Origin of the sequence: Bradyrhizobium sp. IC3195, assembly GCF_020193585.1 — a bacterium.
GTDB classification, from domain to species: Bacteria; Pseudomonadota; Alphaproteobacteria; order Rhizobiales; family Xanthobacteraceae; genus Bradyrhizobium; species Bradyrhizobium yuanmingense.
This window is the reverse complement of record NZ_JADYVG010000004.1, coordinates 1-53,687: the sequence shown is the minus strand read 5'-3', so window position 1 is coordinate 53,687 and position 53,687 is coordinate 1. Positions and strand designations below refer to the sequence as shown.

The window sequence follows — 53,687 nt, the reverse complement described above, 5'->3', positions numbered from 1 at the left end:
GTAAGGCGGCCGGTGCAAAGCCGAGCTCAACAAGAACAAAACGAGGAACGCTCCCATGACGTCCAGCTTCGATTTCGCGCCCCTGTTTCCAGCAGGGCTGCCGGCCCCGTCTGCGCGCTGGACGGGCCTTGCCAAATACAGCTTCGTCGGCGGCAACAACGATTCCGAACAGGTGCCGCTCGACGAGCTGATCGAAGCGGCCGACACGGTGCTGCGGCGCGAGGGCCGCTCGCTCGCCACCTACGGTCTGGCGCATGGTCCGCAGGGCTACCTGCCGTTGCGCGAATTCCTGGTGACGAAACTCAAGCGCGACGCCGGCATCAGCTGCACGGTCGACGACCTCCTGATCGTCTCCGGCTCGCTGCAGGCGCTCGACCTCGTCAACGCCACCCTACTGACGCGCGGCGACACCGTGATTTTCGAGCAGGAGAGCTATCAGGGCTCCCTGACACGGCTGGCGCGGCTCGGCGTCAACGTCGTCGGCATTCCCCTCGACCAGGACGGCATGCGCATGGATCTGCTGGCCTCCGCGCTGGCCGACCTGAAGCGCCGCGGCATCCGGCCGAAATACATCTACACGATCCCGACGGTGCAGAATCCGACCGGCAGTATCATGCCCGAGAGCCGCCGCACCGAGCTGGTGCGGCTCGCGACCGAATATGGCGTGCCGATCTTCGAGGACGATTGCTATGCCGACCTCATCTGGTCGGGGCAGCGGCCGCCCGCGATCTACGCGATGAGCGAGAGCGGCGGCGTGATCCATATCGGCTCGTTCTCCAAGTCGATCGCGCCGGCGCTGCGCGTCGGCTTCGTCGTGGCGCCCTGGGAGGTGATGTCGCGGATGCTGTCGCTGAAGACGGATGCTGGCTCCGGTGCGCTGGAGCAGATGGTGCTCGCCACCTATTGCAAGCCGCATTTTTCAACTCACGTGCCGGCCCTGACCAAGGCGCTGCGCACCAAGCTCGACACGCTCATGGAAGCGCTCAACGAGCAGTTCGGGACCGCCGCTGAGTTCGAGGAGCCCAAGGGCGGTATCTTCCTTTGGGTGAAGCTGCCCGACCAGGTCGATACGCTGAAGCTGTATCAGGCCGCGCTCGCCGCCGGCGTCTCGATCAATCCGGGGCCGGAATGGTCGACCAGCAAGGGCCATTCCGCCTCGCGGCTGCGGCTGTGCTTTGCCAGCCCCACGCACCAGCAGATCCGCGATGGCGTCGCCGTGCTAGCCGAAGTCTGCCGCAAGGAGTTTGGCGTGCCCGCCCGCAGCGCCAATGTGGAGAAGCGAGCCTGAGGCCCAGTCCGGACGTCTCCTCACGCCGCCTGTGGCTGACTGCCGTGAATCGCGGAAGCCAGCCGCAGCAACAGGACGATGGAGACGTTGCCTTTGCCGGCCTCGATCTGGGCGATGTAGCGCTCGGAAATCCCCGAGCGCCGGGCGAGCTCCCGGCGCGACAGATCGCAGCGCATGCGTGAGGACCGCAACCGATCGCCCAGCTCGCTCAGAAACGCGGCCTCGGAATAAGGCGGTACGGCACAGCTCCCCGGCAGTACTTCGCCCGCAAAATCCATGACTTGATTCAGCATTGCTCTATCCACGTTCGCCTTCGGGAAACGCCATCTTATCTTCGAACCGCCCCGCCTCATTGACGCGGATCAAATTCGCGGGCGATCGGCAGCCGCCGTGGCAGGGCCGCGCGCGGGATGCTAAACTTTGGAATTGTTCGAGGCGGGGTTTTTCAGGACATGATGCGTTGTTCGGGCCGCTGGATCGCGGCTGCGGTGCTGTGGGTCGCGTTCACCCCCACGGCTGGTGCCGAGACGCTGGCCGTGACCGTGGAGCAATGGGGCCTGCTCGGCTCCTGGGCGGTCGATTGCTCGGGTAGGCCCGACCGCGAGCAGGGCGCGCGCTTGACTTACGAAATCCGGAAAGACGGCCGGGTGATGTACCGGCGCGATTTCGGCGAGGCCAGGGACGAGAACGAGGTGGTGTCCGCCACGGTCAATGCCGAGGGCCTGCTCAATGTCATGGTGTACTTCCCCTCGCTGCATCAGGCCCGCGAGTTCGGGTTGCTGTTGCAGAAGGACGGCAGCCTGCGCGCGATCTACAATCGCAGCGAGCGCGGCGAGTACACGATCAGGAACGGCAAATACGTCGCCAGCGGTGCGCCGACGCCCGCGCAGCAGCGCTGCGACTAGCACGCCTTCGTCTGAACATCCGTTCAGAATTCTCTTCCCGCTCCTCCGGAACGTTCGCGCAAATCTGCGGTTTAGATGTGCATTCGTTTGGAGGAGGACATCATGAAGAAGCTTGGTTATGTGGTTGCGGCTCTCGGTGCGCTCGTGATCGCGGCGCCAACGCTCGCAAGTGCGGAGACGGTGGTGATCAAGCGCAGCGGCGGCTATCATCATCATCACCACGGTCCGTACGGCGCCCGCGCCGAATTCCGCGGACATCGTCATCATGGCTGGCATCGCCACCATCGCGGCGACAAGGTCGTGGTGATCAAGCGCAGCCATCGCCATCACCACTGGGACTAATGCGCAACGCGACAAGGAAATGGCCCCTCACGGGGCCATTTCTATTGCCCGATCACTGCAGCTAATCCCAAGCCGGCGCGAAGCCTGGATTGACGCAGCGTCTGTCCTTCGCCAGCGCGGCGATCTTCTCGCGGTCGGCATCGTCGAGCGTGATCTTCAGCGCGTCGAGATTGGCCTGCTGGCTCTCGCGCCGCGAGGCCTTGGGGATCGCGGCGACGCCGTCCTGGTCGAGCAGCCATTTCAACGCGACCTGCGCGGCGGTGGCATCGTGCCGGGCGCCGATGTCGGCCAGCACCGGATCGGCCACGAAACGCCCTTGCGCCAGCGGACAATAGGCAACCAGCGGGATCGACCTCGGCTGGAGATAGGCAAGCACCTTCGATTGATCGAGCATGGCGTGATATTCGACCTGGTTGCAGGCGATTGGCGCCTTGATCTCCTCGACCGCGACCTCGAGCAGCGCGGTGGTGAAATTGGCAACGCCGATGGCGCGCGTGCGCCCCTCCTCCTTCAGCGTCATCAGCGTTTCGAACACCGCCCCCCAGTTCGCGGCCTTCGACGGCCAATGCACGAGATAGAGGTCGACATGGTCGAGCCGGAGCTTCCTAAGGCTGGCGTCGAAAGCGCGGCGGATCGCATCGGAGCTGAGGTTCTCGTGCCAGACTTTCGTGGTGACGTGCAACTCGCCACGCGACACGCCGGACGCGGCGATGGCCGCGCCGATCGCCTCCTCGTTGGCGTACATCTCGGCGGTATCGATGTGGCGATAGCCGATCGAAAGCGCGCTCTCGACCGCGGCACGGCAGGCATCGCCCTGCATGCGGAAGGTGCCGAGGCCGAGCTTGGGCATGCTGATGCCCTGGGTTTTCAGATGATCCATGCAACAGGCTCCTGAGCAATTCAGCCCACCGGATCGCGCGGCGATGCCGCGTGAGCAGACTTTTCGGTGATGGAAAAGAAGTGGCGGGACCCCTCACCCTAGCGCGGGAGGAGCAAAGCGGCCAATCAAGATCGGGTTAGCAACCTCACCAATGCTGCGCCACCAGCGACGGATGCACCTGCGGCTGCGGCACGATGTCGACCGACCAGAGGTCGCGATTGTCGACGTCCTTCAGGGTCACCGTCATCACGCCGCTGTGGCCATCGATGTCGACCCGCCCGAAGAACTGCAAGCCGAAGCAGGGCGCGAGATTCTCGCCTTGCGCAGCGCTGCAGCCATGCTGGTACATCGCGACCGGGCCGAAGGTGTCGTCGAGCTCGCCCGGTCCCCAGCTGCCGGCATGCAGCGGGCCGGAGACGAACTCCCAGAACGGCTCGAAATCCTTAAATTGCGCCTTGTTCGGATCGTAGTAGTGCGCGGCGGTGTAATGCATGTCGGCGGTGAGCCAGACGATGTTGCGGATACCGGCGCGCGTGATGAATGCGAGCAGATCGGCGATCTCGTGCTCACGCCGGTCGGGCGGCCCATCGCCGAGCGCAACGGCATCCAGGCTGATCAGGCCGATCGGCAAGTCGGCCGCGATCACCTTCCAGGTCGCGCGCGAAGCGGCGAGCTCGCGCTTGAGCCAGGCGAGCTGCTCGGCGCCCAGGATCCAGCCGCGGTGATCATCGCCCTTGTTCCAGCTCTCGTCGCGGTAGCTGCGCATGTCGATCATGAAGACGTCGAGCAGCGGGCCGTAGGCGATCTTGCGATAGACGCGGCCGTGCCGCGCGCCGATGTCGCGGATCGGCACGAAATCGAAGAAGGCCCGGCGGGCGCGCGCGACCAGGCGTGGGGTGCCGTCGTCCTCGTGTCCGGTCTCGTCATAGGTCCCGATCGGCGACCAGTCGTTGGTCACCTCGTGATCGTCCCACTGCGCGAACATCGGCACCTGCGCATGGAAGGCGCGGAAGTGCTCGTCGAGATGGTTGTATTTGTAGTTGCCGCGGAACTGCGCCAGGGTGTGCGCCACCTCCGATTTCTCTTCGGTGACGATGTTGCGCCAGGTCTCGCCGTTCGGCAGCTTCTGCTCGGAAGGGATCGTGCAGTCCGCGTAGATGTGATCGCCACAGTGGATGAAGAAATCCGGATTGTTGTCGAGCATGGTGCGATAGCTGCGATAGCCGCCGCGGGAGACGTCGATGCCCCAGCCCTGCCCCGCAGTATCCCCGGACCACAGGAACGAGATCGACTGGCGCGCTGCCGGCGCGGTGCGGAAATGGCCGACGCGGCTTTCGCCGACGAGTCCGGTGGCGATGTCGTCGAAGCGGACGCGGTAGAAGATGTCTTGCCCAGGCGGCAGATCCGCCAGCAGGAGTTTTGCAGTGAGATCGGTGTCGGGCAACGCATCGCCGGAAGCCGAGGCGATGATGGTCTTGAAGCTCTCGACCGTCGAGCATTCCACCTGCATCCGCGCCGGCCGGTCCGCACGCGCCCAGATCACCGCGGAGCCGCCGGAGACGTCGCCGGACTGGATGCCGCCTGTGATCTGCGGTCGATCGGCGGCGCGGCTCACATGAGGCTTCGCGAGCGAGGCGATGGCGAGACCGGAGGCGGAGCGGACCAGGAACTGCCGCCGGGTCCAGGCGCGCGAGGCGCGGAGCGTTGCCATTCAGGAGACCTTCGTCGAATCGCGACGGAAGGTGCCTGCGCTCCTTGACTGCCAGCTTACGGTTTCTTGACTCCGCGCCTACGGTTTTGCGACGCGGGGATGACGGCTGTGATCACCGCTTCCAGTTGCAGATGCCGCCAGAGCGGCATGGCCAGGTCTGGATGCGGGTGTCCATCGCCTGCGCATCGAGCGGGTTGCCGCGGCGTGCTAGCTTGGCGCGGGCCGCCCCGCGCGACGGTGCGCTTCTGGCATGCGCGCTCTTCGGCTCGGCCACACGAACACGTTCGGCGGCAACCTTCTTCGGCACATCGACCGGCTCAGCACGCGCCTGCGCTTCGTTCGCGCCACGCGCTTCGAGCGCGACCGGCGCGAAGTGCGTCTCCGGCCCGAGACGTTTCGGCGACAGCACCGCCTTGGAGAGATCGAGACCAAGATATTCGCCGGGCTTGTAGTCGTCGGCGCGCGCAACACCGGCCCCTGCGACCACGAGGGCGAAGGCAATTGCGAAGGGAACGCTTTTCAGGACCACGGACGCCTCCTGAAATCGATTTATGAAAGGGGCAATTTACCCCTATCTAGGAGGCGCCGCGCGTAATTCCAGCGGTCAGATGCCGCCGTGGTTAAGAAGTTTGACGGTGTCAGGCGACCTTTCGCGCAGCGTCCGTCCCGTCCAGGAACCCCAGCAGGCGGCTGCGGATGATGGTTTCAGCCTCGCCCATGATGCGATCGATCAGCTCCTTGCAGGACGGGATGTCGTGGATCAGGCCCGCGACCATGCCGCAGCTCCAGGCGCCGGCATCCATCTGGCCGTCCAGCATGATCTTGGGATAGACGCCCGCGACCTGGTCGTGGATGTCGTCGATCGTGAGCTTGGCGCCCTTCTCGCGCTCGATCTCGAGCAGGCGGTCGACATTGGCGTTCTTCAGGACGCGCTCGGTATTGCGCAACGCCCGCATGATCAGGCGGGTGTCGAGCTCGGTGGCCGCGACCAGCGCGTTCTTGACGTTCTGGTGCACCGGCGCTTCCTTGGTGGCGATGAAGCGCGTGCCCATGTTCATGCCCGCCGCGCCCAGCGAGAGCGCCGCGACCAGGCTGCGACCATCGGCCATGCCGCCGGAGGCGACGAACGGGATCTTCAGCTCTTCCGCCGCCCGCGGCAGCAGGATCATGTTGGGAATGTCGTCCTCGCCGGGATGGCCGCCGCACTCAAAGCCGTCGACGCTGACGGCGTCGCAGCCGATGCGCTCGGCCTTCAGCGAGTGACGCACCGATGTGCATTTGTGGATGACCTTGATGCCGGCGGCCTTCAGCGCCGGCATGTAGGCTTCCGGGCTGCGGCCCGCGGTCTCCACCGCCTTGATGCCGCCCTCGACGATGGCCGCGATATATTCCGGATAAGGCGGCGCCGAGAAGGCCGGCAGGAAGGTGAGGTTGACGCCGAACGGCTTGTCCGTCATGTCGCGGCAGCGCGCGATCTCCTTGGCGAGCAGCTCGGGTGTCTTCTGCGTGAGACCGGTGATGATGCCGAGCCCGCCGGCATTGGAGACGGCAGCGGCCAGCTCGGCGAAGCCGACGAAATGCATGCCGCCCTGGATGATCGGGTGCTCGATGCCGAACAGTTCGGTGATCGCGGTCTTCACTGAAAATCCTCCCGGAATTTGCTTGATGTTGAGCTCAGTCTAGCCGGACTTTCTCGCCGCGGTCACCATTTCTCTCCGAAGGGGCGGATCTCCATCTCGAAGGTCCAGGCGCTCTTCGGCTGCTGGTAGAGCTGCCAATAGGCGCTCGCGACCGATGACGGCGGCATCAGGAGATCGGGATTATCGAGCGCATTCGGCCCGAGCGCCTCGAGCCGGCGCTGGCGCACCCATTCGGTGTCGACGCCGGAATCGATGATGAGATGGGCGACGTGGATGTTCTTCGGCCCGAGCTCGCGCGCCATCGCCTGCGCGACCGCGCGCAGGCCGAACTTGGCGCTGGCGAAGGCGGCATACCCGCTGCCGCCGCGCAGGCTTGCAGTCGCACCCGTGAAAAAGATGTTGCCGCCGCCGCGCGGCAGCATCAGCCGCGCCGCCTCACGGCCCGCGAGGAAGCCGGAATAGCAGGCCATCTCCCACACTTTCCGAAACACGCGCTCGGTGGTGTCGAGGATCGGGAAATTGACGTTGGCGCCGACGTTGAAGATGCAGACTTCGAGCGGTGCATGCTTGTCGGCGTCGTTCAGGAAGGCGATGACCTCATCTTCCTTCCGCGCGTCGAGCGAGCGCGCGTGGATGTCACCACCGGCAGCTTCGATCTCTTGCACCAGCGGCGCCAGCTTATCGCCATTGCGGCGGCCGGCGAAAATCGAGAACCCTTCGGCGGCAAACTTCTTGGCGATCTCGGCGCCGATGAAATCGCCGGCTCCGATGACGGCCGCAGTGGCGTTTCGCTTGGACAAGACCGCCTCCTCCCATGGGCCGCGCTGCGAGCGCGCGGCATTTATGTGCCGGAGGCTATAGTTCAAAAATAGAACTGTCAAACTGAGCGGCTGAATGTTAGCTTCTAGTGAAAATCTCTCTGATCGATCAACTTAGTTCCTTTTTCAGACTGACGACTTGCAGGAACCGCATCATGAAATGGGACACGCTGGAGGAAGAGCCCTGCTCGCTCGCGCGCACCGTCGCCGCGATTGGCGACCGCTGGACGCTGCTGATCCTGCGCGAGTGCTTCCTGCGGGTACGGCGGTTCGAGGCGTTTCAGTCCTCGCTGCAGATCACACGCCATCTGCTCTCGGAGCGGCTGAAGAAGCTGGTCCGCTTCGGCATCCTGCGCCGCGTCCCCTATTCCGAAGCACCGAAGCGTTACGAATACATCCTGACCCAGAAGGGGCTCGACCTCTACCCGATCATCATGGCGATGGTGCATTGGGGCGACGCCCATATGGGCGACGAGCGCGGCCGCCCGCTGCTGCACGAGCACAAGAGCTGCGGCAAGCTGTTCGATCCCGTAATGGTGTGCTCGGAATGCGGCGAGGTGCTGCATGCCAAGCAGGTGCATGTGCATGCGGGCCCGGGGCGGAGAGAAGCGGCGGAGTGAGTGAGGCGCCGCGCCTCTCAAAGCTCAAGCGAAGGGAACACCGTAATAGGAGTTGATGCCGCGCACGGCGGCGTCGTCGCTCCAGTTCCAGTCGGTCTTCTCACCGTATTTCGGCGCGCCTTCCAGATCCTTGGCGGTGATCGCAGTCACGTAACCGCCGAGCTCGGTGTCGTACTTCAGCGACTGCCAGGGCAACGGATAGTGATCATTGCCGAGGCCGAGAAAGCCGCCGAAACCAAGCACCGCATATGAGACCTTGCCGCTGATCTTGTCGATCATGACCCGTTCGATTGAACCGATCTTGTTGCGATCGGCACCGTAGACCGCGGTTCCCTCGACCTTGTCGCTTCCGATCAGCCGGCCCATCTCGTTACGGTCCAGTTCGCTCTGATTGAGCATCGTTATTCTCCACTCGGCCATTTGTGAATCAAGCGAAAGGGGTGCGCGATCGTTCCGGCGCGTGTTCCGGAAATGCTTGGGAACATCGCCACAAAGAACCGGTTCTCTGAGGCTATCGAGGCCGCAACAGAGAAAGCCGCCCGCAATGTCCCAGACCGTCTCCGACTTCATCATTCAGCGCCTGCACCAATGGGGCGTGCGCCACATCTTTGGCTATCCCGGCGACGGCATCAACGGCGTGTTCGGTGCGATGAACCGGGCGGGCGGCAAGATCGGCTTCGTGCAGGCGCGGCACGAGGAAATGGCGGCATTCATGGCCACCGCTTACGCAAAATTCTCAGGTCAGCTCGGCGTCTGCATTGCGACCTCCGGTCCCGGCGCCTCGCATCTCGTCACCGGGCTGTACGATGCGCTGCTCGATCACCAGCCGGTGCTGGCGATCGTCGGCCAGCAGTCGCGCAACGCCCTCGGCGGTCATTATCAGCAGGAACTCGACCTCCTCTCGATGTTCAAGGACGTCGCCGGCGCCTATGTCATGCAGGCCTCCTCGCCTGCGCAGGTGCGGCACCTGATTGATCGGTCGGTGCGGATCGCACTGGCGCGGCGGACTCCCACCGTCATCATCTTGCCCAACGACTTGCAGGAGGAGAATTACGAGGACCCGCCCCGTGCGCACGGCACGCTGCATTCCGGCGTCGGGTACAGCCCACCTAAAGTCGTCCCTCGTGATGCCGATCTCGACCGCGCCGCGGAGATCCTCAATGCCGGCAAGAAGGTCGCGATGCTCGTCGGCGCCGGAGCGCTCGGTGCAACCGACGAAGTCATCGCGGTCGCCGACCGGCTGTCGGCCGGCTGCGCCAAGGCGCTGCTGGGCAAGGCGGCGCTACCCGACGACCTGCCATGGGTCACCGGCTCGATCGGCCTGCTCGGCACCGAGCCCAGCTACAACATGATGATGGAATGCGACACGCTGCTGATGGTGGGCTCGGCCTTTCCTTACGCCGAATTCCTGCCGAAGGAAGGCAGCGCGCGCGGCGTCCAGATCGACATCGACGCCGGCATGATGTCGATCCGCTTTCCCATGGAGGTCGGCCTCATCGGAGATGCCGCCGAGACGCTGCGCGCATTGCTGCCGCGGCTGAAGCCCAAGAGCGACGGCGCCTGGCGCCAGGGCATTCAGGACGACGTTGCGACCTGGTGGAAGACTTTGGATGGCCGCGCGCATCAGCCCGCCGCGCCAGTCAATCCGCAGCTCGTCGCCTGGGAATTGTCGCCGCGCCTGCCCGACCGCGCCATCATCACCAGCGATTCCGGCTCATGCGCCAACTGGTTCGCCCGCGACCTGAAGATGCGGCGCGGCATGACAGCCTCGCTCTCCGGCGGGCTCGCCTCGATGGGCGCTGCGGTGCCTTACGCGCTCGCGGCCAAATACGCCCAGCCCGACCGCCCCGTGATTGCACTCGTCGGCGATGGCGCCATGCAGATGAACAACATGGCCGAGCTGATCACCGCGGCGAAGTATTGGCGCGACTGGAAGGACCCGCGTTTCATCGTCTGCGTCTTCAACAACGAGGACCTCAACCAGGTCACCTGGGAGCAACGCATCATCAACGGTGATCCCAAGTTCGAGGCGTCACAGCGCATTCCCGACGTCTCCTATTCGCGCTTCGCCGAGCTCGTCGGCCTGCGCGGCATCTTCGTCGACAGCCCACAGCTGCTCGGCTCGGCCTGGGAACAGGCGCTAACAAGCGAGATGCCCGTCGTGCTGGAAGTGAAAACCGATCCCGAGGTGCCGCCGCTGCCGCCGCACATCACCTTGCAGCAGGCGAAGAACTTCTCGCTCGCCCTGATGAAGGGCGACCCGAACGAGAGCGGGATGATCAAGGGAGCAGCGCGGCAGGTGCTGGAATCGATCCTGCCAGGAAAGCAATGAGGCGAGCCATGAGTGATTTCCGCGACATCCGGCACGGCGTCAACGATCCGGTCGACGGTCTCGACGTCAAGCGCCGGATCAGTGACAACCCCACCTCCCACGAGCAGGCGCAGCACCACGCGGACGTACGGGCCGACGCGACCGCCACGGCGGCCGAACCGTTCCTGCCCGAACGGCTTCGACGCAAGCCGACAGATCCCATCAATCCGCGCACCGGACGGAATCGCGCGGATTAGCCGTTAGGAACCTCGGCCCCGGCGGCGTGTTGGTCGCCGCACGTCGCCGGCAAGCGGCCACGCGACCTTTTCGGAAGGATTTGACCATGAAACGCACAATCATCGCTCTTGCCTGCATGATTCTCGCAGGCCCTGCCCTCGCCCAGTCGCTGGGCGAAAAGACCGGCGTGAATTCGGCGCTCGGCGTTGCGCCTGCGACCGCGGACTTCGTGACGCAGGTCGCGATCAGCGATATGTTTGAGATCGAATCGAGCAAGCTCGCCCAGCAGAGGGGCAACGCGGAAGAGAAAGCCTTCGCGCAGCAGATGATCACCGATCACACCAAGACGAGCAACGAGCTCAAGGGACTGGTCGGCAATGGCAAGGTGCAGGCCAAGCTGCCGACGGCGCTCGACAGCTCGCATCAGAGCAAGATCGACAAGCTCAAGAATGCGAGCGGCAAGGATTTCAGCTCGGACTACAATTCCTATCAGGTCAGCGCGCATGAAGATGCCGTGTCGCTGTTCGAGCGCTACGCCAAGGGCGGCGACAATGCCGAGCTCAAGGATTGGGCCGGCAAGACGCTCCCGGCGTTGAAGCACCACCTCGAGATGGCCAAGAACCTCGGCAGGGCGCCGAGCGTCGGCCAATCCAGCAAGTAACGCATTGCTGAAAGGACGCCGGCCCTCCGGCGTCCTTCCTGACGCGCGATGAGAACGTCATCGCGCTGCCGCTGGGCGGTGCCTGCCGGTTGAGCCAGGAACCTTCTTTGTTTCCAGGCTTTACAAAACTGTCATGGAGGAACAGTCGCCGACGGACCGATGGCCCTTGTAACAGTCAAACCCACCCGGATCGATACGGCGATCGCCAACGAGATCGCGCACAATACCAAATCGGGGCTCGAGCATGCCGCCCAGGCCATGACGTGGGCCGCCGACGAGCATGTCCTGGTTGCGCTCGCGGCAGCAGGATGGCTCTACACCCGCCTCCGGCACCCGCAGCAGCGCCCCGTTGCCGATCACGTCCTGATCGTGTCGCTGGCGACGGCCGTGTTACCGCATGTCTTGAAATCCGTGTTCGATCAGACGAGGCCCGACCGGCTGACGGTGAGCGGCCATGGGCGCGGTGTTCCCTTTTCGGGGCGCGCGCATGATGCATTTCCCTCAGGTCACGCCGTGCATATGGGCGCCCTTGCCTCGGCCGCGGGCCTGTTGCCGCCGGCCCCGCGCAACCTGGCGCGCTCCTCTGCGGTGGCGCTGTCCCTGACGCGTGTCGCGCTGCTCGCGCACTGGGTCAGCGATGTCGTGGCAGGTTTCATGCTGGGCATCGTTGTCGAGCGCCTGTTCCGGCCGTTCACGATGGCGAAGTCACGGCAGCGGCAGCGCAAGGGCTCGGGGGGACAGCCATGACTGAATATCTCGTGCGCTTCGTCGCCGGCGGCCTGATCGTATCCGTCTTCGCGATCCTCGGTGACATGCTGCGGCCGAAGAGCTTTGCCGGGCTGCTCGGCGCCGCACCGTCGGTGGCGCTTGCCACCCTCGCCATCGCAGTGGTCCAGCACGGCCCGCAATATGCTGCGGCCCAGAGCTGGACGATGATCTATGGCGCCGTCGCGCTCGCCTGCTACAGCGTCGTCGTCTGCCACCTCCTGATGAGGTTCCGTTTCGGCGCGCTTCCAGCCACGATCCTCGCCTTTGCCGCATGGCTCGTTGTCGCCTTCGGCCTGCTCGCCGGCCTGGGAGGTGCCGCCTGATGCTGGTGAAGCTATCGACATCGGCGCTGAAACAGACGCGGTGGTACGAGTACGCCATTCGCTTCGTGCTCGGCGGCGGTGCGACGGTGCTCGCGGGCGTTATCGGCTCGAAGTTCGGCCCGTCCGTCGGCGGGCTCTTTCTTGCTCTTCCGGCCATCTTCTGCGCCAGCGCGACGCTGATCGAAAGCCACGAGCGTCACGCCAAGGAGAAGGCCGGCCTGAGCGGGCGGCGTCGCGGACAGAAGGCCGCGGCGCTCGATGCTGCCGGCGCCGCGCTCGGCAGCATCGGCCTCGCCGCGTTCGCCGCTATCTTCCATTTAATCGTCGGGGCAAGCGTCGCGCTCGCTTTTTTCGCCGCGCTGACGGTCTGGGCCATCGTGTCCGTGTCGGCCTGGTGGCTCAGACGCAAGCTTCGCAGTGTCTCCCACAAATCGCGCCGATCAGGCCATTCGCCGTCGGCAACGGGCTCTCGCTTCGCAAAGCCTTAAAGCGCGATGAGATTTGGATGAATCGTCATCGCGCTTTAGATTGTTGTTTACGCATGATCTTTGCGGAAAACCGCTTCGCACTTTTCCGGATCATGCCCTAGCTCGCTTTCGCTCCCGTCGAAGGCTGCGATTGCGGCGGCTGGAGGCCCGGGCTGTTGGCCCAGCGCTCGACCTCGTCGATGATCTTCTGCTGGCTTGGCCGCACCGGCTCGGGCGCTGCGGGTTCTTCGGAAAGCTTGCGAGGTAACCTGACTTCGTCGGTCATGGTCTCTCTCCCTTACGGGAACAATGCCTTACGGCGGCATGCGTTTCAATAAATTATTGATTTTATTGGATTTCCTATTCACTTGCAGACTTCGTCGGCTTTCGCGGAACTCTCATCAAGTTGGTTCGTTGAGTAAGCTACTCAACCTACTCAATTTGCGTGATCGCCATGAACGACCTTCGCGCCGAGCGCCTTCAGGTCATGCTCTCGCCGGAAGAGTTGGCCGCCATTGACGATTTCCGGTTCAAGCACCGCATGCCGACGCGGGCGGCAGCAGTCCGCGAACTCCTGAAGTTCGGACTGGCCGCTGTGGGCGTCGATGCCGCTGCCGGCGTGAAGTCAAGCAGCTTCGGCGTATTCGGCCGCGGGCCTGAAGGACATACTCAGGGGGATCCGGAGAGCGGCGCCGAATGACGCACGGAAAGCCCCTCCAAAAGCAAACGACCCCGGCACGGTGGGTGCCAGGGCCGTCCTTGGAGATTGCTTCCGGCGCACCGGGGGCATGACTGCCGGAAGCAATCCGTCGACTCTTCCTACGCGAATTCGTTCCTGGTGAGAGCTAGCCCGTGGCGTCGCTCGAGCCGTCCGGCATGGCGCCGGAACCCGGCGTCTTGATGTTGTCGTTCAGCTTGGGGTCGCGCGTCGCTTCACGCGAGGGCGAGCCTTTCGGATCCGCCTTGTGCACGGATTGGGCACGTTCCTTGTCGCGGGGCTGCTCCTCCCCACGCTTGTCCTTGATGATGCCGTGGTCGGAATGGGCCATGATGCGCTCTCTCTTCTGCTGATGTGTCGGAGCGCTTACGCATTGCGGCGTCGAATGTTCCGCTGCCGCAATCAGCTGCGCACGGCGTGGACGGCAGATGCGCTCTCGAGATGCACCTGTCGCACCGTCGTCACCGTCGCGAACGCGACGGAGACGCCAAAGGCGAGAATGAGGGAGAGAAGAGCCAGACGCGGAGCCATCGCCAAACCTCCTTCTGCAATTGGAATCTCCGCGATCGACGTTCCCGGATGATCCCAAATCAGTTGTGCGCCTTCCGTGAGCGGTCTCACATGCAGATTCTTGAGACGAGCTCACCCGTTCCGCTTTGGAGCTGCATGGACGGGAACGGGCGAAATTTCGCCGTCGAGCCAATCCTGCTCGTTGGCGAGTGCCGTCCAGGCGTCGGCCATGCGCGAATAGCGCTTATGGGCGGGCTGTCCGTCAGCGCGCTCGGCAAGCTGAAGACAATTGTCAGCGTTGTCTCTGAAGACGTCAGACTGTTTCATATAGAGGACGTGGGGACGGAACTCTTGCGCCGCAACCCGCTTACCGGATCGTAATGGTCGGGGAACTTTCGCACGCGGTTCGTCATTGAAGATCGATGCGAGTTGTCGCCGCAATCATTCTGGCATTGATCAGCACCTCGGCGCTTGCCGACAGCCGTGGCGAACGAAAGCCCGGCGCACGGGCGCCCTCCGCGATCGAGGTGATCAGCGGCGCCTACAATTTCAGCCGGTTTCAACAGGGGCTGCTCGAGAACACCGACCTCAAGGGCAACGCTGAGGTCAAGAACCTCGCCGCCCTGCGCGCCGAGGAAGCGGCTAAGCGCGACAAGCGACTGAAAGAGGTCCAGGAGGCGATCGGCGCGGAACTGCATGTCGGCAGGGCAACATCCTCGAGCGCGAGCCTCGTCGAGCCCGAAATGTCGGATGGTCCGGCCTATGTCAGAAGCTTCTATGCCGCGCAGATTCCCGAGTATGAGTCGATCATCAGCCTGCTCGAACGCTATCTGACGGCGCCCGACAATGCAGCGCTCGCAGCGTTCGCGCGCGAACAACTGCCGCTGCTGCGCGCGCAGGTCAGGGACGCCGAGCGCACCATGGCGGACAAATAACCTCTACTTGTCGCTCGGACGTTGCTGGCTCTGCGGCCGCACGGTGCGGTCGCTCTCCGGCATCTTGTCGCGACCCGCATCGCCGTTGTCGTCCTTGCCGCCGGACGAGGACGTGCCGCTTCCGCTTGGATTCGAGCGGGTGGCCGCTCCGGTGGTCGGCGTGTCCGCCTGCGGGTTGGCGGAGCTTGCGGCGGGGTCACCCGTCACCGAGCCGCGCCCGCTTGGCGCACCGCCCTGCGCCAGAGCCGATCCCGCGGCGAGCGCCGTGATGGCGATGGCGAAAATTGCTGCCTTCATGTCCGTTCTCCCTGTCTGCGCTGGCTAACCGTCAGGCTCGGCGCTCCGTTCCGAAGCAGGGCTGCGGACGTCGGACGCGTTGACGACCCGCCCCTGCGGCCTTTTTCCTTTCGAGGGGTATGGAACAAACCGGTCGGTCCGTTGTTAACTCGGTCGGGCTGAGCAAAGCGGGTTCCATTTCCTTGCGCCGTACGTTGGCGCTTGATTTCGAATTTGGCTGACGCTCTTATTTCGTCGAACGCGTCTTGCCTCAGATTCGGCCGACGCCTGCGGGGGAAACGGTATGAGCGACCTCGATTCCGGAACTGCATCACGCTCCGGTCGTCGCGTCCCAAAGCCAAAAATCAACGGTACGTCCGAGCCGGATTCCCGAGCGGAGCTGCTGCTCGCCCTCCAGGCGATGCGCAGCGGTGACTTTTCGGTGCGCATGAGCGGCGACTATCTCGGTATCGACGGCAAGATCGCCGACACTTTTAACGAAATTATCGCCGCCAACCAGCGCATGGCACAGCAGCTCGAGCTGGTGGGCCAGGTGGTGGGACGCGAAGGCAAGACCCGCCAGCGCGTGAAGTTCGGCCTCGCCTCCGGCTCCTGGGCCGACATGGAAGGCTCCGTCAACACGCTGATCGACGACCTGTTGTGGCCGACCCGCGAGGTGACGCGTGCGGTCGCCGCTGTGGCGCAAGGCGACCTGCTGCAGACCGTCAAGCTCGACGTCGACGGCCGTCCGCTCCGCGGCGAGTTCTTGCAGTCGGCGACGATCGTCAACACCATGATCAAGCAGCTCGGCGTGTTCACCTCGGAGGTGACGCGCGTGGCGCGCGAGGTCGGCACCGAAGGCAAGCTCGGCGGCCAGGCCCAGGTGCCGGAGGTGACCGGCGTCTGGAAGGACCTCACCGAGAGCGTCAACTCGATGGCGAACAACCTGACCAACCAGGTTCGCAACATCGCCGAGGTGACGATCGCGGTCGCCAACGGCGACCTCTCCAAGAAGATCACGGTCGACGTCCGCGGCGAGATCCTCCAGCTCAAGGAAGCCATCAATACGATGGTGGACCAGCTGCGCTCCTTCGCCTCCGAAGTGACGCGCGTGGCGCGCGAGGTCGGCACCGACGGCAAGCTCGGCGGCCAGGCCATCGTGCCCGGCGTCGCCGGCACCTGGAAGGACCTGACCGACTCCGTCAACGCGATGTGCGGCAACCTGACCGCACAGGTCCGCAACATCGCCAACGTCACCACCGCCGTGGCGCGCGGCGACCTCTCGCGCAAGATCACCGTGGACGTGCGCGGCGAGATCCTGGAGCTGAAGGACACCATCAACACCATGGTGGACCAGCTCAACTCGTTCGCCTCGGAAGTCACGCGCGTCGCGCGCGAGGTGGGCACCGAGGGCAAGCTCGGCGGCCAGGCCCAGGTGCCGGGCGTCGCCGGCACCTGGAAGGACCTCACCGACAACGTCAACTTCATGGCCTCCAACCTGACCGCGCAGGTCCGCAACATCGCCGACGTCGCGACCGCCATCGCGAGCGGCGACTTGTCGAAGAAGATCACGGTGAACGTCTCGGGCGAGATCCTTCAGCTGAAGGAAACGCTCAACACCATGGTCGACCAGCTCAACGCCTTCGCCGGCGAAGTGACGCGCGTCGCCCGCGAGGTCGGCACCGAGGGCCGGCTCGGCGGCCAGGCCAACGTGCTCGGCGTCGCCGGCACCTGGAAGGACCTCACCGAGAGCGTCAACTCGATGGCCTCGAACCTGACCGCGCAGGTCCGCAACATCGCCGAGGTGACCACCGCAGTCGCCGGCGGCGACCTCTCGAAGAAGATCACCGTGGACGTGCGCGGCGAGATCCTCGAGCTGAAGGACACCATCAACACGATGGTGGACCAGCTCAACGCCTTCGCCGGCGAAGTCACGCGCGTGGCGCGCGAGGTCGGCACCGAAGGCAAGCTCGGCGGTCAGGCGGTGGTGCGCGGCGTCGGCGGCACGTGGAAGGACCTCACCGACAGCGTCAACTCGATGGCCTCCAACCTCACCGCCCAGGTACGCAACATCGCCGAGGTCGCAACCGCGGTGGCGAAGGGCGACTTGTCCAAGAAGATCACGGTGAACGTCTCGGGCGAAATCCTTCAGCTGAAGGAAACGCTCAACACCATGGTCGACCAGCTCAACGCCTTCGCCGGCGAAGTCACGCGCGTGGCGCGCGAGGTCGGCACCGACGGCAAGCTCGGCGGCCAGGCCGACGTGCCCGGCGTCGCCGGCACCTGGAAGGACTTGACCGACTCCGTGAACTCGATGGCGGGCAACCTCACCGCGCAGGTCCGCAACATCGCGGAAGTTGCCACCGCCATCGCCGGCGGCGACCTGTCGCGCAAGATCACCGTGGACGTGCGCGGCGAGATCCTTCAGCTCAAGGACACGCTGAACACCATGGTCGACCAGCTCAACCGCTTCGCGGGCGAGGTGACGCGCGTGGCGCGCGAGGTCGGCACCGAAGGCCGCCTCGGCGGTCAGGCCAACGTCCCCGGCGTCGCCGGCACCTGGAAGGATCTCACCGACAGCGTCAACTCGATGGCGGGTAACCTCACCGCCCAGGTCCGCAATATCGCCGAGGTGACGACCGCGGTGGCGCGCGGCGACCTCTCGCGCAAGATCACCGTCGACGTGAAGGGCGAAATCCTCGAGCTGAAGAACACCATCAACACCATGGTGGATCAGCTCAACGGCTTTGCCGGCGAAGTCACGCGCGTGGCGCGAGAGGTCGGCACCGAAGGCAAGCTCGGCGGCCAGGCCGAGGTGCCCGGCGTCGCCGGCACCTGGAAGGACCTCACCGACAACGTCAACTTCATGGCCTCCAACCTGACGGCGCAGGTCCGCAACATCGCCGAGGTCGCAACCGCGATCGCCGGCGGCGACCTGTCGAAGAAGATCACGGTGGACGTACGCGGCGAGATCCTTCTCCTGAAGGACACGCTGAACACCATGGTCGAGCAGCTCCGCTCCTTCGCCGCCGAAGTCACGCGCGTGGCGCGCGAGGTCGGCACCGAGGGCCGGCTCGGCGGTCAGGCCGTGGTGCCCGGCGTCGGCGGCACCTGGAAGGATCTCACGGACAACGTCAACCTCTTGGCTGCGAACCTCACCACCCAGGTCCGCAACATCGCCGAAGTCACCACGGCGGTCGCGCGCGGCGACCTCTCGCGCAAGATCACCGTGGATGTGAAGGGCGAAATCCTGGAGCTGAAGAACACCATCAACACCATGGTGGACCAGCTCAACGCCTTCGCCGGCGAAGTGACGCGCGTCGCACGCGAGGTGGGCACGGAAGGAAAGCTGGGCGGCCAGGCGCAAGTGCCCGGCGTCGCCGGCACCTGGAAGGATCTCACCGACACCGTTAACTTCATGGCGGCGAACCTGACCGAGCAGGTGCGCGGCATCGTCAAGGTGGTGACCGCGGTCGCCAACGGCGATCTGAAGCAGAACCTCACGGTGAAGTCGAAGGGCGAGGTCGCGGCGCTCGCCGACACCATCAACAACATGACCGAGACGCTCGCGACCTTCGCCGATCAGGTGACGTCGGTGGCGCGCGAGGTCGGCGTCGAAGGCCGGCTCGGGGGCCAGGCCAACGTGCCCGGCGCTGCCGGCACCTGGAAGGATCTCACCGGCAACGTCAACCTGCTCGCGGCCAACCTGACCTCGCAGGTGCGCGCGATCGCGGAAGTCGCAACTGCGGTGACCAAGGGCGACCTGACGCGGTCGATCCAGGTCGACGCCCGCGGCGAAGTGGCGGAGCTGAAGGACAACATCAACACGATGATCACCAACCTCCGTCTCACGACGGACGTGAATACCGAGCAGGACTGGCTCAAGACCAACCTCGCCAAGTTCACCAACATGCTCCAGGGACAGCGCGATCTCACCACGGTCGGCCGATTGCTGCTCACCGAATTGTCGCCGCTGGTGAACGCCCATACGGGCGTGATCTACCAGGTCGAGAACGAGAACGATCCCCAGCTCCTGCTGCTCGCCTCCTACGCCAGCGACGGCGTCTACCCCTATCAGCCGGTGCTGCAGTTCGGCGAAGGCCTGATCGGCCAATGCGCCTTCGACAAGCGGCCGCGCGTCGTCTCCGACATTCCCTCGGACGTGGTGCCGATCAACTCGGCGCTGTTCCGCGTCGCCCCGAAGAACCTCGTCGTGCTCCCGGTCCTGTTCGAAGGCCAGGTCAAGGCCGTGATCGAGCTCGCCTCGCTGGTCTCCTTCACGACCTCGCAGATGACGTTCCTGGAGCAGCTCACCGACTCCATCGGCATCGTGCTCAATTCGATCGAGGCCACGATGCAGACCGAAGGCCTGCTCAAGCAGTCGCAGCAGCTCGCCGGCGAGCTGCAGACCCAGCAGCGCGAATTGCAGCAGACCAACGACCAGCTCGAGCAGAAGGCGCAGCAGCTCGCCGAGCGCAACGTCGAGGTCGAACGCAAGAACCAGGAAATCGAGCAGGCCCGCCGCGCGCTCGAGGAGAAGGCGACCGAGCTCGCGCTGACGTCGAAGTACAAGTCCGAATTCCTCGCCAATATGAGCCACGAGCTGCGTACGCCGCTGAACTCGATCCTGATCCTCGGACAGCAGCTCAGCGACAATCCCGATGGCAACCTCTCGGCCAAGCAGGTCGAGTTCGCCCGCACCATCCATGGTGCCGGCACCGACCTGCTCAACCTCATCAGCGACATTCTCGATCTCTCCAAGATCGAGTCCGGCACCGTGACGGTCGACGCCGAGGAAATCCTGACCGCGAACCTGCTCGAGACCGTCGGCCGGCCGTTCCGGCACGAGGCGGACAACCGCAACCTGTCGTTCAAGATCGACGTCGATCCGAACCTGCCGCGCAGCATCGTGACCGACTCCAAGCGGCTGCAACAGGTTCTGAAGAATCTGCTCTCCAACGCCTTCAAGTTCACCGCCGACGGCGAAGTGCGCCTGAAAGTCGCCGGCGCAATCGGCGGCTGGGGGTCGGATCATCCGGTGCTGAACTCGGCGCCGGCCGTGATCGCCTTCGAAGTGTCCGACACCGGCATCGGCATTCCCCTGGAGAAGCAGAAGCTGATCTTCGAGGCGTTCCAGCAGGCCGATGCCGGCACCAGCCGCAAATATGGCGGCACCGGCCTCGGCCTTGCGATCAGCCGCGAGCTTGCCAGCCTGCTCGGCGGCGAGATCCACCTGCGCAGCGCGCCGGGCAAGGGCTCGACCTTCACGCTCTATCTGCCCTTGAAATATTCCGGCCCGACCCTCGCGCCGCGGGCGCCGGCGTCACAGCAATACGGCCAGCCGCCGGCGCTGCAGCCTGCCGCGCCTGACCAGCAGCGCGTTATCGAGCAGCTGCCCGACGACCGCCTCAACCTCGAGCCCGGCGACACCATTCTCCTGATCGTCGAGGACGACCCGCATTATGCCCGCGTGCTGGTCGATCTGGCCCGCGACAAGGGCTTCAAGGTCCTGGTCGCCGCGCGCGGCGCCGAGGCCCTCGAGCTCGCCAAGCAATACCAGCCGACGGCCGTCTCGCTCGACGTGTTCCTGCCCGACATGCTCGGCTGGACCGTGCTGAGCCAGCTCAAGCACAATCCGCTCACCCGCCACATCCCGGTCCAGATCATCACGCTCGACGAGGACCGCCAGCATGCGCTGGCGCGCGGCGCCTTCTCCTTCGTCAACAAGCCGACGACGACCGAGGGCGTCTCGGCCGCGCTGACGCAGATCAAGGAATATGCGCGGCCGCGGCGCAAGCGGCTCTTGATCGTCGAGGACAACGAGGCCGAGCGGCTCTCGATCCGCGAGCTGCTGCACCACGACGACATCGAGATCCTGGCCACGGATACCGGGGCAGGCGCGCTCACGACGTTGCGCGAGCAACCCTGCGATTGCGTGGTGCTCGACCTCAGGCTGCCCGACATGAGCGGCTTCGAGGTGCTCGATCAGATCCGCAACGACGAGGCGCTGTCGAACATCCCCGTCGTGGTGTTCACCGGCCGCGAGCTCTCGGCCGAGGAGGATGCGGAACTCCACACCATGGCACGCAGCATCGTGGTCAAGGGCGTGGAATCGCCCGAGCGCCTGCTCGACGAGACCGCGTTGTTCCTGCACCGCGTGATCACGGAGTTGCCGCTCGAGAAGCAGCGCATGCTGGAGAAGCTGAACAGTTCCGACGAGGACCTGATCGGCAAGACCGCCCTGCTCGTCGACGACGATGCCCGCAATATCTTCGCGCTCTCGAGCGTGCTGGAACGACGCGGCATGAAGGTGCTGACGGCCACGACCGGCAGCGAGGCGGTGACCTTGGTCGAATCCAATCCGGAGATCGCGATCGTGCTGATGGACATCATGATGCCGCAGATGGATGGCTACCAGACCATCGGCGTCATCCGCGAGAACCCGGCCTTCGCCCGTCTGCCGATCATCGCGTTGACCGCCAAGGCGATGAAGGGCGACCGGGAGAAATGCCTCGAAGCCGGCGCGTCCGACTACCTCGCCAAACCGGTCAACACCGACCAATTGCTGCTTGCGATCCGCATGTGGCTGCATCGCTGAGTTGGACATGCGTATGGACCAGGAAAAGGTCAACATCCTGCTCGTCGACGACCAGCCGGCCAAGCTGCTCGCCTATGAGGTGATCCTGAAGGATCTCGGCGAGAACCTCGTCATCGCCTCCTCGGGCCGCGAGGCGTTGGAGGTGCTGCTCAAGACCGAGATCGCGGTGATCCTGGTCGACGTCTGCATGCCCGAGCTCGACGGCTTCGAGCTCGCCGCGATGATCCGCGAGCATCCGCGTTTCCAGAAGACCGCCATGATCTTCATCTCGGCGATCCAGGTCAGCGACATCGACCGGCTGCGCGGCTACGAGATGGGCGCGGTCGATTACGTGCCGGTTCCGGTCGTGCCGGAGGTACTGCGCGCCAAGATCAAGGTGTTTGCCGAGCTCTACCGCAAGACGCGCGAGCTCGAACGGCTGAACCACGAGCTCGAGGATCGCGTCCGCGCCCGCACCGCGGAACTGGAGGCTTCCACCGCGAAGCTGCGCGAGAGCGAGCAGCGGCGCAGCATGGCGATCGCGGCAGGCAAGATGGGGTCCTGGGACTGGGACTGGATCAGCGGCGATTGGATGTGGGACGAGGGGCAATACAATATCTTCGGCGTCAGCCCCGACAATTTCGAGATCAATCCGGCCAACGTTCAGGCCCTGCTGCACCCCGACGACGTCGACCAGTTGCGCAAGGCGATCGCCGAGTTCAACAAGGGCACACGCGCCTATGAGACGGAGTTCCGCATCATCCGGCCCGACGGCGAGGTGCGCTGGTGCGTCGGCACGGCGGCCGCAACCACGGACGAGAGCGGGCGCGTGGTGCGCGTCAGCGGCGTGACCGTCGACATCACCGAGCGCAAGCGCGCCGAGGAGCGGCAGAACCTGCTGGCGCGGGAAGTCGATCATCGCGCGAAGAACGCGCTGGCGCTGGCGCAGTCGATCGTGCGCCTCACCCGGGCCGACGAGGTCAAGGCCTATGTCAACGCCGTCGAGGGGCGCATCAATGCGCTGGCGCGCGTGCACACCATCCTGTCGCTGTCGAGCTGGCAGGGCGCCGAGCTCTCCAGGCTGATCGACGAGGAGCTTGCGCCCTACTCGCTGGGCGACCAGATCAAATTGGCAGGGCCCGAAGTTCAGTTGCTGCCGGCGACGGCCCAGACGCTGGCGCTCGCACTGCACGAGCTCTTCACTAACTCGGCAAAGTACGGCGCGCTATCCACGCGAGCGGGGCGGCTCGCGATCGATTGGCAGGTCGACGAGGAGCTGCTCACGCTGAGCTGGGAGGAATCCGGCGGTCCCCTGGTCAAGACCCCGAAATCGCGCGGCTTCGGCACGCGAAGCCTGCTTGCGAGCATCGAGTCCCAGCTTGGCGGACAGGCGCAGTTCGATTGGCGCGCCGAGGGCCTGCTGTGCCGTCTTGAGGTGCCGTTGACACGCAAGACCGCGGCGGCTGCACCAAGCAAGTTCGACACCGCCGGCGCTGCCGAATTGCAACGCGCATCCGGTTAACCTGACGCTGCGCTGGTCATGCGCTGCGCCGTGCGCGGTTCGCGCGCGACGCGCCCCTCGAGCCAGGCTTCCGTTCGGGCGAGATCGCGCAGCGCCCTCGCGTAGCGGCGGGCCGCGCTCCGCTCCGCGCCAAGCGGAAGCTTGCGCGCCTTGCGCAGGATGTCCGCGGCCGCGTTGCGATAGGCCAGCGAGCGGTAAAGAAAGACGACCTTACCCATATCGATGTTCCCGTTTTGCTGGCGCCCATCTTGGCAAGCCCGGCATGAACGCCGGATGAAACGGGCGGTAACAATTCCTTCAGCGGAACGGAACCCGGCGATCACATGCGCGTTGGCGTGGCAGTTCGGGATGCCGTCCCATGCGCACCAAGAAGTCGTCTGAGCTGATCTCTGCCAGCGGCCTTATCAAGCTGATGACGCATGCAATGATGGGCGCAGCGCTCGGCCTCATTTTCAGCCTCACGCTCGTCCTGTCCAATCCAGCCGTCGCCAACCTGCTGAACAATGGCGGAAGCCAGGCCGCGATGGTCTTCGCCCTCACCTTGGTGACGACCTTCGCGATCGGCGCGACGCTCACCGGCGCCGTGTTCATCCTGGCCGAGGACAAGCAAACTTGAAGCGTGGGTGACGCACGGAAGATACTTCGCCGGGAACTCCCTGCCGCGACGCGCGGTTTGTGCCTGCGTCAATTTAACTCAGGGAGTTTCCCCGCATGAAGACGACCAAGCTCGCTCTCGCCGTAATATTGGCAACCGGCCTTGCCGCCGCGCCGTTTGCCGCCCAGGCCAAATCGCACAAGACTAAGCATGGATCCTCGATGTCGTCGGCACAGACCACCGGCGCCAACACCAAGTCCTCCAAGGGCGCTGATCCGTCCGGCCAAGGCGGCGCCGGTCCCGGCTCTGATCAGGGCGGCACCATGACCAACAAGGGCGGCATGACCGACACCAAATAGGCGCTCCCTGGAATCATGAAGGGCTCCGCATTGCGGAGCCCTTTGTCTTCTATCTTTGGTTCGGCGCTCGGCCTTCAGTATACGGCGCCAAGGATCTCAGCGGCGCTCGGCTGCGCGCGCGGAGTTGCCGCCTGTCTTCACGGCACGAAGCCGCACCCGGTCGCGGACGTTCGGCAGTACGTCGCTGCCGCCGGCAGCCTTCCATTCGGCGATCAAGAGATTGATCTTCCGGCGCAAGTCCATCTGCGCCAGGGCTCTCTCCGTGCAGTCGTGATCGCGCTTGACGAGGTCGCGCACCGACGCCTCGACGTCGGCCATCTCAAGCCTCAAGGCTCTGATTTTACGTCGAATTTCATTAATTCTGTTGTCCATGCCTTGTTAGAACAAAATAAGAACATATAGTCAAGTCACGATTTCAGGACGGAGACGCCAGATGCAGGTTCAAGGTAAATACGACGCCAGATTTTTCCTGGGCGAGCAGATGACGCGGGCGCAGGGTCTCAAGCTGAAGCGGCTCAGCGAAGAGGCCTACCAGCCCGGCCAATATGCGCGGGATCTGTCCTTCAGCGAGGCCGCCCGGCGCATCCAGGTGCTGGAAGCGGAGATCGAGCTGGCAAACTCCTTCTAGAGCATCGCATCGCGCTTTAGGCATGCGCCGTTCCACGCTCCCGGAACCATGGCTGTGCAGAATGGTTCTCCCCGCCGAGGGAGAATATGCATGGCACGCAAGGCAAAAAAGCGCCGCTACTCACGCAGCTCGGGAAGCGATGTCGCCACCGAGATGCGGCGTTACAAGAAGGGCACCGCGAAGAGCGGCCGTGGCGGGCGCGGCGGCCGCGTCAAGAACCGCAAGCAGGCCATCGCGATCGGACTGTCGAAGGCACGCAAGAAGGGCAAGAAGGTCCCGAAGAAGGCTTCGAAGCGCAAGAGCGCCAAGAAGACGTCCAAGAAAGCATCCAAGAAAACGTCCGGGACGTCGTCCAAGAAATCGTCGAACAAGAAATCATCGAAGCGCAAATCCAAGCGGTCGCGCTGACCCGCCTCAGATCATGCTCCCCGGCATGAAGCAGCGGATCGAAATCCCGAACGCAGTCTTGACCGGCCACACCATCGTGCGGCCGGCCCGGTTGGGCTCGGTGATGACGGCCTCATCCGGCACATCGATCCACTGTCCGTCGATGCGGACACGGTAGCGCCCGTTGTGCGACTCCCAGTCGAGATCGGCAAGGGCGAAACCGTCCGCGTCCGAGCAGCACGGACCGAGATGGCTGCGCAAACTGTCGAACCATGGCTTCAGAGGAGAATTCGCGTAGCGGCCGTCGTCGCGCCCGAGCGCGTTTCCCCCCGAGAGCACCAATGGCGCCACGAGCAGCGCACTCCTGAGCGAGAGCTTCAATCGATCCATGTCGGCACCGATCACTTGTGAACCACCGGCGAGTTCCACAAAGCGCCGGGAGGCTCGAAGTTCCACGCTTGCAACCCCTCTCAGCGGCGACGTTGGCGCAGAGCACCGAGGCGCCCTTGCGAGTGTGATCAGCGAACACGGCTTTTTCGGACGCACCAGGTCATCATCCCTACCGTTAACGAGAATGTGACCGGCCTGGTGCGGACGTGACGTGTGTGCAAAAGGCGGCCCGAAGGCCGCCTTCCTGGATTGGTAAGGGTCGAGTTGACGTTATGCGAGTGGCACCGCAACGAAGCGGGTGGCCTCCGCGCTTCTGACCTGAAGCAGCACGCTGCGCTTGCCCGACGATTTGGCCTGCGCCAGCTCGGAGCGCACCTCGCCGACATTGCTGACAGCCTTGCCGCCGACATTGAGGATGACGTCGCCGGTCCGGATGCCGCGTTGCGCGGCCGGGCCTTGCGGATCAACCTCGGTGACGACGACGCCGTTCTGGCCTGCGCCCTGAACGTCACCGGCGGGCGCCAGGCTGAGGCCGAGGCGCGGCGTGCCGGCACCCGGCTGTCCGCTGCCCTCGTCGGCATTGCCACTGCCATTGCCCTTGGCCTGCCGCTCGTTCGGCAACTCGCCGAGCGCCAGCGTCACCGTCTTGCTGTCGCCCTTGCGGAAGACATCGAGCTTCACGGACGTGCCCGGCGTCAAGCCGGCGATGGTGCGGGCGAGGTCGCGGGAGTCCTTGATCGTGGTGCCGTTGACGGCGGTGATGACATCGCCCGCCTGGATGCCGGCCTTCGCCGCCGGGCTGCCATCCTGCGGATTGTCGACGATCGCGCCGCGCGCCTCCTTGAGCCCGAGGCTGTCGGCAATATCCGATGTCACCGGCTGCACCTGCACGCCGAGCCAGCCCCGGGTGACCGCGCCCTTGTCCTTCAATTGCGCGACGACGAGCTTGGCGGTCGAGGCCGGGATATCGAAGCCGATTCCGACCGAGCCGCCCGAGGGCGAGAAGATCGCAGTGTTCACGCCGATCACGTTGCCGTTCATGTCGAAGGCCGGGCCGCCGGAATTGCCCTTGTTGATCGGCGCGTCGATCTGGATGAAGTCGTCATAGGGACCGTTGCCGATGTCGCGGCCGCTGGCCGAGACGATGCCCGCGGTCACGGTGCCGCCAAGACCGAAGGGATTGCCGACCGCGACCACCCAGTCGCCAATGCGCGGCTTCTGGTCGGAGAACTTGACGAACGGAAAGTCCTTCTTGCCGTCGACCTTGATCAGCGCGAGATCGGTCTTCGGATCGGTGCCGACCACTTTCGCGGTGTAGGTCGTGCCGTCGTCCATCGTCACCTGCACGGACTCGGCGCGATCGACGACGTGATTGTTGGTCACGGCATAGCCGTCGGCGGAGATGAAAAAGCCGGAGCCTTCGCCCGTGATCATCTGGTGGCGCTGGCGCGGCATGCCGTTCGCGCCGCCCGGAAAGCGGAAACCGAACTGTCGCGAGAACTGGTCGAACGGCGTGTCCTCGTCCGAATCCATCCGGTTCTGCTGCAGCATCGCGCTCTTGTCGTTGTCCTGATCGATTTTGACCCGCACCGAGATCACAGCGGGTTTGACCCTGCTGACGAGATCGCCGAAGCCGGGCGGCGTCGCGGCGGCTTCGGCCGCCTGAGCCGGCGCAATCAAGGAGTTGATGCCGTACGGCGAGGCGCCTGGCGCAACTGCCAGGGCGGCCACGCCCAGCGCGGCCACGGTGCCGAGCAGCGCGAGCCGCCGCGGCCGCAAGATCTTGCGAGACGTGGTGATGTCGGAATTGACGCGATCGTTCATGTCGAAATGTCCATGTTGAGCAGGTGTCGCCTTGCCCGCAACATGGTCGCTGCCACCTTACGGCGTCCCGTCCGTCCGATTAAATCTCGGCAAAGAATGGATGAGCGGTCGCAGCAGGCAATCCGGACGTTTGATACAGCTCAACGCGCCGCCTTCGCGCAGTGAAAAACTGCGACCATCGGATGATGCTCAGCGGAGGCGCGCCATGTACAAAGACATTCTCGTCCACATTCCCACCGAACGTCCCATGCGTCCCGCGATCGAGGGCTCGGTCTCGCTCGCGGCGAAGCTCAACGCGCATCTCGACGCGGTCGCGGTCGGCTATGTCGCCACCAGTACGGCTTACGTCATGGAAGGCGGCGCGGCGGTGGCGGCCGTGTTCGAGCTGGAGCGCGAGCGCGCCGTGGAGCGGGCCGAGGCGGCGCTCGCGGTATTCAAGAGCGAGGCGGCGAACGCCGGCATCGCCTATACCTGCCACGCACTCGGCGCGATCCCGGCAGATGCCGCCGGCTCGCTCGGCGAGATGGCACGGCTGCACGACCTCAGCGTCGTGCTCCAGCCCGATCCGGCGCAAGGCTCGTTCGACAACGACATGCCGAGCGAGATCCTGTTCCGCGCGGGCGGCCCGGTGCTGTTCCTGCCCTACACTTTCCGCGGAGCCTTCAAGGCGAACCGGATCGGCATCTGCTGGGATGGTAGCCGCCTCGCTGCCCGCGCCGTGCGCGACGCAACGACGTTCCTGGCGCGCGCCGCCGAGATCGTGATCATCACGGTGAACGAGACCGAGGCGGTCTCCGGCGAAGCCTCAGCGAGCGGTCTGGCCAGACATCTGGGCCGGCGCGGATTATCGACCCGCACAGTCAGCCTGACCGCCACGCGCGCCGACATTCAGCCGACGATCCTGTCGCTGGCGGCCGACGAGAGTCTCGATCTCCTGGTGATGGGCGGCTACGGCCATTCGCGGTTGCAGGAACGCTTTCTCGGGGGCGTCACCCGCGCCATGCTGGAAGCCATGACGGTCCCGACGCTGATGTCGCATTGATGAGCCGGCCTGGCGCCGTCACGCCGCGACGGGAGCCTCCCAAGTCGCCGGCGCGGCGGCGTCCTTGTCGCGATGCACATTGCACGCGTCGAAATGCGCCTTGAGCTCGATTTCGGCAAGATGTTCGAAATGTTCGGCCTGGCCGAGGAGTTCCCAGTTCTGGAGCGGCCGGTAGGCCGCCTGCTGACGGCAGAGGGACGCCAGCGCCCGGTAGCGACGTACGTTCTCCATGAGACCCTCCCTCGCGTTCACCGGCTTATTGCCCTGATTTGCGTCAGGCCGATGGCGTTTATGCAAAACATTTGCTGCGCGCTCAACGCGCCTGAACCAAGTTAATTTTCGAGAAGTGCCGGTAAGGATTTTAGTTCCAAACGTCCGCTCGGAACTCTGTGCCCAATGCTAGGCGTAGAGGCGGGGCGCTCCACGGCGACGCCCACCAGGTCGAGATAACGCTCGATCAAGTCGGGACGGCCGACGAGATAGCCTTGCATCTCCTCGCAGGCCTCGCGGGCCAAGAAGGCACGTTGGGCTTCCGTCTCCACCCCCTCGGCAATGACCGGGATCTTCAGCGCGTGCGCCAGGCTCAGGACGGCGCGGACAATCTCGGCCGATTGCGGCGTCGCCTCCAGGTTGGAGATGAAACTGCGGTCGATCTTGATCTTGTCGAACGGGAACGACTGCAGATAGGACAGCGAGGAATAGCCGGTGCCGAAATCATCCATGGCGATGCGGATGCCGAGCGCCTTCAGCCGCCGCAGCAGGTTGAGCGCGCGGGTGAAATCGCCGATCAGCACGCCCTCGGTGATCTCGACCTCGAGCCGCGTCGGCGTCAGCCCCGTCTCCAACAGGATCTGGTGGATCGAGCGCTCGAGATCGCCCGCCTGGAATTGGACCGGCGACAGATTGACCGCGACCTGCAACGGCCGCGGCCAGGATGCCGCCTCGCGGCACGCCTCGCGCAGCACCCATTCACCGATGTCGACGATCAGCCCGTTCTCCTCGGCGAGCGGAATGAACTGGTCCGGCGGCACGAAGCCCCGCGTCGGGTGATTCCATCGCAGCAGCGCCTCGAAGCCGATGACCTCGCCATCCACCCGCGCCTGCGGCTGGAAATAGACGAGGAGCTGGTTCTGCTCCAGCGCCTGCCGCAGGTCGTGCTGCAACAGCCTGCGATCGCGCAGCTCCTGGTCCATCTCGGATTCGAAGCAGCGGACCCGGCTCCTGCCCTCGCGCTTGGCGCGGTAGAGAGCCGAGTCGGCATTGGCGAGCAGCGTCGCCGCGTTCACGCCATCGTCGGGATAGAACGCGATGCCGACGCTGAGGCCCACGTGGGAGAGATAGTCGTCGACCTCGAGCTCCTTGCCGATCGTCTCGACCAGGCGTTCGGCCAGCGCCAGAACGTCCTCACGGCTGGCGTTGTCGGGCATCAGGATCATGAACTCGTCGCCGCCGATCCGGGCGACGAAGGCGCCTTCGGCTTCCGCGGCAAGCCGGTCGGCGGCCGCCCGCATCAGCATGTCGCCGACAGGGTGACCGAACACGTCGTTGACCTCCTTGAAGCGGTCGAGATCGAGGCTCAGCACAGCGAAACTGGTCGATGCCTCCTGCGCCCGCTCCAGCCGTTCGTCGAGCGCCGCGTTGAAGGCGCTGCGGTTCGGCAGGTCCGTGAGCGCATCATGATGCGCAAGATGGCTGATCCGCTGCCGGGTGGTGACACGCTCCGTGACATCCTCGATCACGCCGACCAGATATTGCGGATCCCCGTTGCCATCCGTGATCAGCATCTTGCGTGAATTGACGACCCGGTCGCGGCCCTTGACGCCGACTTCGAGCAAATGCTCCTCCAGAACCATCGGCATGCCGCTGGCCGCGACGCGTCTATCCTGCTCGTTGACCACGCGGGCCACGTCAGCCGGGAAGATCTGCTCGGGCGTTCGGCCCAGCATCTGTTCGCGCGGCATGCCGTAATAGTCTTCTCCGGCGCGGTTGAGCAGGATGTAGCGCGAACTCTCCGCACATTTCGCGAAGACGGCGATCGGAATGTTTTCGATGATTGTGTCGAGGAACTCGCGGGTCCGCAGCAGATCCTGCTCGACCTCGTCGCGCGTTTGCGCGCGTACTTCGATCATCCGCTGACGCTCGCGATCACCGGCCTCGTAAGCCGCGCTGACGAACTTGCCCAGCTTGACGAGATCGACCTGTCCGGTGGCATCGGTGGCGCAGCGGAGCTGCTCGGCGAACAGGCGATGCATGCTCATGCCATCACGTTGCGCCGCGTGCGGGCTTCATGCCGCAGTTTCCGTCGTTACGCATCCGCGCTCTCATAGCGTCCCTAAACCACAGATTGAGACGCTTGGCATTGCGCGGTCGTTAATCGATTGTCCTTCTCCGGTGCGTTGGTTACCCCGGCCTGAATGAGCCGATCGATTTGGAAGGCATGCTCCGTAGAGATCCGGAGAAAGTGGCGCGCCTTGACACACCGGAGCCACGGCGCTGGGCTGATCCGTAATCTACCGGATAAGCGCACTTTCTTCGGCCCGCTTCGCGGGCGCGGAACTATCTTGCAGCTTCGGAACCCGGCCGGTCTCCGCGGCGATGCGAATAGCCGCGATATTAGCGGCATATTCGCCAGCGCTCTTGCCGCGAAACACGGCGGAGCCCGCGACCAGCGTGTCGGCACCCGCTGCAGCCACGGCCGCGGCATTGTCGCGCGTGACACCGCCGTCGACCTCGAGCCGGATCGGCCGCCCGCCGATCATGGTCCTGATCCGCCTGATCTTGTCGATCTGCGACGCGATGAAGGATTGGCCGCCAAAGCCCGGATTGACCGTCATCACCAGCACGAGATCGATACGATCGAGCACATACTCGATCACCCCTTCCGGGGTCGACGGACAAAGGCTGACGCCAGCCTTGCTGCCGAGCGAGCGGATCGCCTGGAGCGAGCGGTCGAGATGCGCCCCCGCTTCGGCGTGCACCGTGATGATGTCCGCTCCGGCCTTTGCGAACGCCTCGAGATAGGGATCTGTCGGCGCGATCATCAAATGCACGTCGAACGGCTTCTTCGAATAGGGACGGACCGCCTTGATGACGTCGGCACCGAAACTGATGTTCGGCACGAAGTGTCCGTCCATGACGTCGCAATGGATCCAGTCGGCCCCAGCGGCGTCGATCGCGGCGACCTCCTCGCCGAGACGCGCGAAATCCGCGGCGAGGATCGATGGAGCGATCATGATCTCCTTCGTCATGGCACTGCACTCCGCGCATCCGCACCGCCGCTGAAGACTCGGCTCGCCAAGACGTCCATGGCATCGATGGTTTCGAGGTCGGCGACATCGAGCATGCGATTGAGATCGGACACCAGCCGATCGGCCTGCCGCAGGCGGATGCGGTCGACGGCGTTGCGGATCGAGCGCGCGTTGGAGAAGAACGGCTGGGTCCGACGCAGCGCGATGTATTTCTCGAACGCCTCGCGCGCCGCGGCCGACAAGCGATAGCCGCGCTCCTTCAGCATCAGCTCGGCTATGACGAGCAGCTCGGCCTCTGCATAGTCAGGGAATTCGATGTGGTGGGCGATGCGCGAGCGGAAGCCGGGATTGGAGGCGAAGAATTTCGTCATCCGCTCGCCATAGCCGGCGAGGATCACGACGAGGTCCTCGCGCTGGTTCTCCATCACCTGGAGCAGGATCTCGATCGATTCCTGACCATAGTCGCGCTCGTTGTCGGGACGATGCAGATAATAGGCCTCGTCGATGAACAGCACGCCGCCCATCGCCTTTTTCAGTATCTCCTTGGTCTTCGGCGCGGTGTGGCCGATATACTGGCCGACGAGATCGTCGCGCGTCACCGAGATCACCTGCCCGCGCCGCACGAAGCCGAGCCCGTGCAGGATCCTGGCCATGCGCAGCGCGACGGTGGTCTTGCCTGTTCCAGGATTGCCGGTGAACGACATGTGCAGCGTCGGCAGCGCGGCGGCGAGGCCGGCACGCTGCCGGATGCGCTCGATCAGCAGCAGCGAGGCGATCTGGCGCACGCGGTTCTTGACCGGCTTGAGTCCGATCAGCTCCTGATCGAGCTGTTGAAGCGTCTCGGTGATTCCGGCGGCTTCAGCCTCCTTGCGGAGATCGAAATGGGTCTCGCTGTGTTCGGTCGTGGTTGCGTGGGGGACATCGAGCATGACTACCCTCGAAGAAAAGAGCTTCGCCGCGAGCAAGGCGGCGAAGCAGTGGTCCGCCAAGGATGCGAAGCAGGGAGAGCTCCGCGCGGAAGCGGATGACTCAAGCTGGCGCGTGCGCGGCCGGCTTTCGAACCGTGGTGTAGCGGACCGCACGGCCGCCGACCTCCTGCCGCACCAGCTCGAACTGCGTTTCTTGCTTCGGCCGGTTGACCAGGAAGGAGATCCGCACCGATTCCCAGCCGTGGCTGGCATCGAAGCCGCTGATGCGGATGTAGCTGTTACCATAGACCCTGCGGCACTCGGCGAGCTCCATCATCACGCCGGCGGCGTCCTGGAGATCGAACATCGGCAGGCCCCACATCTCCCAATAGGTGTTTCGGGGATGCGGATCGTCGGTGAACTCGATGTTCACCGCCCAGCCATTGGCGAGGCAATACTGCACCTGGCTGGTGATCTGCTCGTCGGTCAGATCCGGCAGGTACGAGAAGCAGCCCTGGGTGATCTTCATCTCAAATCTCCTCAGACGGTTTCTAGCGCCGTCGGCACGAAGTCCGGCGTGTCGGTGGATTGATAGTTGAAAGTGACGTCCTTCCAGACCTCGAGCGCGGCCTTCAGCGGCGTGCAGGTCTGGGCCGCCTTGGCCAAGATTTCCGGGCCCTCGTGGACATAGTCGCGGCCCTCGTTGCGGGCGAGGATCATCGCTTCCAGCGCCACGCGGTTGGCGGTCGCGCCGGCCGCAACGCCCATGGGATGGCCGATGGTGCCGCCGCCGAACTGCAGCACGACGTCCTCGCCTAACAGGTCGAGCAGCTGGTGCATCTGCCCGGCATGGATGCCGCCGGAGGCTACCGGCATCATCTTGTTGAGGCTCGCCCAGGACTGGTCGAAGAACAGGCCATGCTCGAGCTTGGTCGGGTTGAAGTCTTCGCGGCAGACATCGTAGTAGCCGCGTGTGGTGTTGGGATCGCCTTCGAGCTTGCCGACCACCGTGCCGGCGTGGATGTGGTCGACGCCGGCAAGCCGCATCCATTTGGCGATGACGCGGAACGACACGCCATGGCTCTTCTGCCGCGTATAGGTGGAGTGGCCGGCGCGATGCAGATGCAGGATCATGTCGTTGCGCCGCGCCCACTTTGCCATGGACTGGATCGCAGTGTAGCCGATCACGAGGTCGATCATCACGATCACCGAGCCGAGCTCCTTGGCGAACTCCGCACGCTCGTACATGTCCTCCATGGTGGCCGCGGTGACGTTCAGGTAGGTCCCTTTCACCTCGCCGGAGGCGGCCTGCGCGCGGTTCACCGCCTCCATGCAATAGAGGAAGCGATCACGCCAATGCATGAAGGGCTGCGAGTTGATGTTCTCGTCGTCCTTGGTGAAGTCGAGCCCGCCCTTCAGCGCCTCATAGACCACACGGCCGTAATTGCGGCCGGACAGACCGAGCTTCGGCTTCACCGTCGCGCCGAGCAGCGGCCGGCCGAACTTGTCGAGCCGCTCGCGCTCCACCACGATGCCGGTCGCCGGTCCCTGGAACGTCTTCACATAGGCGACGGGAAAGCGCATGTCCTCGAGGCGCAGTGCCTTCAGCGGCTTGAAGCCGAACACGTTGCCGATGATCGAGGCCGAGAGGTTGGCGATCGAGCCCGGCTCGAACAGGTCGAGATCATAGGCGATGTAGGCGAAATACGAGCCGGGTGAGCCCGGAACGGGATCGACGCGATAGCACTTGGCACGATACTTCTCGGCCGCCGTCAGGCGATCGGTCCACACCACCGTCCAGGTCGCGGTCGAGGATTCGCCGGCAACCGCAGCAGAGGCCTCGATCGGGTCGACGCCCTCCTGCGGTGTCACGCGGAACAGCGCGATGACGTCGGTGTCCTTCGGCGTGTAATCGGGCTCCCAATAGCCCATGCGCTTGTATTCCATCACGCCGGAGCGATAGCGCTCTTTGCCGCGGACCGTGCCTGCATGTGCGTTCATGTCTCTCTCCTGCTCTTTTCTCTGCTCTTTCTGATTGGCTAAGCGGCAACCGGCTCGCGGGCGTCGATGCGCGGATCGAGCTCGCCGGCGCGATAGCGCCGCGCCATCTCGCTCATCGGAATGACCTTGATCTTGCTGGCGTGGCCCGCGGTACCGAACTGCTCGAACCGCTCGCGGCACAATTCGCGCATTGCGTCCATCGCCGGCTTCAGGAACTTGCGCGGATCGAATTCGGAGCGCGCTTCCGCCGCCACCTTCCGGAACACCGCGGTCATCGCCAGCCGGCAATCGGTGTCGATATTGACCTTGCGCACGCCGCTTCGGATGCCGCGAACGATCTCCTCGACCGGCACGCCCCAGGTCTGCGGCATCTCGCCGCCGAACTGGTTGAACATGTCCTGGAGCGGCTGCGGCACCGAGGACGAGCCGTGCATGACCAGATGCGTGTTCGGCAGCCGGCGGTGGATCTCCTCGACCACCCGCATCGCCAGGATATCGCCATCCGGCTTGCGGCTGAACTTGTAGGCACCGTGCGAGGTGCCCATCGCGATCGCGAGCGCATCGACCTTGGTGGCGCGGACGAAGTCGACGGCCTGATCCGGATCGGTCAAGAGCTGGTCGTGACCGACCTTGCCCTCGACGCCGTGACCATCCTCCTGTTCGCCGCCGCCGTGCTCGAGCGAGCCGAGCACGCCGAGCTCGCCTTCGACGGAAGCGCCGACCCAATGGGCGAGATCGACGACGCGGCGCGTGATCGCGACATTGTAGTCATAGTCGGCCGCGGTCTTGGCGTCGGCTTTGAGCGAGCCATCCATCATGACGGAGGTGAAGCCATGGGCGATGGCCGAGGCGCAGGTCGCTTCGTCATTGCCGTGGTCCTGGTGCATGCAGAGCGGAATGTCGGGATAGGTCCGCTCCAGCGCGTCGATCATGTGCGAAAGCATGAGATCGCCGGCATAGCTGCGCGCGCCGCGCGAGGCCTGGATGATGACGGGCGCATCGACCGCGGCCGCCGCCTGCATGATCGCGATGCCCTGCTCCATGTTGTTGATGTTGAACGCCGGCACGGCGTAGCCGTGACTGGCAGCGTGATCGAGCAATTGGCGGAGAGTAATACGGGCCAAGATTCGTCCTCCTTATTGGCTCTTGCGGGCAATCGCCCGGCGGGCCGCTTCCGCAACGCTTTGCGGCGTGATGCCGAATTCGCGGTACAACACCGGGGCGGGGGCCGAGGCGCCGAAGCCGCGCATGCCGACGAATTCGCCGTCAGCGCCGATCCAGCGATGCCAATCGCCGGCGACAGCTGCCTCGATGCCGACGCGCGGCGCGGTGCCGAGCACCGAGGCGCGGTAATCCTCCGGCTGCTCCTCGAACAGTGCGAAACACGGCGCCGAGACCACGGCGGCGCGAACGTGCTCGGTCGCGAGCAGGCGTGCGGCTTCCAGCGCGATCGAGACTTCCGAGCCGGTTGCGATGAGCGTCACGTCACGGCCGCCGTCCGGCGAGACGACGAGATAGGCACCGTTCGCGACGCGGTTTCTGCCGCGCCCATCGCTGCGGAATGTCGGCAAGGCCTGCCGCGACAGACATAGCACTGAGGGGCGATGCTCCGCCGCGAGCGCGCAATCCCAGGCCTCCAGCGTCTCCACGGCATCGGCGGGGCGGAACACCAGCAGGCTCGGAAGCACGCGGAGCGCGGTCAGATGCTCGACCGGCTGATGCGTCGGACCATCCTCGCCAAGACCGATGGAGTCGTGCGTCATCACGTGGATGACGCGCAGCCGCATCAAGGCCGCAAGTCGGATCGCCGGCCGGCTGTAGTCGGAGAACGCCAGAAACGTGCCGCCATAGGGAATGAAGCCGCCATGCAGCGCCAGGCCGTTCATCGCTGCGGCCATGCCGTGCTCGCGGATGCCATAGTGGATGTAGTCGCCGGCGAACGCACCGCTCTTGACCGGCGCCTGCGCCTTGGCATGCGTCAGGTTCGAATGGGTGAGGTCCGCGGAGCCGCCGACCAGGCCGGGAATTGTTCCTGCGATTCCCTCGAGCACCTGTTGCGAGGCCTGCCGCGTCGCCAGCTTCGGCCGCTCGGATGCAAAGTGCTCACGCAATTTCGCCGCGGCCAGCGCATAGGCGGCGGGCAGAGCCGCGGCTTTGCCCTCGACGAACAGGTCGCGCTGCTCCGGCGTCGCACCTTCGTAACGATCGAGCCAAGCGAGGCGGTCGACCTGCCCGCGCTGCCCGATCATCCGCCAAGCCTTGAGCACCGGGATCGGCACCACGAAAGGCTGATAGTCCCAACCCAGCGTCCGCCGCGCCGCTGCCGTCTGCTCGGTGCCGAGCGGCGCGCCATGCACTTTCTCGGTGCCCTGTCTATCAGGCGCGCCATAGCCGATGATTGTGCGACAGGCGATCAGCGACGGCTTCGCGGTCTCCCGCTCCTCCGCTATCGCCTGCGCCACCGCTTCGGGATCATGTCCGTCGACGCGGCGCACCGACCAGCCGGAGGCAGCGAAGCGCGCGAGCTGGTCGTCCGATGTCGCCAGCGAGGTCGGACCGTCGATGGAGATGCCGTTGTCGTCGAACAGCACGATCAGCCGGCCGAGCCCGAGATGACCGGCCAGCGAGATCGCCTCATGGCTGAGGCCTTCCATCAGGCAGCCATCGCCCGCGATAACATAGGTGAAGTGATCGACGAGCCCATCGCCATGCCGCGCATTCGCCATCCGCTCGGCGAGCGCCATGCCGGCCGCGGTCGCAATGCCCTGGCCCAGCGGTCCCGTCGTGGTCTCGACACCAGCCGTGTGGCCATATTCGGGGTGGCCCGGCGTCTTCGAGCCCCACTGGCGAAAGGCCTTGATGTCGTCGAGGCTGATATCGCCGCCGGTGAGATGCAGCAGCGCATAGAGCAGCATCGAGCCGTGCCCCGCCGACAGCACGAAGCGGTCGCGGTCCGGCCAGTTCGGATGCGCCGAGTCGAACTTCAGGAAGCGCGAGAACAGCACAGTCGCGACGTCGGCCATGCCCATGGGTAGCCCGGGATGGCCTGACTGCGCTGCCTCGATGGCATCGACCGCGAGGAAGCGGACGGCATTGGCGAGATCGTTATGCGTGACCGCATTGAGGTCAGCTTCGGCATGGACGGAGATGTTCATCGGAGTCTCTCCCTGTTCACTTCAGGCTGCGCTTGCGCTCGATCAGCTGCATGATCAGCGGCGTCAGGATCAGCTGCATGGCCAGGTCCAGCTTCGCGCCGGGGCAGACGATCGAGTTGGCGCGCGACATCCAGCTCTGCGGCAGCATCGAGAGCAGATAGGGGAAGTCGATACCGCGCGGATTCTTGAAGCGGATCACCACCATCGATTCGTCCGGCGTCGGGATCCAGCGCGCGATGAATGGATTGGAGGTGTCCACGGTCGGGACGCGCTGGAAGTTGATGTCGGTCTCGGTGAATTGCGGGCAGATGTAGTGGATGTAGTCGGGCATCCGCCGCAGGATGGTGTCGGTGACCGCCTCGGTCGAATAGCCGCGTGCGCTGCGGTCGCGGTGCAGCTTCTGGATCCATTCGAGGTTGATGACGGGCACGACGCCGATCTTGAGATCGGCATAGCGCGCGACGTTCACCTTATCGGTGACTACGGCGCCGTGCAGGCCCTCGTAGAACAGAAGGTCCGAATCCTCCGGCAGCTGCTTCCAGTCGGTGAAGGTGCCTGGTGCCGCGCCATGCAGCGCCGATTCCTCGGCGTCGTGGACGTAGTGCCGCGTCACCGCGGTGCCGGTCTCGCCGTAGTCGCGGAAGGCGCGTTCCAGCTCCTCGAACAAATTGGTCTCGGGGCTGAAATGGCTGAAGTGCTTGTTGCCGCGCTCGGCCTCCTTCGCCATCTGCGCACGCATCTCGGCACGGTCGTAGCGGTGGAAGGCGTCGCCCTCGATGTAGACGGCGTTGACCTTCTCGCGGAAAAAGATCTGCTCGAAGGTCTTCTTGACGGAGGTGGTGCCGGCGCCGGAGGAGCCGGTGATGGAGATGATCGGATGCTTCCTGGACATCGGACGCCTCGCTCAGAGCCGGAAGAATCCGCGCCGCGCGAACAGCGGCGCCGAGACGCTGGCAACCAGCAGCGGATCGCAATGCAGCTCCTCGACGCGCCGCACCTCGTTGCTCGAGCCCATGATCAGCGGCACGCGCTGGTGCAGGCTCTGCGCCGATAGATCGAGGATGCGCTCGCGCCCGGTCGAGGCCGAGCCGCCGGCCTGCTCGATGATCATCGCCATCGGGTGTGCTTCGTAGGTCAGGCGTAGGCGGCCGTCGCCGTAGCCGGGCCGCGCATCGGAAGGGTAGAGAAACACGCCGCCACGGGTGAGGATGCGATAGGCCTCCGCGACCAGCGACCCGATCCAGCGCATGTTGAAATCGTGGTTGGCGGGCCCGTCGACGCCGGCGAGGCATTCGTCGATGAAGGCGCGCACCGGCGGATCCCAATGCCGGCGGTTCGAGGCGTTGATCGCGAACTCCTCGCAGGCTTCGGCGATCTGCACGCCGCTGCGCGCGAAGCGGAAGCAGCCCGCCTTGCGATCGAGCGTGAAGATGTCGACGCCGTCGCCGAGCGTCAGCACCAGCGAGGTCTGCGGGCCGTAGGTGACGAAGCCCGCCGCGAGCTGCGCCGAGCCGCGCTGCTGAAAGGCGAGTGAGAGATCATCGGGGGCCGGCAGGATCGAGAAGATCGTGCCGACGGTCATGTTGATGTCGATGTTGGAGGAGCCGTCGAGCGGATCGATCGCGATGCAGATTCGCCCCTGACGATCGACGATCTGGGCCTCACGCATCTCCTCCGACGCCAGCGCCGCGATCGGCAGCCGGCCGAGGCAGCGGCGCAGGATCGCGTCCGCCTGGACGTCGAGGTCGCGTTGGAGATCGCCGTCGCTGTTGCGCCCGGTGGTCAGGCCCGAGGCGTCGGCGAGATCGCCGCTGGCGATGAGATCGGCAATCTCGATCGCTGCGGCCGCGATGGCATCGACCGCGGCTGCCACGGCCAACGCATGCGGCGCGGTCTCAGAATACCGTTGAAGGTGGTCGTCCAGCCTGAGTTGCCCGGTCATCTGCGTCCATCCCCTTGCCGGTGCCGCACCCATTCCCTCCTGGTGGAGGCAGGTCACGGTCAGTGCCGGCATTCAGGAGATTGACAGGAGCGGCTTAATAAGGAAAATTTCTATTCATAATGAGCCTCAAAGAATTTTCTTATAATGGCGCCGGCCATGCAGCGGCCCAGCTCCGGCATCTGACGATCCGGCAGCTGCGCTCGCTTGCGGCGCTCTCGGCCAAAGGCAGCGTGACGGCGGCGTCGAGCCATCTCGGGCTGACCCAGCCGGCCGTGACCCAGCAGCTGCGGCAGCTGCAGGACCTGGCCGGCCTGCCCCTGGTGCAGCGAACCGGCGACGGCATGCTGCTGACGGAAGCCGGCAGGGAGGTGCTGGCGCTGGCCGAACGGGTCGAAGCCGCGATCACCGATTGCCAGGGCGCGCTCGACCTGCTCGCGGGGCGGACCGGCGGCACCGTGCATCTCGGCGCGGTCTCGACCGCGAAATATTTCGTGCCGCACGCGATCGCGGCGTTCTCCAAGCGCTACCCCAAGATCGAGATCAAGCTGACCATCGGCAATCGCGAGGAGATCCGCGAGGCCATGCACGGCTACGACCTCGACTTCGCGGTAATGGGTCGGCCACCGGCCGACGTCACCGTCGACGTCCGCCAGCTCGGGCGCAACCCGCACATCATCGTCGCGCGCAAGGGCCATTGGCTGGAGAAGGATTCCGGCCTCAGCCTGACCGATCTCGTGCACGAGACCTTCCTCACCCGCGAGCCCGGCTCGGGCACGCGGACGCTGATGGAGGGCATGTTCCAGAAATCGGATCTCGAGCCGATCATCGGCATGGAGATGAGCAGCAACGAGACCATCAAGCAGGCGGTCATCGCCGGGCTCGGCATCGCCTTCATCTCGGCTCACACCGTGGCGCATGAGCTCGCCGAGGGCCGGCTCGTCGTGCTCGACGTCGCGGGCCTGCCGATCGTGCGGCAATGGTACGTGATCCGCCGCAGCGACAAGGTGCTGCTGCCGCCCGCGCAGGCGATGTTCGATTTCCTCGGCTCGGAAGGCTCGAATTATCTGCCTGATTTGCCCGAGCTAGGCGGACGATAGCCGGCCTTCGCTCAGCTCATCAGCTTCATGGCGAGCGTCGCCGCCAGCACCACGATGATCTGGAGCAGGCGCTCCGTCGTGAAGATGCGGTTGAAGGTGGTCATCGCGTGCCCCGGCCGACGTGAAGAAGAATCTCTCGGCCGTTGCTAGCACAGAAGGATGCGGAGACAACTCCGTAGTTGCCCGTGGCGGTCGCGCCTTCGGCGAGCCGGTTCAGGGCGCGCCGATGGCCGGCGATCAGGCCGCGAGCGGGGCGGTGTGGTCCGTGCGCGAGGCGAAATAGGCTTCCAGCTCCGACAGCGCCCGCGCCTCCCACTCGCTCGCCTGCTCCAGCAGCGACCAGCTCTGGCCCGGGCGGAACGCTGCGGTCTGGCGATAGAGCGATGCGATGCCGCGGTAGCGGCGCACGTTCTCCAGGATGGCGTGACCGTTCATGTCCGAAAACTCCCTCGTCATTCCCGCGGGAGAAACTGCGGCCAAATCTTTTTCGAAAAGTTAGCGGCGCGCGGCAAGTTCGCGGATGGTTGCCGGACTGTTGCTCGGGCGCAACGCGCGCGGCGCGATCTATTGCGGATTCGTTGCCGCGCTCTCGCCCGAAGGCTTCAGCCCGCCGCTTCTGACGATTGTCATCGTCGCGCGGCAGAGATCGGCAAGGCCGATCAGGAGGACGGCAAGAAGACAGAACAGGTTGATGGAATCGGCATGCGCGCTGGTCAGCGCATTGAGCTCGAAGAACGGCGGGATGAACGCCCACCACACCAGCGGCACGGTGAGCAGCGCGGCGAATGCCGCCGCCGGTGCACCCGCCATCAGCGCAAGCACGAACAGGCCGGGCAGAAACGCTGCGAAATAGAACTTTGCGCCGAGCAGGACGCAGATGCCCTGAACCACGGCCGAAACCGCGACGACGGCGAGCCCGAGCAGAAACGCCCCCCACGACCATGGCCGTACCCGCCGTGCGCCAAACAGCCCCGCACGTTTCATCAGCATCCCCCTGCCGCCCGTTAACCAGGTGCGTTGCGACGAAAGTACTACAACCGCAACCAATCCGCGAGATGGAAATTGCGTCATCGCGAGGTCGGTCGCACCGTTCGGGCGACGGCCGCTACTCGGTCAGCGCGTAGAGCAACCCCGCGACGGGCAAAGCAAGGCCAATGGCCGATGCGAGCGTCCAGCCTCCCTGTGCGAACGCCCATGCTCCGACCGCCGAGCCGACCGCGCCGGCGGCGAAGAACGTCGCCATGTAGAGACCATTGAGGCGACTGCGGTGCTCGTGCCCGAGCGCGAAGATGGCGCGGAAGCCCAGCACCACATTGCCCTGGACGCCGATATCGATCGCAATCGCGGCCACCACCAGACAGGCGAGGTTCAGCATCGAGCCGGACGCGCCGATGGAGGTCACCAGGAAGCCGGCGGCCGTGAGCAGCATCGCGACCAGCGTCGCGATGCTGCTATGGCCGCGGTCCGCGAGGCGCCCGGCGATCGGTGCTGCGAACACGCCGGCGACGCCGGCCAGCGCGAACAGCGCGATGCCGCGCTGGGAGAAGCCGAACTCGCCGGCGAGCTGGAGTGGCGCCACCGTCCAGAACAGGGTGAAGGCGCCGAACAGGCTCGCCTGGTACAGCGCGCGGCGCCGCAGCAGCGGCGTGGCCCGCACCAGGTCCGGCATCGACAGCAGCAATTGGCCGTAATGCATCCGCGTGACCGGCTTGCGCTTCGGCAGCGTCATCCAGAGCACGGCTGCGAGCACGATCATCAGCGCGGCGGAGGCGAAGAACACTGCGTGCCACGACAGCAAGGCGGTGACGAAGCTCGACACCGGACGCGCCAGCATGATGCCGAGCATCAGGCCGGTCGAGACGTTGCCGACGACGCGGCCGCGGATGGCTTCGGGCGCCAGATGCGCTGCATAGGGGATGATGATCTGCACCGCGACCGAGCCGAGGCCGATGAACAGTGCGGCGAGCAGGAACGGCAGCGCATGGGTTGCGAACGCCGCGGCGAGCAGCGCCGCGGCGCCGAGCATGATCACCGAGCAGATCAGCGCGCGGTTCTCGACGAGATCGCCGAGCGGCACGATCAGCAGCAGCCCGGTGCCGTAGCCGATCTGCGTCATCGTCACGATCAGCCCGCTAGCTGCATGCGACAGGCCGAGCGCGGCGCTGATTGGGGCGATCAGCGGCTGCGCATAATAGATGTTGGCGGCGACCATGCCACAAGCCGCGGCAAGCACGAAGGTCAGGCGCTGCGACACCGCATCCGGCCCCGGCGCGGTCTCGATCGTGGCATTCATCGTCATTCGCATGGTCTCCAGGTAAGGCGCAGGGAATGGCCGTTAGGTAAGGTATAGGGAATGGTCATTCCCTATTCTGACAAAAAATTCAGGCGAGCAGCTTCATTGCGGCGCCGACGAGACGCTCTGCGTCGAGCGGCAGACGCGCCTTGCCGACGACGCGCATTCCCTGCGTGATGCAGAGCATCAGCCGCGCGGTGTCGTCGGCTACGACATGGCGGGGGATCGAGCCATCGGCCTGTCCGGCGCGTATGAGGCCGGCGATGAAGCTCTCGTTGCTCGCGAGCTGTGTGCTGACGCGGGCACCCACGGCCGGATCGAGCGCGGACAGTTCGACCGCGCTGCCGACCACGAGGCAGCCGCGCCGCCCCTCGCTGCCCCGGGAATGCTCGACATAGGACAGCAGCACGTTGCGGATTTGCTCGCGGCCGTTTGCACCACGCGCCGCCGCGCTGCGGGTCTGCTGCTGGCGCAGGGCCGTGTAGCGCTCGAAGGCGGCGAGAAACACCGCATGCTTGTCGCGAAACGCCTTGTAGATGCTTCCCGTCGCGAGCCGCATCGCCGCAGTGAGGTCCCCGATCGAGGTGGCATGATAGCCGCGCTCGCGAAACACGCGCACGGCGCGGTCGAGCGCGGTGTCCATGTCGAATTCCCGGGGACGGCCGGGCAGACGGGCGGCAGGCCGGGAGCGGCGGGCGGTCTTTTGCATTGCGGAATAATAGGGAATGAACGTTTCCGAATAAACACACGTGGTCGTGAAGAGAATCAATGACGAAGGAGAGAGCGTCACCCCCTCCGCGGCACCGGCGTCCCATCCGCCATGATCGTCACGCCCTTCCGCTCGACGATCATGCCGTAGGCGCGCGGCTGGCGGTGCACGTCGAAATTGAAGGTGGTGCGCTTGTAGGATTTGCAGAGATCGAGATCGCAGCGCGCCAGCGCGATCTCGTCGCCCTTTGTCGTGCAGGCCGCAATGATCTCGCCCGAGGGCGCGATGATGCAGCTGCCTCCGATGTGGTCGACGCCCTCCTCCACACCGGCCTTGGCGACTCCGACCACGAATGTGCCGTTCTGATAGGCGCCGGCCTGCATCACCAGATGATTGTGGAACAGCGAGAGATCGTCATGCTCCGGCGCGGGCGGATTGTGCACGGGCGTGTTGTAGCCGATCAGCACCATCTCGACGCCCTGCAGGCCCATCACGCGATAGGTCTCGCTCCAGCGGCGGTCGTTGCAGATCGCCATGCCGATCACGCCGCCGAAGGCATCGACCACGCCGAAGCCGCTGCCGGGCTCGAAATAGCGCTTCTCCAGATGCTGGAATTCGCGCCACGGTTCGTGCTCGGCATGGCCGGGCAGATGCACCTTGCGATATTTCAGGACGATCGCGCCGCTCTTGTCGACGAGGATGGACGTGTTGTAGCGCCTGACAATCCCGACCTCGAGCGTCAGTTCGGCATAGCCGAGGCAGAAGCCGATGCCGAGCTGGCGGGCGAGATCGAACAGCGCCTGTGTCTCGGCACCCGGCATCTCGCGCTCGAAGAAGCTGTCGATCTCGGCCTGGTCCTCGAAGTACCAGCGCGGAAAGAACGTGGTCAGCGCCAGCTCGGGATAGACGATCAGGTCGCAGCCGCAGGCCCGCGCCTCGCGCATCAACGCCATCAGTCGCGCCACCACCGCGGACCTCGACTCGCTCCTCGCGATCGGTCCGAGCTGGCCGGCTGCAATGGTCACAGTTCTCGTCACGCGTCGTTCCTCATCTTTTTCGAGTGCGCCCGGCCAGAGCCTATCACCCGCGCGCACAGGCCGCCTCGGCGCCCCGTACTGAGGGCACAATCAAATTCCGGGCCTGCGGGTATCATCGTGCGGCGCTGGGTGAGCACCAAACAGGAACTTCGTTGCCGATCTGCAACGGTTCCCCGCCGTCTGAAGCCGGACAAAACAAACTCCCATTCCGGCCATGAACCGCTCTCACAAGGCCGTGAGACTATCAGGGGAACGACGATGCGCGCACAACGCGTTTGGAAAGTGAATGGGGCCGCCAGCATCGGGCAGCTTCAATCGAGATTAGACGATCTGAACAAGCGTCTCGGTCAGCTCGAAAACCAGCATCCGGACAGCTGGAAGCTCGAGGAGCTGAGATCGAGCGCGCTCAGCCTGTCGCGGGAGATCGACGACATCCGCTGCGCCGAAGCGACGGCGGCCTTGAGCGAGCTGCTGCGGAAATAGTCGGCCTGCCGATTCGCGCCGGCGCAGGGAACCAAGCGCGGCGGCGGCCATTTCCATGCAAAGCATGGAGCAAGACCATGAGCAGGCAGCTGACGCGCGCCGATCTCGCGCGCGACGTGGCCGGGCCCACGCTGGTTCTGTGCACGGCGGCGGCCTTCACCATCGCGCGCCATTTCTCATTGTGAAGAATTTGACGCTGTGAGGGATTTTGCATGACGTCCGATCCCGAGGAGCAGGTCAGGCTGCAAGGCTACGGCGAGATGACGCTGCGCACCGCGGTCGAGACCTTGATGCTGCTCGCACCGCGTGAGCGGTCCGAGGCCGCGATCTATCGCGTCCGCGACGGCGTGCGCCTCGCGCAAAGCGAGGTCGCCGAGCTCGCATCACACTGGGGTATCCAGCCCGCGCCCAACGTGCGATCGCCGAGACTGGTGCCGGAGCAGCACTGGCAAGACGTCGTCCGCGGCATGGTGCGCGACGCCCCGCTGCCGTCGCTGCTGGTGGCCTTTCTGGTCGGTGTGCTGGTCGCTCGCAGATGATGCGCGCTCGCGATGACGCGCTCATGTCAATGGAAATCGCGGCGTTCCGTGAAACCCGAGGAAACCTTTTTTGCTCGCGAAAACGCGACCGTTCCGCGCGGAACGTCTCGCGGCAGGAGGGATTCGTCCCACGTTAAGCCTCGAACATGGAGACAACCATGACACGTACGAAACTCGTGAGCGTCGCCGCAACTCTGGCCGCGATTTTGCCGCTCGCAACTGTAAGCCCCAGCCTCGCTGCGGGACGCGGTCCCGGCCCGTGCACCCCACCGGCTGGAGAAGCAGTCGGCGCCGCCGGGCCCGCCATGAGCGGCGGCCAGTTGATGGCCGGCATCGGCCAATGCCAGTGCATCGGCGATTGGCGCCCCACCAACACCTACGGTTACCCGGGCCCGGGTTACGGCTATGACGGGCCTCGCTGGGGCACATCAGCCTACGCACCCTACGAAGAATAGGGCCCTTCACATCAGAAGATCACAGCGGCGCGGTCGATCACGGCCGCGCCGTTTGCGTTGGCGGGGCGCACCAGCAGGGATTGCTCCGCAGCACCGAGGCGAGCTGCAGAAGTAGGTTGTCAGCTAATTTCCGCTAAAATTCGGAGTGCGAATCGAGAGCGAGGAATCGTGAAAGTCACGACTTGCGACGATATCCACACTAGGGCGGCTTCGTCCTCTGGTTTTGAGAGCCGGCCCAATGCCGTTTCTGCTGGGCGTGCTGGTGGCGCGGCGGTAGTCTCCCAACAGCCGCCGGCTACGGAAGGATCGATCACTTCTGCCCGTCTGCTCGCATCTGCTCGGCGTAAGGACGTAAAGCTGCGGACATATCGTCGAGATGTTTCTGCCACTCGGCGCCAGGCAGGAAGGCGATCACCGGCTCGTCGCCGGGCGAGCTCGTCACGAACTCGGGATTGCGCAGCGCTTCGGCAATCCCGGTTTCCAGCTTCCTAACGACGTCGTCCGGAACGCTCTTCGGGACCGCGAAGCCGCGTTCCGCCGTCGTCATGACCGGAAAGCCCGCCTCCTCTGCCGTCGGAACGCCCGGCAGCGATGGAAAGCGCTTCTTCGACAGGATCGCGATGACACGAAGTGGCCCCTTGTTGGTGCCATGCAATTCGGGGATCTCGCTGAGGGTGACCATGCCGACGTCCAGATGCCCGCCCAGGAGATCGGTCCGCTGTGCGGCCGTTCCTCTGTAGGAGATCTCGTTGGGCTCGACTTTCGCGGCTGCCGCAAGCATGCGAATGGCCAGATGACCGTTCGTGCCGGCACCATTGTGACCGAAGGTCACCGAGCCCGGCTTGCTGCGCAGTGCGGCAACGACATCCGGCAGATTGCTGAATCTGCTATCGGCAGGCACCACCATGACATTCGGATCTTCGACGACGCGAGCGACCAGCCGGATTTCATCCGTGGTGTATTGGGTTTTGCGGGTCATCGGCAGGAAGTTGTAGCCTGGCACGTTGACGACACCGATCGAATAGCCCTCGGGCGCCGCGCGCGCGATCGACGCAAACGCGATCTCTCCGCCGGCGCCGGGCTTGTTCAGGACGACGAACTTCGCCTTGCCGCCCAGCACACGCTCGACAAAGGGAAGGAGCTTGCGCGCCATGACATCGGTGCCGCCGCCGGGCGCAAAGCCGACGACGACTTCGATCGGCTTGTCGTCGGGCCACGCGGCCCATGCCGACCCGCAGGCCGCGAAGCCAAAAGCCGTAGCGAGCGCGATGATTTTATTGTTCATGATTTCCAGCCCTGTTTTTGTTATTGGCCGATCGCGCCTCAGGCGCGCGATCAGCTTGGGACTCATCTAGCCGTCGGGATGACTGGAGGGCAACCGGCGAGGCACCACGGCCCGGCGCTGATGGTGGCGTTTTTGGTGCGTGTGCTGATGGCGCGGCGGTAGGCCCCTGACCTAGCTTCGCAAGTCGGAACCGCCGGCGCTCGCTTCTGGCAAGCCATGCTACCGCGACAGGCCACCCTGCCCCGCCAAATCGGCCGTGGACCCAATCCCGAAATCGTTGCAAAAAGGCGTCCTGACGCGCCGGCAGCCGGTCTGCCAAGACTTTGGAAAACGTCGACTTTTGGAAGAATGGTCGGAGTGGCAGGATTCGAACCTGCGACCCCTGCGTCCCGAACGCAGTGAATATCTTCTAAGTTATTGATTTTTATCGAGGTGGCAGCGGTTACCGTCCCGTTTTGTTCACGGTCGTTTCACCCAATTCGTTGCGATTTCGTTGCGGCGTTCTCTGGGGGAACGGGGCACAAGTGTGCGCGCTGGTTTGAACTTGGATCTGCTGATTTAGCCGCGTTTGTCAGAATCACCGCCCATCGATGCCACCGGAGGCGCCCGTGATCACGAAAATGCGAAATCCGGGACTGCTAAAGGGGAGAAGCCAACGAATAGATCACTGAAGACGGTCCGTTCCGTGCGACTCAAACCGTCACATGTGTAGATCACGCGCTCTGGGGCCGGGTCGCGGGATCGTGGTCGAGTAGCTCGGCCATTTGGCTTTGCCCTCACAGATCCGGGCAGGCGGCTTTCCCGCACCCGGCTCTTCCCGAGGGTAACCCGCGTCATATCCGCGCCTGCGCCCATGTGCGAGTGATGCGTGGAGTTGGCAGGCGGAAGCGTGCCGTCAGGGTCTCGAACTCCGGCCAGCCCATGCGCCGACTTTTCTGGCTACGCCGTCTCAGACAACGCAGCCAGGTCCGACGCACTTCGCGGTAGAAGCCGTTGAGCGCTGGATAATTGTGCGGCCTGCCATAATAGCCATAGTGCCCGCGCAGAACGGCGGCGAACTACTCGTGCTGCGTGGCCAGTGGCGCGTGCATGAGCCGCCAGGCCTCCTGGCGCAACGCCGTCAGCTTGCGCGTCAGGCGTTTCCCTTCCGTCTTGTGCCTCACGATGAACCGGCCATCTCGGGTCCGCCCGCAGTAGTGGGTGAAGCCGAGGAAGGCGAAGGTCTCTGGCCGCCGCTCGCCCCGCCGCTGACGCGAGAGGGCCGCGAACCGGCCAAACTCGATCAGCCGCGTCTTGTCCTCATGGAGCGTCAGGCCGAAGCTGGCCAGCCGCGCCTTGAGGGCCAACAGCATTTCCCGCGCATCTGCCTTGTTCTCGAAGCCCATGACGAAGTCGTCCGCGTAGCGCACGATCACGATACGACCGCGTGCGTGGCGATGACGCCATTTCTGGGTCCAGAGATCGAGGATGTAGTGCAGGAAGATGTTGGCAGGAGCGGGCTGATGCCCGCCCCTTGCGGCGTGCCCCTGTCCGTCTCTTGCTTCTCGCCGCTCTCAAGAACGCCGGCTCGCAGCCACAGCCCGATGAGCTGCAAGATGCGAGGATCGGCGATCCTGTGCGCCAGCATCCGCAACAGCCACTCGTGGTCGACCGAGTCGAAGGAAGCGGCCACAGACTGCCCATCGCCAAGATATTCCGGCTTCGGTAACGATCACGCGCACGCGTCACGCTTTCGAAGGTCGGACGCTGGCCGTCATCAGTACCATCAGGCGGCGCGGCATCCACTTTCTCCTCACGGTTCTGCCGGATGGCAGTCGGTCGTTGATTCCGGCGAGCTGGACCGATTGGAAGGTGGAGCCGCTTGGAGGCACGCCGCCAATCGATGCCGATGACGCTGTCCACGATCTCGGCAGGCTCGGTGATTTGCTCCACTTGCGCAAGCTGGTCGACGCTCTTTGCATCCGGGGTGCCGAGTCGGCGCCGTGCAAGGAGAGCCGCCATGCAATTGAACCTGGACTTGTTCGATCAGCCCGAGGTTCCACCAAGCGCGCCAGTCGCGTGGGACCAAATCGACGAAGCCGCCCGCATCGCGGCAATCGAGCTTCTGGCGCGCCTCATGTCACGCCTGCTTCAGAGCGGCCCGGCGACGGAGGCAAGCGATGAATGAGCACGTCAAGATTACGTCAATTCATCTCTCTCGACAGGCCGTCGTCTATCTGCGCCAATCCAGCGCCGCACAGGTCGAGCACAACCGCGAATCGACCGAGCGGCAATATGCACTTGTCGGCAAAGCGCGCGACCTCGGCTGGCCCGATGACCGCATCATCGTTATCGACGAGGATCTTGGCCTCTCCGGTTCGGGCACGGTGGCGCGTTCGGGCTTTGCCCGCCTCACCGCCGAAGTGGCGCTCGCGCGCGTCGGACTGGTGCTCGGTCTCGAAGTCTCGCGGCTCGCGCGTAATAACGCCGAATGGTACCGCCTGATTGATCTGGCCGGATTCACCGACACGCTGATCGGCGATGCCGACGGCATTTATCATCCGGCCATGTTCAATGACCGTCTCTTGCTGGGGCTCAAAGGCACGATGAGCGAAGCCGAACTGCACGTGCTGCGGGCTCGCCTCAACGGTGGAATCCGCAACAAGGCGGCGCGCGGCGAACTGCGCCGCGGTCTGCCGGTCGGCTTCGTCTGGGGCGAGACTGATGGCGAGGTCCGCTTCCATCCCGATGAGGCTGTCGTTACCGCCATTCGCCATGTTTTTGCGCGCTTTGCCGAGATGGGATCGGCACGTCGCGTTTGGCTCTGGTTTCGGTCCGAGGGGCTCACGTTCCCGCTGCAGCTGCACGCCCGCGCCGAGATCCGCTGGGTCGAGGCCAGTTACACCGCCATCCACCAGGTCTTGACCAATCCCGTCTATGCCGGCGCCTATGTCTATGGCAAAACGCGCCATGAGACGATTCTCGATGGCACTGGCGCGCGCAAGCAGCGGATTCGATTCTTGCCGCGTTCCCAATGGCAGGTTCTCATCCCCGAGCATCATCCAGGCTTCATCGATTGGCAGACCTATGAAGCAAATCAGCAACGTCTCGCCGCGAACACGCGACCTCAGCCGCACAAGGGCGGCGGTGCCGTGAGAGAGGGTGGCGCCCTCCTGCAAGGTCTTGCCAGTTGCGGCCATTGCGGCCGCCGCCTGCACACCCACTATCGCGGACGCAATGCTTCGCCAGGCTATCACTGTGCTGGCAAAGTGCTGGTCGAGAACCGAGGCGTCTACTGCCTCAATATCGGCGGCGTTCAAATCGACCACGCCATCACCCAAGCGTTCATCGCCGCCTTAGAACCCGCAAAGCTGACCGCGACACTCACCGCCGCGGAACGGCTTGAGGCGGATCGCGAGGCGGGGCTCAAGCAATGGCGACTTGCCGCGGAACGCGCCAGCTACGAAGCCCGGCGTGCAGAACGGCGCTATCGCGCCGTCGATCCCGATAACCGTCTCGTCGCGCGCGGTTCTCGAGCGAGAGTGGGAAGCGTGCCTGAAGGCGCTGGAGGCCGCCAAGGCCGATCTTGCGCGTCGTGAGGCTGCTCGCCCCCATACGATCAGCCAACAGGAGCGTGACCGCCTGCTCGCGCTCGGACCTGATCTCGTCTCCGTCTGGAACGCAAGCACGACGACGCCGCGCGACCGGAAAGAGTTGCTGCGGACGCTCCTCGACGAGGTCATCGTCAAAGTCGATCGCGAGGCCTTTGCCGCCCATTTGACGCTGCGCTGGAAGGGCGGCGCGCTGACCGAGATTGATCTCGGCCTGCCCCGATCGCGGCCAGCGACGATCCGCACCGACGAGGATACAGTTGCGCTCCTGCGACGACTGGCAGTGCATTATCCCGATGCCGTGATCGCCGGCATCCTCAACCGGCAGAGCCGCACAACGGCCTACGGCCACCGCTCGACCGCAACCGCGTCGGTAATTTACGCCGGCACTGGAAGATCCCAGGCTTCCAAGATAAACCGCAAGCCGCCGGCCCGATCTTTTGACCATCAAGCAAGCCGCCGCCGCGCTTGGTGTCGCTCCCTCGACGATCCATCGTTTGCTCAACGACGGCATTATCGCCGGCGAGCAGCTCACGCCAGGCGCTCCCTGGCGCATTCGCCTGACCGATGAACTCAAGGCCCGCTTCAACAGTGAAACGTCCGACGACTTTCTGCCGATGCGCGAGGCTATGCGGGCGCTCGGGGTCTCGCGCCAAACCGTCTTGCAGCGAGTCAAGCGCGGCGAACTCGAAGCCGTGCACGTTGTGCGCGGGAAGCAAAAAGGACTCCGCATCAAGGTCTTAGCCCCGCAAGCCGGCCTTTTCGACCAAACCGCATGAACCAGGGGGTATTATGAAGCCACGTCCAAGAAGCTGCGTATGTCGGCATCGAGCACCCAGTTCACGTGCTGGCTCATGATCGCCGTATGCAGAGCATCAAGCACCATGTGAGGATTCCGCCCCGGCCGGAAGCCATAGGAGAACCCGAGGAAGTCGGCCTCGTAGACGGCGCTCAGCACCTCGGCCACCGCGCTTTGGACAATCTTGTCCTCTAGCGCCGGCACGCCGAGAGGCCGCTTACCGCCATCGGCTTTGGGGATGTAGACGCGCCGCACCGGCTGTGGCCGGTAACGACCGGAGTGGACCCGTCCGCAGAGGTCGCGGAGGTTATCCGTCAGCCTCTCTTCGTACTTCGCCACCGTCACCTCATCGACCCCCGCGCTGGCCTGCCGCTTTTGTCGTCGAAACGCCCGAAGAAGAGCGTCGTCATCGACATGGTGCAGCAGGGCCGTGAACCGGGTTTGGACAGCTTGCTTGGCTGCCGCGCTCACCCGCTTGAGGTTCGGCGGCAAGGTAACCCGGCTCTGTGTCCGGACCTTGGCCTCCTCGCGCAGGCTCCCCTCGGGCTGGTCCCTTCCCTCCATGCGTCTCGTTACCTTCGACGACTTCACAGGTAGTATGGACCAGTCCGACTCCCGACCTCAGCTCGGACAACGGCTCTGGCAGTGCCTTGCCGCTGTCCCCCGCTGGAGATCAATCCAGCGGACCCGGTCGGGCCTCTCATGTTCCGATGATTGCCTTCCGTGCGTGATGCGGCCATCGACCCCGACGGAGCGGCATCGTCTCGCGTATCGACGATGCTCATGCAGCCTTCGTGCTTAGGGAACACACTCGGCCTCCGCGAACATCCACCTTTCGAGGCTCATTCCCGCACCCCGCACGACTCCTGTCTACACTTCGGACTCCAGCGTTGCCGCGACGCCCGCAAGACTCGGTCCCGGCTTGCCTGCTACGGCTTTGGCCGGATGGGACTTGCACCCACAAGCAATCATCAGCTTGGCATGACGTACTCCCTGAGCGTGGTGTAACTGGCGGTGGGATACCGCGTTCGCCGGCAAGAGCCGGACTAGTCAGCTGGCGATAGCCGGGAGGCTGACGGTTGGATCATTACTCAACGGCGCGATGGTTTCCAGCGTCATGTAGCGGGCCCGCTGAACCGCCCACTCGTCGTTCTGCTCGAGAAGGATCGCGCCGACCAGGCGAACGATGGCGTCTTCATTTGGGAAGATGCCAACCACCTCGGTCCGCCGCTTGATCTCGCCGTTGAGGCGCTCGATCGGATTGGTAACCGGTATGAGATGTCTCGGTGCCAACGTTCCCGCTGCGGTGTTCTACATCGTGGCGTATGGTGCGACCATCGGGACAGAGGCACCGGGAGCACGAAGTGCGGGCAGGCCGATGTTATTCGATGAGCCGAGAGCTCGAGTTAGTA

At 64.7% G+C, this 53,687-nt stretch carries 62 protein-coding genes (1 of these 62 running past the window's edge); 27 read left to right on the top strand and 35 right to left on the bottom strand.

Annotated elements, in window-relative coordinates; all coding sequences use genetic code 11:
- Positions 1 to 4: the final stretch of a DUF3124 domain-containing protein gene (locus I6F09_RS10605; RefSeq protein ID WP_225188012.1), read on the top strand. Its footprint begins 524 nt before the window's first position; 4 of the gene's 528 nt are visible here — the last part of the coding sequence; its start codon lies beyond the left edge, outside the window; it ends in the stop codon at positions 2 to 4.
- Positions 5 to 55: 51 nt separating this feature from the next.
- Complete coding sequence (locus I6F09_RS10600) at positions 56 to 1,288, top strand: PLP-dependent aminotransferase family protein (protein ID WP_109144630.1); 1,233 nt, start codon at positions 56 to 58, stop codon at positions 1,286 to 1,288.
- A 20-nt stretch (positions 1,289 to 1,308) separates the two neighbouring features.
- On the opposite strand, the gene I6F09_RS10595 is transcribed toward I6F09_RS10600, so the two are convergent.
- Positions 1,309 to 1,581, bottom strand: coding sequence for a helix-turn-helix domain-containing protein (locus I6F09_RS10595; protein WP_036031024.1), 273 nt, complete (start codon positions 1,579 to 1,581; stop codon positions 1,309 to 1,311).
- A 159-nt stretch (positions 1,582 to 1,740) separates the two neighbouring features.
- Between I6F09_RS10595 and I6F09_RS10590 the strand changes: the two genes are divergently transcribed.
- Together I6F09_RS10590 and I6F09_RS10585 are read left to right on the top strand one after the other, a co-directional pair.
- Positions 1,741 to 2,193: a hypothetical protein gene (locus tag I6F09_RS10590; protein WP_225188011.1), complete on the top strand. Its 453-nt coding sequence runs from the start codon at positions 1,741 to 1,743 to the stop codon at positions 2,191 to 2,193.
- Between the two features lie 102 nt (positions 2,194 to 2,295).
- Positions 2,296 to 2,535, top strand: a complete 240-nt coding sequence (locus I6F09_RS10585; RefSeq protein WP_036004024.1) for a hypothetical protein — start codon at positions 2,296 to 2,298, stop codon at positions 2,533 to 2,535.
- A gap of 61 nt (positions 2,536 to 2,596) precedes the next feature.
- On the opposite strand, the gene I6F09_RS10580 is transcribed toward I6F09_RS10585, so the two are convergent.
- The 5 genes from I6F09_RS10580 to I6F09_RS10560 all read right to left on the bottom strand — a co-directional run bounded on the left by I6F09_RS10580 (position 2,597) and on the right by I6F09_RS10560 (position 7,566).
- Entirely contained in the window at positions 2,597 to 3,415 is an 819-nt protein-coding gene (locus I6F09_RS10580) for an aldo/keto reductase (RefSeq protein ID WP_225188010.1), read from the bottom strand.
- 145 nt (positions 3,416 to 3,560) lie between these two features.
- Positions 3,561 to 5,126 (bottom strand): alkaline phosphatase D family protein, encoded by a 1,566-nt coding sequence (locus tag I6F09_RS10575; RefSeq protein WP_225188009.1) that lies wholly within the window; start codon positions 5,124 to 5,126, stop codon positions 3,561 to 3,563.
- 112 nt (positions 5,127 to 5,238) lie between these two features.
- Complete coding sequence (locus I6F09_RS10570; RefSeq protein ID WP_225127571.1) at positions 5,239 to 5,655, bottom strand: hypothetical protein; 417 nt, start codon at positions 5,653 to 5,655, stop codon at positions 5,239 to 5,241.
- Positions 5,656 to 5,764: 109 nt separating this feature from the next.
- Positions 5,765 to 6,766 (bottom strand): nitronate monooxygenase family protein, encoded by a 1,002-nt coding sequence (locus I6F09_RS10565; RefSeq protein ID WP_036031011.1) that lies wholly within the window; start codon positions 6,764 to 6,766, stop codon positions 5,765 to 5,767.
- Positions 6,767 to 6,828: 62 nt separating this feature from the next.
- Positions 6,829 to 7,566, bottom strand: coding sequence for an SDR family oxidoreductase (locus I6F09_RS10560; protein ID WP_036031046.1), 738 nt, complete (start codon positions 7,564 to 7,566; stop codon positions 6,829 to 6,831).
- Positions 7,567 to 7,739: 173 nt separating this feature from the next.
- Between I6F09_RS10560 and I6F09_RS10555 the strand changes: the two genes are divergently transcribed.
- Positions 7,740 to 8,204 (top strand): helix-turn-helix domain-containing protein, encoded by a 465-nt coding sequence (locus tag I6F09_RS10555; RefSeq protein WP_036031008.1) that lies wholly within the window; start codon positions 7,740 to 7,742, stop codon positions 8,202 to 8,204.
- A 24-nt stretch (positions 8,205 to 8,228) separates the two neighbouring features.
- Here I6F09_RS10555 and I6F09_RS10550 read toward each other — a convergent pair whose 3' ends face one another.
- Positions 8,229 to 8,603, bottom strand: a complete 375-nt coding sequence (locus tag I6F09_RS10550; RefSeq protein ID WP_036003959.1) for a PRC-barrel domain-containing protein — start codon at positions 8,601 to 8,603, stop codon at positions 8,229 to 8,231.
- Positions 8,604 to 8,748: 145 nt separating this feature from the next.
- On the opposite strand from I6F09_RS10550, the gene I6F09_RS10545 reads away from it, so the two are divergent.
- The 6 genes from I6F09_RS10545 (at position 8,749) to I6F09_RS10520 (ending at position 12,992) form a co-directional block, all read left to right on the top strand.
- Positions 8,749 to 10,536 carry a thiamine pyrophosphate-requiring protein gene (locus I6F09_RS10545; protein ID WP_225188008.1) on the top strand — a complete coding sequence of 596 codons (1,788 nt, stop codon included), beginning with the start codon at positions 8,749 to 8,751 and terminating at the stop codon, positions 10,534 to 10,536.
- An 8-nt stretch (positions 10,537 to 10,544) separates the two neighbouring features.
- Positions 10,545 to 10,772: a hypothetical protein gene (locus I6F09_RS10540; protein ID WP_036003954.1), complete on the top strand. Its 228-nt coding sequence runs from the start codon at positions 10,545 to 10,547 to the stop codon at positions 10,770 to 10,772.
- 86 nt (positions 10,773 to 10,858) lie between these two features.
- Complete coding sequence (locus I6F09_RS10535; RefSeq protein WP_225188007.1) at positions 10,859 to 11,413, top strand: DUF4142 domain-containing protein; 555 nt, start codon at positions 10,859 to 10,861, stop codon at positions 11,411 to 11,413.
- A 159-nt stretch (positions 11,414 to 11,572) separates the two neighbouring features.
- Entirely contained in the window at positions 11,573 to 12,160 is a 588-nt protein-coding gene (locus tag I6F09_RS10530; protein WP_225188006.1) for a phosphatase PAP2 family protein, read from the top strand.
- Positions 12,157 to 12,504 (top strand): DUF3147 family protein, encoded by a 348-nt coding sequence (locus tag I6F09_RS10525; protein ID WP_036030998.1) that lies wholly within the window; start codon positions 12,157 to 12,159, stop codon positions 12,502 to 12,504. The genes I6F09_RS10530 and I6F09_RS10525 overlap by 4 nt, the downstream gene beginning before the upstream one ends.
- The gene (locus I6F09_RS10520; protein ID WP_225112622.1) at positions 12,504 to 12,992 is read left to right on the top strand and encodes a DUF3147 family protein; all 489 of its coding nucleotides are present in this window, start codon (positions 12,504 to 12,506) and stop codon (positions 12,990 to 12,992) included. Before I6F09_RS10525 ends, I6F09_RS10520 begins: the two co-directional genes overlap by 1 nt.
- Before the next feature lie 97 nt (positions 12,993 to 13,089).
- On the opposite strand, the gene I6F09_RS10515 is transcribed toward I6F09_RS10520, so the two are convergent.
- Positions 13,090 to 13,257: a hypothetical protein gene (locus I6F09_RS10515; RefSeq protein ID WP_167361644.1), complete on the bottom strand. Its 168-nt coding sequence runs from the start codon at positions 13,255 to 13,257 to the stop codon at positions 13,090 to 13,092.
- Between the two features lie 168 nt (positions 13,258 to 13,425).
- On the opposite strand from I6F09_RS10515, the gene I6F09_RS10510 reads away from it, so the two are divergent.
- The gene (locus I6F09_RS10510) at positions 13,426 to 13,671 is read left to right on the top strand and encodes a hypothetical protein (RefSeq protein ID WP_036003940.1); all 246 of its coding nucleotides are present in this window, start codon (positions 13,426 to 13,428) and stop codon (positions 13,669 to 13,671) included.
- 145 nt (positions 13,672 to 13,816) lie between these two features.
- On the opposite strand, the gene I6F09_RS10505 is transcribed toward I6F09_RS10510, so the two are convergent.
- The 3 genes from I6F09_RS10505 to I6F09_RS10500 all read right to left on the bottom strand — a co-directional run bounded on the left by I6F09_RS10505 (position 13,817) and on the right by I6F09_RS10500 (position 14,526).
- Entirely contained in the window at positions 13,817 to 14,020 is a 204-nt protein-coding gene (locus I6F09_RS10505; protein WP_225188005.1) for a hypothetical protein, read from the bottom strand.
- Positions 14,021 to 14,091: 71 nt separating this feature from the next.
- Positions 14,092 to 14,220 carry a hypothetical protein gene (locus tag I6F09_RS37535; protein WP_271542554.1) on the bottom strand — a complete coding sequence of 43 codons (129 nt, stop codon included), beginning with the start codon at positions 14,218 to 14,220 and terminating at the stop codon, positions 14,092 to 14,094.
- Positions 14,221 to 14,331: 111 nt separating this feature from the next.
- Positions 14,332 to 14,526, bottom strand: a complete 195-nt coding sequence (locus I6F09_RS10500) for a hypothetical protein (RefSeq protein WP_074447527.1) — start codon at positions 14,524 to 14,526, stop codon at positions 14,332 to 14,334.
- 95 nt (positions 14,527 to 14,621) lie between these two features.
- Here I6F09_RS10500 and I6F09_RS10495 point away from each other — a divergent pair, with 95 nt between their 5' ends.
- Complete coding sequence (locus tag I6F09_RS10495) at positions 14,622 to 15,134, top strand: DUF4142 domain-containing protein (RefSeq protein WP_225188004.1); 513 nt, start codon at positions 14,622 to 14,624, stop codon at positions 15,132 to 15,134.
- Positions 15,135 to 15,137: 3 nt separating this feature from the next.
- Here I6F09_RS10495 and I6F09_RS10490 read toward each other — a convergent pair whose 3' ends face one another.
- Positions 15,138 to 15,431, bottom strand: coding sequence for a hypothetical protein (locus I6F09_RS10490; RefSeq protein ID WP_225139697.1), 294 nt, complete (start codon positions 15,429 to 15,431; stop codon positions 15,138 to 15,140).
- A gap of 283 nt (positions 15,432 to 15,714) precedes the next feature.
- On the opposite strand from I6F09_RS10490, the gene I6F09_RS10485 reads away from it, so the two are divergent.
- Together I6F09_RS10485 and I6F09_RS10480 are read left to right on the top strand one after the other, a co-directional pair.
- Positions 15,715 to 22,008 (top strand): HAMP domain-containing protein, encoded by a 6,294-nt coding sequence (locus I6F09_RS10485; RefSeq protein WP_225188003.1) that lies wholly within the window; start codon positions 15,715 to 15,717, stop codon positions 22,006 to 22,008.
- Positions 22,009 to 22,021: 13 nt separating this feature from the next.
- Positions 22,022 to 23,509, top strand: coding sequence for an HWE histidine kinase domain-containing protein (locus I6F09_RS10480; RefSeq protein WP_036003924.1), 1,488 nt, complete (start codon positions 22,022 to 22,024; stop codon positions 23,507 to 23,509).
- Here I6F09_RS10480 and I6F09_RS10475 read toward each other — a convergent pair.
- Positions 23,506 to 23,727 carry a hypothetical protein gene (locus I6F09_RS10475; protein ID WP_225171649.1) on the bottom strand — a complete coding sequence of 74 codons (222 nt, stop codon included), beginning with the start codon at positions 23,725 to 23,727 and terminating at the stop codon, positions 23,506 to 23,508. The genes I6F09_RS10480 and I6F09_RS10475 overlap by 4 nt on opposite strands.
- Before the next feature lie 140 nt (positions 23,728 to 23,867).
- On the opposite strand from I6F09_RS10475, the gene I6F09_RS10470 reads away from it, so the two are divergent.
- Entirely contained in the window at positions 23,868 to 24,125 is a 258-nt protein-coding gene (locus tag I6F09_RS10470; protein ID WP_036029986.1) for a hypothetical protein, read from the top strand.
- A gap of 95 nt (positions 24,126 to 24,220) precedes the next feature.
- A complete protein-coding gene (locus I6F09_RS10465; RefSeq protein WP_036003915.1) occupies positions 24,221 to 24,463 on the top strand; it encodes a hypothetical protein in 243 nt (80 codons plus the stop codon).
- Positions 24,464 to 24,559: 96 nt separating this feature from the next.
- On the opposite strand, the gene I6F09_RS10460 is transcribed toward I6F09_RS10465, so the two are convergent.
- Complete coding sequence (locus I6F09_RS10460; protein ID WP_225143559.1) at positions 24,560 to 24,781, bottom strand: hypothetical protein; 222 nt, start codon at positions 24,779 to 24,781, stop codon at positions 24,560 to 24,562.
- Between the two features lie 115 nt (positions 24,782 to 24,896).
- On the opposite strand from I6F09_RS10460, the gene I6F09_RS10455 reads away from it, so the two are divergent.
- Positions 24,897 to 25,091 carry a DUF3072 domain-containing protein gene (locus tag I6F09_RS10455; RefSeq protein WP_057026883.1) on the top strand — a complete coding sequence of 65 codons (195 nt, stop codon included), beginning with the start codon at positions 24,897 to 24,899 and terminating at the stop codon, positions 25,089 to 25,091.
- A gap of 90 nt (positions 25,092 to 25,181) precedes the next feature.
- Positions 25,182 to 25,499 (top strand): DUF6496 domain-containing protein, encoded by a 318-nt coding sequence (locus I6F09_RS10450; RefSeq protein ID WP_036003905.1) that lies wholly within the window; start codon positions 25,182 to 25,184, stop codon positions 25,497 to 25,499.
- A gap of 6 nt (positions 25,500 to 25,505) precedes the next feature.
- Here I6F09_RS10450 and I6F09_RS10445 read toward each other — a convergent pair whose 3' ends face one another.
- Positions 25,506 to 25,868 carry a hypothetical protein gene (locus I6F09_RS10445; RefSeq protein WP_036003965.1) on the bottom strand — a complete coding sequence of 121 codons (363 nt, stop codon included), beginning with the start codon at positions 25,866 to 25,868 and terminating at the stop codon, positions 25,506 to 25,508.
- Between the two features lie 270 nt (positions 25,869 to 26,138).
- Positions 26,139 to 27,692: a Do family serine endopeptidase gene (locus tag I6F09_RS10440; protein ID WP_225112616.1), complete on the bottom strand. Its 1,554-nt coding sequence runs from the start codon at positions 27,690 to 27,692 to the stop codon at positions 26,139 to 26,141.
- 205 nt (positions 27,693 to 27,897) lie between these two features.
- On the opposite strand from I6F09_RS10440, the gene I6F09_RS10435 reads away from it, so the two are divergent.
- Entirely contained in the window at positions 27,898 to 28,734 is an 837-nt protein-coding gene (locus I6F09_RS10435; protein WP_225139700.1) for a universal stress protein, read from the top strand.
- 18 nt (positions 28,735 to 28,752) lie between these two features.
- Here I6F09_RS10435 and I6F09_RS10430 read toward each other — a convergent pair whose 3' ends face one another.
- The 10 genes from I6F09_RS10430 to I6F09_RS10385 form a co-directional block, all read right to left on the bottom strand.
- Positions 28,753 to 28,965 (bottom strand): hypothetical protein, encoded by a 213-nt coding sequence (locus I6F09_RS10430; protein WP_225139701.1) that lies wholly within the window; start codon positions 28,963 to 28,965, stop codon positions 28,753 to 28,755.
- A 101-nt stretch (positions 28,966 to 29,066) separates the two neighbouring features.
- A complete protein-coding gene (locus I6F09_RS10425; RefSeq protein ID WP_225188002.1) occupies positions 29,067 to 30,992 on the bottom strand; it encodes an EAL domain-containing protein in 1,926 nt (641 codons plus the stop codon).
- Between the two features lie 252 nt (positions 30,993 to 31,244).
- The gene (gene rpe / locus I6F09_RS10420) at positions 31,245 to 31,982 is read right to left on the bottom strand and encodes a ribulose-phosphate 3-epimerase (RefSeq protein WP_225188001.1); all 738 of its coding nucleotides are present in this window, start codon (positions 31,980 to 31,982) and stop codon (positions 31,245 to 31,247) included.
- A complete protein-coding gene (gene cbbX, locus I6F09_RS10415) occupies positions 31,979 to 32,911 on the bottom strand; it encodes a CbbX protein (RefSeq protein ID WP_225188000.1) in 933 nt (310 codons plus the stop codon). The genes rpe and cbbX overlap by 4 nt, the downstream gene beginning before the upstream one ends.
- Positions 32,912 to 33,011: 100 nt before the next feature.
- Positions 33,012 to 33,419 carry a ribulose bisphosphate carboxylase small subunit gene (locus I6F09_RS10410; RefSeq protein WP_225187999.1) on the bottom strand — a complete coding sequence of 136 codons (408 nt, stop codon included), beginning with the start codon at positions 33,417 to 33,419 and terminating at the stop codon, positions 33,012 to 33,014.
- 11 nt (positions 33,420 to 33,430) lie between these two features.
- Positions 33,431 to 34,891: a form I ribulose bisphosphate carboxylase large subunit gene (locus I6F09_RS10405; protein ID WP_225187998.1), complete on the bottom strand. Its 1,461-nt coding sequence runs from the start codon at positions 34,889 to 34,891 to the stop codon at positions 33,431 to 33,433.
- A gap of 38 nt (positions 34,892 to 34,929) precedes the next feature.
- Positions 34,930 to 36,015, bottom strand: a complete 1,086-nt coding sequence (gene fba, locus I6F09_RS10400; RefSeq protein ID WP_036030012.1) for a class II fructose-bisphosphate aldolase — start codon at positions 36,013 to 36,015, stop codon at positions 34,930 to 34,932.
- Positions 36,016 to 36,027: 12 nt separating this feature from the next.
- On the bottom strand, positions 36,028 to 38,046 hold the full coding sequence (tkt, locus tag I6F09_RS10395) for a transketolase (protein ID WP_225187997.1): 2,019 nt from the start codon (positions 38,044 to 38,046) through the stop codon (positions 36,028 to 36,030).
- A 16-nt stretch (positions 38,047 to 38,062) separates the two neighbouring features.
- Positions 38,063 to 38,938: a phosphoribulokinase gene (locus I6F09_RS10390; protein WP_036003856.1), complete on the bottom strand. Its 876-nt coding sequence runs from the start codon at positions 38,936 to 38,938 to the stop codon at positions 38,063 to 38,065.
- 12 nt (positions 38,939 to 38,950) lie between these two features.
- Positions 38,951 to 39,988 (bottom strand): class 1 fructose-bisphosphatase, encoded by a 1,038-nt coding sequence (locus tag I6F09_RS10385; RefSeq protein ID WP_057027006.1) that lies wholly within the window; start codon positions 39,986 to 39,988, stop codon positions 38,951 to 38,953.
- A 119-nt stretch (positions 39,989 to 40,107) separates the two neighbouring features.
- Here I6F09_RS10385 and I6F09_RS10380 point away from each other — a divergent pair, with 119 nt between their 5' ends.
- Complete coding sequence (locus I6F09_RS10380) at positions 40,108 to 41,085, top strand: LysR family transcriptional regulator (protein ID WP_036038207.1); 978 nt, start codon at positions 40,108 to 40,110, stop codon at positions 41,083 to 41,085.
- A 237-nt stretch (positions 41,086 to 41,322) separates the two neighbouring features.
- Here I6F09_RS10380 and I6F09_RS10375 read toward each other — a convergent pair whose 3' ends face one another.
- The 5 genes from I6F09_RS10375 to I6F09_RS10355 form a co-directional block, all read right to left on the bottom strand.
- Positions 41,323 to 41,520 (bottom strand): hypothetical protein, encoded by a 198-nt coding sequence (locus I6F09_RS10375; RefSeq protein ID WP_036003876.1) that lies wholly within the window; start codon positions 41,518 to 41,520, stop codon positions 41,323 to 41,325.
- Positions 41,521 to 41,649: 129 nt separating this feature from the next.
- A complete protein-coding gene (locus tag I6F09_RS10370; RefSeq protein WP_036003874.1) occupies positions 41,650 to 42,069 on the bottom strand; it encodes a hypothetical protein in 420 nt (139 codons plus the stop codon).
- Positions 42,070 to 42,190: 121 nt separating this feature from the next.
- Positions 42,191 to 43,384: an MFS transporter gene (locus tag I6F09_RS10365; RefSeq protein WP_225155392.1), complete on the bottom strand. Its 1,194-nt coding sequence runs from the start codon at positions 43,382 to 43,384 to the stop codon at positions 42,191 to 42,193.
- 82 nt (positions 43,385 to 43,466) lie between these two features.
- The gene (locus I6F09_RS10360; protein ID WP_225187996.1) at positions 43,467 to 44,021 is read right to left on the bottom strand and encodes a TetR/AcrR family transcriptional regulator; all 555 of its coding nucleotides are present in this window, start codon (positions 44,019 to 44,021) and stop codon (positions 43,467 to 43,469) included.
- Positions 44,022 to 44,164: 143 nt separating this feature from the next.
- On the bottom strand, positions 44,165 to 45,124 hold the full coding sequence (locus I6F09_RS10355) for an N-carbamoyl-D-amino-acid hydrolase (protein ID WP_225138302.1): 960 nt from the start codon (positions 45,122 to 45,124) through the stop codon (positions 44,165 to 44,167).
- Between the two features lie 129 nt (positions 45,125 to 45,253).
- Here I6F09_RS10355 and I6F09_RS10350 point away from each other — a divergent pair, with 129 nt between their 5' ends.
- The 3 genes from I6F09_RS10350 (at position 45,254) to I6F09_RS10340 (ending at position 46,601) form a co-directional block, all read left to right on the top strand.
- Entirely contained in the window at positions 45,254 to 45,607 is a 354-nt protein-coding gene (locus I6F09_RS10350) for a hypothetical protein (protein ID WP_225112605.1), read from the top strand.
- Between the two features lie 212 nt (positions 45,608 to 45,819).
- The gene (locus I6F09_RS10345) at positions 45,820 to 46,146 is read left to right on the top strand and encodes a hypothetical protein (RefSeq protein WP_036003836.1); all 327 of its coding nucleotides are present in this window, start codon (positions 45,820 to 45,822) and stop codon (positions 46,144 to 46,146) included.
- A gap of 158 nt (positions 46,147 to 46,304) precedes the next feature.
- Complete coding sequence (locus tag I6F09_RS10340; protein WP_225187995.1) at positions 46,305 to 46,601, top strand: hypothetical protein; 297 nt, start codon at positions 46,305 to 46,307, stop codon at positions 46,599 to 46,601.
- A 310-nt stretch (positions 46,602 to 46,911) separates the two neighbouring features.
- Here I6F09_RS10340 and I6F09_RS10335 read toward each other — a convergent pair whose 3' ends face one another.
- Positions 46,912 to 47,886: a tripartite tricarboxylate transporter substrate binding protein gene (locus I6F09_RS10335; protein WP_036003826.1), complete on the bottom strand. Its 975-nt coding sequence runs from the start codon at positions 47,884 to 47,886 to the stop codon at positions 46,912 to 46,914.
- Positions 47,887 to 48,944: 1,058 nt separating this feature from the next.
- A complete protein-coding gene (locus tag I6F09_RS10330) occupies positions 48,945 to 49,355 on the bottom strand; it encodes a reverse transcriptase domain-containing protein (protein WP_345944083.1) in 411 nt (136 codons plus the stop codon).
- 530 nt (positions 49,356 to 49,885) lie between these two features.
- Between I6F09_RS10330 and I6F09_RS10325 the strand changes: the two genes are divergently transcribed.
- From I6F09_RS10325 to I6F09_RS10315, 3 genes are all read left to right on the top strand, one after another.
- Positions 49,886 to 50,053, top strand: coding sequence for a hypothetical protein (locus I6F09_RS10325; protein ID WP_225127594.1), 168 nt, complete (start codon positions 49,886 to 49,888; stop codon positions 50,051 to 50,053).
- Positions 50,046 to 51,464, top strand: a complete 1,419-nt coding sequence (locus I6F09_RS10320; RefSeq protein ID WP_225139713.1) for a recombinase family protein — start codon at positions 50,046 to 50,048, stop codon at positions 51,462 to 51,464. Before I6F09_RS10325 ends, I6F09_RS10320 begins: the two co-directional genes overlap by 8 nt.
- Positions 51,465 to 51,973: 509 nt before the next feature.
- Positions 51,974 to 52,255, top strand: a complete 282-nt coding sequence (locus tag I6F09_RS10315) for a hypothetical protein (RefSeq protein WP_345944082.1) — start codon at positions 51,974 to 51,976, stop codon at positions 52,253 to 52,255.
- Positions 52,256 to 52,266: 11 nt separating this feature from the next.
- Here I6F09_RS10315 and I6F09_RS10310 read toward each other — a convergent pair whose 3' ends face one another.
- Together I6F09_RS10310 and I6F09_RS10305 are read right to left on the bottom strand one after the other, a co-directional pair.
- Positions 52,267 to 52,839, bottom strand: a complete 573-nt coding sequence (locus I6F09_RS10310) for a reverse transcriptase domain-containing protein (RefSeq protein ID WP_225127597.1) — start codon at positions 52,837 to 52,839, stop codon at positions 52,267 to 52,269.
- Between the two features lie 486 nt (positions 52,840 to 53,325).
- Positions 53,326 to 53,568, bottom strand: coding sequence for a transposase (locus I6F09_RS10305; protein ID WP_276573858.1), 243 nt, complete (start codon positions 53,566 to 53,568; stop codon positions 53,326 to 53,328).
- Between the last annotated feature and the right edge of the window lie 119 nt (positions 53,569 to 53,687).

Excerpts from the sequence above, each read along its gene's own strand:
- I6F09_RS10600 (WP_109144630.1), top strand. The coding sequence starts at position 56 with ATGACGTCCAGCTTCGATTTCGCGCCCCTGTTTCCAGCAGGGCTGCCG.
- I6F09_RS10595 (WP_036031024.1), bottom strand. The coding sequence starts at position 1,581 with ATGCTGAATCAAGTCATGGATTTTGCGGGCGAAGTACTGCCGGGGAGC.
- I6F09_RS10590 (WP_225188011.1), top strand. The coding sequence starts at position 1,741 with ATGATGCGTTGTTCGGGCCGCTGGATCGCGGCTGCGGTGCTGTGGGTC.
- I6F09_RS10585 (WP_036004024.1), top strand. The coding sequence starts at position 2,296 with ATGAAGAAGCTTGGTTATGTGGTTGCGGCTCTCGGTGCGCTCGTGATC.
- I6F09_RS10580 (WP_225188010.1), bottom strand. The coding sequence starts at position 3,415 with ATGGATCATCTGAAAACCCAGGGCATCAGCATGCCCAAGCTCGGCCTC.
- I6F09_RS10575 (WP_225188009.1), bottom strand. The coding sequence starts at position 5,126 with ATGGCAACGCTCCGCGCCTCGCGCGCCTGGACCCGGCGGCAGTTCCTG.
- I6F09_RS10555 (WP_036031008.1), top strand. The coding sequence starts at position 7,740 with ATGAAATGGGACACGCTGGAGGAAGAGCCCTGCTCGCTCGCGCGCACC.
- I6F09_RS10550 (WP_036003959.1), bottom strand. The coding sequence starts at position 8,603 with ATGCTCAATCAGAGCGAACTGGACCGTAACGAGATGGGCCGGCTGATC.
- I6F09_RS10545 (WP_225188008.1), top strand. The coding sequence starts at position 8,749 with ATGTCCCAGACCGTCTCCGACTTCATCATTCAGCGCCTGCACCAATGG.
- I6F09_RS10540 (WP_036003954.1), top strand. The coding sequence starts at position 10,545 with ATGAGTGATTTCCGCGACATCCGGCACGGCGTCAACGATCCGGTCGAC.
- I6F09_RS10535 (WP_225188007.1), top strand. The coding sequence starts at position 10,859 with ATGAAACGCACAATCATCGCTCTTGCCTGCATGATTCTCGCAGGCCCT.
- I6F09_RS10530 (WP_225188006.1), top strand. The coding sequence starts at position 11,573 with ATGGCCCTTGTAACAGTCAAACCCACCCGGATCGATACGGCGATCGCC.
- I6F09_RS10525 (WP_036030998.1), top strand. The coding sequence starts at position 12,157 with ATGACTGAATATCTCGTGCGCTTCGTCGCCGGCGGCCTGATCGTATCC.
- I6F09_RS10520 (WP_225112622.1), top strand. The coding sequence starts at position 12,504 with ATGCTGGTGAAGCTATCGACATCGGCGCTGAAACAGACGCGGTGGTAC.
- I6F09_RS10515 (WP_167361644.1), bottom strand. The coding sequence starts at position 13,257 with ATGACCGACGAAGTCAGGTTACCTCGCAAGCTTTCCGAAGAACCCGCA.
- I6F09_RS10510 (WP_036003940.1), top strand. The coding sequence starts at position 13,426 with ATGAACGACCTTCGCGCCGAGCGCCTTCAGGTCATGCTCTCGCCGGAA.
- I6F09_RS10505 (WP_225188005.1), bottom strand. The coding sequence starts at position 14,020 with ATGGCCCATTCCGACCACGGCATCATCAAGGACAAGCGTGGGGAGGAG.
- I6F09_RS37535 (WP_271542554.1), bottom strand. The coding sequence starts at position 14,220 with ATGGCTCCGCGTCTGGCTCTTCTCTCCCTCATTCTCGCCTTTGGCGTC.
- I6F09_RS10500 (WP_074447527.1), bottom strand. The coding sequence starts at position 14,526 with ATGAAACAGTCTGACGTCTTCAGAGACAACGCTGACAATTGTCTTCAG.
- I6F09_RS10495 (WP_225188004.1), top strand. The coding sequence starts at position 14,622 with ATGCGAGTTGTCGCCGCAATCATTCTGGCATTGATCAGCACCTCGGCG.
- I6F09_RS10490 (WP_225139697.1), bottom strand. The coding sequence starts at position 15,431 with ATGAAGGCAGCAATTTTCGCCATCGCCATCACGGCGCTCGCCGCGGGA.
- I6F09_RS10485 (WP_225188003.1), top strand. The coding sequence starts at position 15,715 with ATGAGCGACCTCGATTCCGGAACTGCATCACGCTCCGGTCGTCGCGTC.
- I6F09_RS10480 (WP_036003924.1), top strand. The coding sequence starts at position 22,022 with ATGGACCAGGAAAAGGTCAACATCCTGCTCGTCGACGACCAGCCGGCC.
- I6F09_RS10475 (WP_225171649.1), bottom strand. The coding sequence starts at position 23,727 with ATGGGTAAGGTCGTCTTTCTTTACCGCTCGCTGGCCTATCGCAACGCG.
- I6F09_RS10470 (WP_036029986.1), top strand. The coding sequence starts at position 23,868 with ATGCGCACCAAGAAGTCGTCTGAGCTGATCTCTGCCAGCGGCCTTATC.
- I6F09_RS10465 (WP_036003915.1), top strand. The coding sequence starts at position 24,221 with ATGAAGACGACCAAGCTCGCTCTCGCCGTAATATTGGCAACCGGCCTT.
- I6F09_RS10460 (WP_225143559.1), bottom strand. The coding sequence starts at position 24,781 with ATGGCCGACGTCGAGGCGTCGGTGCGCGACCTCGTCAAGCGCGATCAC.
- I6F09_RS10455 (WP_057026883.1), top strand. The coding sequence starts at position 24,897 with ATGCAGGTTCAAGGTAAATACGACGCCAGATTTTTCCTGGGCGAGCAG.
- I6F09_RS10450 (WP_036003905.1), top strand. The coding sequence starts at position 25,182 with ATGGCACGCAAGGCAAAAAAGCGCCGCTACTCACGCAGCTCGGGAAGC.
- I6F09_RS10445 (WP_036003965.1), bottom strand. The coding sequence starts at position 25,868 with ATGGATCGATTGAAGCTCTCGCTCAGGAGTGCGCTGCTCGTGGCGCCA.
- I6F09_RS10440 (WP_225112616.1), bottom strand. The coding sequence starts at position 27,692 with ATGAACGATCGCGTCAATTCCGACATCACCACGTCTCGCAAGATCTTG.
- I6F09_RS10435 (WP_225139700.1), top strand. The coding sequence starts at position 27,898 with ATGTACAAAGACATTCTCGTCCACATTCCCACCGAACGTCCCATGCGT.
- I6F09_RS10430 (WP_225139701.1), bottom strand. The coding sequence starts at position 28,965 with ATGGAGAACGTACGTCGCTACCGGGCGCTGGCGTCCCTCTGCCGTCAG.
- I6F09_RS10425 (WP_225188002.1), bottom strand. The coding sequence starts at position 30,992 with ATGAGCATGCATCGCCTGTTCGCCGAGCAGCTCCGCTGCGCCACCGAT.
- rpe (WP_225188001.1), bottom strand. The coding sequence starts at position 31,982 with ATGACGAAGGAGATCATGATCGCTCCATCGATCCTCGCCGCGGATTTC.
- cbbX (WP_225188000.1), bottom strand. The coding sequence starts at position 32,911 with ATGCTCGATGTCCCCCACGCAACCACGACCGAACACAGCGAGACCCAT.
- I6F09_RS10410 (WP_225187999.1), bottom strand. The coding sequence starts at position 33,419 with ATGAAGATCACCCAGGGCTGCTTCTCGTACCTGCCGGATCTGACCGAC.
- I6F09_RS10405 (WP_225187998.1), bottom strand. The coding sequence starts at position 34,891 with ATGAACGCACATGCAGGCACGGTCCGCGGCAAAGAGCGCTATCGCTCC.
- tkt (WP_225187997.1), bottom strand. The coding sequence starts at position 38,046 with ATGAACATCTCCGTCCATGCCGAAGCTGACCTCAATGCGGTCACGCAT.
- I6F09_RS10390 (WP_036003856.1), bottom strand. The coding sequence starts at position 38,938 with ATGTCCAGGAAGCATCCGATCATCTCCATCACCGGCTCCTCCGGCGCC.
- I6F09_RS10385 (WP_057027006.1), bottom strand. The coding sequence starts at position 39,988 with ATGACCGGGCAACTCAGGCTGGACGACCACCTTCAACGGTATTCTGAG.
- I6F09_RS10380 (WP_036038207.1), top strand. The coding sequence starts at position 40,108 with ATGAGCCTCAAAGAATTTTCTTATAATGGCGCCGGCCATGCAGCGGCC.
- I6F09_RS10375 (WP_036003876.1), bottom strand. The coding sequence starts at position 41,520 with ATGAACGGTCACGCCATCCTGGAGAACGTGCGCCGCTACCGCGGCATC.
- I6F09_RS10370 (WP_036003874.1), bottom strand. The coding sequence starts at position 42,069 with ATGAAACGTGCGGGGCTGTTTGGCGCACGGCGGGTACGGCCATGGTCG.
- I6F09_RS10365 (WP_225155392.1), bottom strand. The coding sequence starts at position 43,384 with ATGACGATGAATGCCACGATCGAGACCGCGCCGGGGCCGGATGCGGTG.
- I6F09_RS10360 (WP_225187996.1), bottom strand. The coding sequence starts at position 44,021 with ATGGACACCGCGCTCGACCGCGCCGTGCGCGTGTTTCGCGAGCGCGGC.
- I6F09_RS10345 (WP_036003836.1), top strand. The coding sequence starts at position 45,820 with ATGACGTCCGATCCCGAGGAGCAGGTCAGGCTGCAAGGCTACGGCGAG.
- I6F09_RS10340 (WP_225187995.1), top strand. The coding sequence starts at position 46,305 with ATGACACGTACGAAACTCGTGAGCGTCGCCGCAACTCTGGCCGCGATT.
- I6F09_RS10335 (WP_036003826.1), bottom strand. The coding sequence starts at position 47,886 with ATGAACAATAAAATCATCGCGCTCGCTACGGCTTTTGGCTTCGCGGCC.
- I6F09_RS10325 (WP_225127594.1), top strand. The coding sequence starts at position 49,886 with ATGCAATTGAACCTGGACTTGTTCGATCAGCCCGAGGTTCCACCAAGC.
- I6F09_RS10320 (WP_225139713.1), top strand. The coding sequence starts at position 50,046 with ATGAATGAGCACGTCAAGATTACGTCAATTCATCTCTCTCGACAGGCC.
- I6F09_RS10310 (WP_225127597.1), bottom strand. The coding sequence starts at position 52,839 with ATGGAGGGAAGGGACCAGCCCGAGGGGAGCCTGCGCGAGGAGGCCAAG.